Origin of the sequence: Stenotrophomonas maltophilia (assembly GCF_013464485.1) — a bacterium.
Classification (GTDB): domain Bacteria; phylum Pseudomonadota; class Gammaproteobacteria; order Xanthomonadales; family Xanthomonadaceae; genus Stenotrophomonas; species Stenotrophomonas maltophilia_AW.
The window spans coordinates 56,387-114,057 of the sequence record NZ_RAUX01000009.1 but is presented as its reverse complement, the minus strand read 5'-3'; the positions used below and the strand labels follow the sequence as shown (position 1 = coordinate 114,057).

The 57,671-nt window shown below is 65.5% G+C and carries 44 protein-coding genes and 1 pseudogene (1 of these 45 cut by a window edge); 23 read left to right on the top strand and 22 right to left on the bottom strand.

From position 1 onward, the window contains the following. The 4 genes from D7Y61_RS04110 to D7Y61_RS04095 all read right to left on the bottom strand — a co-directional run. A protein-coding gene (locus tag D7Y61_RS04110) for an alpha/beta fold hydrolase (protein WP_180865217.1) crosses the window boundary here: on the bottom strand, positions 1–205 show its start. Its footprint begins 749 nt before the window's first position; the window shows 205 of its 954 coding nt (coding positions 1–205); the start codon lies at positions 203–205; its stop codon lies off the left edge, out of view. A 122-nt stretch (positions 206–327) separates the two neighbouring features. Continuing rightward, positions 328–1,248 carry an MBL fold metallo-hydrolase gene (locus D7Y61_RS04105; protein ID WP_180865216.1) on the bottom strand — a complete coding sequence of 307 codons (921 nt, stop codon included), beginning with the start codon at positions 1,246–1,248 and terminating at the stop codon, positions 328–330. 346 nt (positions 1,249–1,594) lie between these two features. Beyond that, positions 1,595–2,467: a methylenetetrahydrofolate reductase gene (locus D7Y61_RS04100; protein ID WP_180865215.1), complete on the bottom strand. Its 873-nt coding sequence runs from the start codon at positions 2,465–2,467 to the stop codon at positions 1,595–1,597. Beyond that, complete coding sequence (locus D7Y61_RS04095) at positions 2,467–3,381, bottom strand: LysR family transcriptional regulator (RefSeq protein WP_180865214.1); 915 nt, start codon at positions 3,379–3,381, stop codon at positions 2,467–2,469. The genes D7Y61_RS04100 and D7Y61_RS04095 overlap by 1 nt, the downstream gene beginning before the upstream one ends. A gap of 75 nt (positions 3,382–3,456) precedes the next feature. Between D7Y61_RS04095 and msuE the strand changes: the two genes are divergently transcribed. From msuE to D7Y61_RS04075, 4 genes are all read left to right on the top strand, one after another. Then, on the top strand, positions 3,457–4,050 hold the full coding sequence (msuE, locus tag D7Y61_RS04090; RefSeq protein WP_180865213.1) for an FMN reductase: 594 nt from the start codon (positions 3,457–3,459) through the stop codon (positions 4,048–4,050). Positions 4,051–4,107: 57 nt separating this feature from the next. After that, a complete protein-coding gene (locus D7Y61_RS04085; protein WP_180865212.1) occupies positions 4,108–5,085 on the top strand; it encodes a DUF1852 domain-containing protein in 978 nt (325 codons plus the stop codon). A gap of 39 nt (positions 5,086–5,124) precedes the next feature. After that, positions 5,125–6,159: a methionine synthase gene (locus D7Y61_RS04080; RefSeq protein WP_180865211.1), complete on the top strand. Its 1,035-nt coding sequence runs from the start codon at positions 5,125–5,127 to the stop codon at positions 6,157–6,159. A gap of 187 nt (positions 6,160–6,346) precedes the next feature. Next, entirely contained in the window at positions 6,347–7,114 is a 768-nt protein-coding gene (locus D7Y61_RS04075; RefSeq protein ID WP_180865210.1) for a tetratricopeptide repeat protein, read from the top strand. Positions 7,115–7,165: 51 nt separating this feature from the next. Here D7Y61_RS04075 and D7Y61_RS04070 read toward each other — a convergent pair whose 3' ends face one another. From D7Y61_RS04070 to D7Y61_RS04035, 8 genes are all read right to left on the bottom strand, one after another. Further along, complete coding sequence (locus D7Y61_RS04070; protein WP_258010221.1) at positions 7,166–7,705, bottom strand: hypothetical protein; 540 nt, start codon at positions 7,703–7,705, stop codon at positions 7,166–7,168. A 38-nt stretch (positions 7,706–7,743) separates the two neighbouring features. Then, positions 7,744–9,633: a PepSY-associated TM helix domain-containing protein gene (locus D7Y61_RS04065; protein WP_180865209.1), complete on the bottom strand. Its 1,890-nt coding sequence runs from the start codon at positions 9,631–9,633 to the stop codon at positions 7,744–7,746. A gap of 46 nt (positions 9,634–9,679) precedes the next feature. Next, positions 9,680–12,136: a TonB-dependent siderophore receptor gene (locus D7Y61_RS04060; RefSeq protein ID WP_258010220.1), complete on the bottom strand. Its 2,457-nt coding sequence runs from the start codon at positions 12,134–12,136 to the stop codon at positions 9,680–9,682. A gap of 108 nt (positions 12,137–12,244) precedes the next feature. After that, on the bottom strand, positions 12,245–13,282 hold the full coding sequence (locus tag D7Y61_RS04055) for a FecR family protein (RefSeq protein ID WP_180865207.1): 1,038 nt from the start codon (positions 13,280–13,282) through the stop codon (positions 12,245–12,247). Next, positions 13,279–13,977, bottom strand: a complete 699-nt coding sequence (locus D7Y61_RS04050; RefSeq protein ID WP_180865206.1) for a sigma-70 family RNA polymerase sigma factor — start codon at positions 13,975–13,977, stop codon at positions 13,279–13,281. Before D7Y61_RS04050 ends, D7Y61_RS04055 begins: the two co-directional genes overlap by 4 nt. 164 nt (positions 13,978–14,141) lie before the next feature. Then, positions 14,142–14,969: a S1 family peptidase gene (locus tag D7Y61_RS04045; protein WP_180865205.1), complete on the bottom strand. Its 828-nt coding sequence runs from the start codon at positions 14,967–14,969 to the stop codon at positions 14,142–14,144. Positions 14,970–14,978: 9 nt separating this feature from the next. After that, positions 14,979–16,157 carry a serine hydrolase domain-containing protein gene (locus D7Y61_RS04040; RefSeq protein WP_258010219.1) on the bottom strand — a complete coding sequence of 393 codons (1,179 nt, stop codon included), beginning with the start codon at positions 16,155–16,157 and terminating at the stop codon, positions 14,979–14,981. A 50-nt stretch (positions 16,158–16,207) separates the two neighbouring features. Further along, the gene (locus D7Y61_RS04035) at positions 16,208–17,917 is read right to left on the bottom strand and encodes an ABC transporter ATP-binding protein (protein WP_258010218.1); all 1,710 of its coding nucleotides are present in this window, start codon (positions 17,915–17,917) and stop codon (positions 16,208–16,210) included. Between the two features lie 126 nt (positions 17,918–18,043). On the opposite strand from D7Y61_RS04035, the gene D7Y61_RS04030 reads away from it, so the two are divergent. From D7Y61_RS04030 to D7Y61_RS04015, 4 genes are read left to right on the top strand one after another with little or no spacing between them, the layout of a single operon-like run. Further along, a complete protein-coding gene (locus D7Y61_RS04030) occupies positions 18,044–20,434 on the top strand; it encodes a TonB-dependent receptor plug domain-containing protein (RefSeq protein ID WP_258010216.1) in 2,391 nt (796 codons plus the stop codon). A gap of 7 nt (positions 20,435–20,441) precedes the next feature. Then, entirely contained in the window at positions 20,442–21,905 is a 1,464-nt protein-coding gene (locus tag D7Y61_RS04025) for a DUF3526 domain-containing protein (protein ID WP_180865202.1), read from the top strand. Further along, positions 21,902–23,260 carry an ABC transporter permease subunit gene (locus D7Y61_RS04020; RefSeq protein WP_180865201.1) on the top strand — a complete coding sequence of 453 codons (1,359 nt, stop codon included), beginning with the start codon at positions 21,902–21,904 and terminating at the stop codon, positions 23,258–23,260. The genes D7Y61_RS04025 and D7Y61_RS04020 overlap by 4 nt, the downstream gene beginning before the upstream one ends. Before the next feature lie 36 nt (positions 23,261–23,296). Next, on the top strand, positions 23,297–23,983 hold the full coding sequence (locus D7Y61_RS04015; RefSeq protein WP_258010215.1) for an ABC transporter ATP-binding protein: 687 nt from the start codon (positions 23,297–23,299) through the stop codon (positions 23,981–23,983). Here the strand turns inward: D7Y61_RS04015 and D7Y61_RS04010 are convergent. The 3 genes from D7Y61_RS04010 to D7Y61_RS04000 form a co-directional block, all read right to left on the bottom strand. Next, positions 23,980–25,821: an asparagine synthetase B family protein gene (locus D7Y61_RS04010; protein WP_180865199.1), complete on the bottom strand. Its 1,842-nt coding sequence runs from the start codon at positions 25,819–25,821 to the stop codon at positions 23,980–23,982. The genes D7Y61_RS04015 and D7Y61_RS04010 overlap by 4 nt on opposite strands. 13 nt (positions 25,822–25,834) lie before the next feature. Then, a complete protein-coding gene (locus D7Y61_RS04005; RefSeq protein WP_258010214.1) occupies positions 25,835–26,539 on the bottom strand; it encodes a lasso peptide biosynthesis B2 protein in 705 nt (234 codons plus the stop codon). Positions 26,540–26,612: 73 nt separating this feature from the next. Beyond that, complete coding sequence (locus D7Y61_RS04000) at positions 26,613–26,774, bottom strand: hypothetical protein (RefSeq protein WP_180865261.1); 162 nt, start codon at positions 26,772–26,774, stop codon at positions 26,613–26,615. Positions 26,775–26,965: 191 nt separating this feature from the next. Between D7Y61_RS04000 and D7Y61_RS03995 the strand changes: the two genes are divergently transcribed. The 3 genes from D7Y61_RS03995 to D7Y61_RS03990 all read left to right on the top strand — a co-directional run bounded on the left by D7Y61_RS03995 (position 26,966) and on the right by D7Y61_RS03990 (position 29,089). Next, on the top strand, positions 26,966–27,892 hold the full coding sequence (locus tag D7Y61_RS03995) for a hypothetical protein (RefSeq protein ID WP_180865198.1): 927 nt from the start codon (positions 26,966–26,968) through the stop codon (positions 27,890–27,892). A gap of 135 nt (positions 27,893–28,027) precedes the next feature. Then, positions 28,028–28,150 carry a hypothetical protein gene (locus D7Y61_RS22565; RefSeq protein WP_258010213.1) on the top strand — a complete coding sequence of 41 codons (123 nt, stop codon included), beginning with the start codon at positions 28,028–28,030 and terminating at the stop codon, positions 28,148–28,150. 42 nt (positions 28,151–28,192) lie between these two features. Then, positions 28,193–29,089 (top strand): AraC family transcriptional regulator, encoded by an 897-nt coding sequence (locus D7Y61_RS03990; RefSeq protein WP_345776223.1) that lies wholly within the window; start codon positions 28,193–28,195, stop codon positions 29,087–29,089. Here D7Y61_RS03990 and D7Y61_RS03985 read toward each other — a convergent pair. Then, entirely contained in the window at positions 29,070–30,074 is a 1,005-nt protein-coding gene (locus D7Y61_RS03985) for an extracellular catalytic domain type 1 short-chain-length polyhydroxyalkanoate depolymerase (protein WP_180865197.1), read from the bottom strand. The genes D7Y61_RS03990 and D7Y61_RS03985 overlap by 20 nt on opposite strands. A gap of 221 nt (positions 30,075–30,295) precedes the next feature. On the opposite strand from D7Y61_RS03985, the gene D7Y61_RS03980 reads away from it, so the two are divergent. From D7Y61_RS03980 to D7Y61_RS03965, 4 genes are read left to right on the top strand one after another with little or no spacing between them, the layout of a single operon-like run. Then, on the top strand, positions 30,296–32,470 hold the full coding sequence (locus tag D7Y61_RS03980) for a TonB-dependent receptor (protein ID WP_180865253.1): 2,175 nt from the start codon (positions 30,296–30,298) through the stop codon (positions 32,468–32,470). Positions 32,471–32,502: 32 nt separating this feature from the next. Further along, positions 32,503–33,381 carry an alpha/beta fold hydrolase gene (locus D7Y61_RS03975; protein WP_180865196.1) on the top strand — a complete coding sequence of 293 codons (879 nt, stop codon included), beginning with the start codon at positions 32,503–32,505 and terminating at the stop codon, positions 33,379–33,381. Beyond that, entirely contained in the window at positions 33,378–33,860 is a 483-nt protein-coding gene (locus D7Y61_RS03970) for a MaoC/PaaZ C-terminal domain-containing protein (protein WP_180865195.1), read from the top strand. Before D7Y61_RS03975 ends, D7Y61_RS03970 begins: the two co-directional genes overlap by 4 nt. 36 nt (positions 33,861–33,896) lie before the next feature. After that, complete coding sequence (locus tag D7Y61_RS03965) at positions 33,897–37,232, top strand: hybrid sensor histidine kinase/response regulator (protein ID WP_180865194.1); 3,336 nt, start codon at positions 33,897–33,899, stop codon at positions 37,230–37,232. Between the two features lie 4 nt (positions 37,233–37,236). On the opposite strand, the gene D7Y61_RS03960 is transcribed toward D7Y61_RS03965, so the two are convergent. Next, positions 37,237–37,911 (bottom strand): response regulator transcription factor, encoded by a 675-nt coding sequence (locus D7Y61_RS03960; RefSeq protein WP_154263588.1) that lies wholly within the window; start codon positions 37,909–37,911, stop codon positions 37,237–37,239. A gap of 129 nt (positions 37,912–38,040) precedes the next feature. Between D7Y61_RS03960 and D7Y61_RS03955 the strand changes: the two genes are divergently transcribed. Continuing rightward, on the top strand, positions 38,041–39,687 hold the full coding sequence (locus D7Y61_RS03955; protein ID WP_180865193.1) for a fatty acid--CoA ligase: 1,647 nt from the start codon (positions 38,041–38,043) through the stop codon (positions 39,685–39,687). A 76-nt stretch (positions 39,688–39,763) separates the two neighbouring features. Then, a complete protein-coding gene (locus D7Y61_RS03950; RefSeq protein ID WP_180865192.1) occupies positions 39,764–41,230 on the top strand; it encodes a hypothetical protein in 1,467 nt (488 codons plus the stop codon). A 97-nt stretch (positions 41,231–41,327) separates the two neighbouring features. Here D7Y61_RS03950 and D7Y61_RS03945 read toward each other — a convergent pair whose 3' ends face one another. Both D7Y61_RS03945 and D7Y61_RS03940 read right to left on the bottom strand, forming a co-directional pair. Next, positions 41,328–42,071, bottom strand: a complete 744-nt coding sequence (locus D7Y61_RS03945; RefSeq protein WP_180865191.1) for a FadR/GntR family transcriptional regulator — start codon at positions 42,069–42,071, stop codon at positions 41,328–41,330. Between the two features lie 102 nt (positions 42,072–42,173). Continuing rightward, a complete protein-coding gene (locus D7Y61_RS03940; protein WP_180865190.1) occupies positions 42,174–45,065 on the bottom strand; it encodes a TonB-dependent receptor in 2,892 nt (963 codons plus the stop codon). Between the two features lie 241 nt (positions 45,066–45,306). Between D7Y61_RS03940 and D7Y61_RS03935 the strand changes: the two genes are divergently transcribed. Genes D7Y61_RS03935 through D7Y61_RS03910 form a run of 6 tightly spaced genes read left to right on the top strand, consistent with a single transcriptional unit; the run spans position 45,307 to position 53,303 of the window. Continuing rightward, on the top strand, positions 45,307–46,746 hold the full coding sequence (locus tag D7Y61_RS03935; protein WP_180865189.1) for a polysaccharide lyase 6 family protein: 1,440 nt from the start codon (positions 45,307–45,309) through the stop codon (positions 46,744–46,746). After that, a complete protein-coding gene (locus tag D7Y61_RS03930; RefSeq protein ID WP_180865188.1) occupies positions 46,743–48,971 on the top strand; it encodes an oligoalginate lyase in 2,229 nt (742 codons plus the stop codon). The genes D7Y61_RS03935 and D7Y61_RS03930 overlap by 4 nt, the downstream gene beginning before the upstream one ends. After that, complete coding sequence (locus D7Y61_RS03925) at positions 48,968–50,272, top strand: MFS transporter (protein WP_180865187.1); 1,305 nt, start codon at positions 48,968–48,970, stop codon at positions 50,270–50,272. Before D7Y61_RS03930 ends, D7Y61_RS03925 begins: the two co-directional genes overlap by 4 nt. 42 nt (positions 50,273–50,314) lie before the next feature. Then, complete coding sequence (locus tag D7Y61_RS03920) at positions 50,315–51,067, top strand: SDR family NAD(P)-dependent oxidoreductase (RefSeq protein WP_180865186.1); 753 nt, start codon at positions 50,315–50,317, stop codon at positions 51,065–51,067. Positions 51,068–51,085: 18 nt separating this feature from the next. Next, positions 51,086–52,273 carry a GDSL-type esterase/lipase family protein gene (locus D7Y61_RS03915; RefSeq protein WP_180865185.1) on the top strand — a complete coding sequence of 396 codons (1,188 nt, stop codon included), beginning with the start codon at positions 51,086–51,088 and terminating at the stop codon, positions 52,271–52,273. Positions 52,274–52,283: 10 nt separating this feature from the next. Further along, the gene (locus D7Y61_RS03910; RefSeq protein WP_180865184.1) at positions 52,284–53,303 is read left to right on the top strand and encodes a sugar kinase; all 1,020 of its coding nucleotides are present in this window, start codon (positions 52,284–52,286) and stop codon (positions 53,301–53,303) included. A 160-nt stretch (positions 53,304–53,463) separates the two neighbouring features. Here the strand turns inward: D7Y61_RS03910 and D7Y61_RS03905 are convergent, their stop codons facing one another. From D7Y61_RS03905 to D7Y61_RS03895, 3 genes and pseudogenes are all read right to left on the bottom strand, one after another. Further along, positions 53,464–54,273: a hypothetical protein gene (locus D7Y61_RS03905; RefSeq protein ID WP_180865183.1), complete on the bottom strand. Its 810-nt coding sequence runs from the start codon at positions 54,271–54,273 to the stop codon at positions 53,464–53,466. 76 nt (positions 54,274–54,349) lie between these two features. Further along, positions 54,350–55,866: pseudogene (locus tag D7Y61_RS22710) on the bottom strand (hypothetical protein). 87 nt (positions 55,867–55,953) lie between these two features. Then, positions 55,954–57,528 (bottom strand): S15 peptidase family protein, encoded by a 1,575-nt coding sequence (locus D7Y61_RS03895; protein ID WP_180865182.1) that lies wholly within the window; start codon positions 57,526–57,528, stop codon positions 55,954–55,956. Between the last annotated feature and the right edge of the window lie 143 nt (positions 57,529–57,671).

Below are 57,671 nucleotides of genomic sequence, written 5' to 3'. Positions count from 1 at the left end.
GGCTGAAGGTCACGACCGGGCCATCCTTCGGGCCCCAATCCTTGTAGTAGAGCTGCACGCCATCGGCGGTGGTCATATAGCTGGCGGTGCGGGCAATGCGGGTAACAGCGGCCGGCTGGGCCGGCTCGGCCGCCTGGGCGGACACGCCGGCCTGCACGGACAGGGCCAGCACGGCGGCGGCCAGGGTACGGGTAGCAGATTTCATGGGGGAACCTCGTCTTGGGTGGTTGGACAGGCGCTACTGTGCGCCCCGTCCCGGGCGCATCGGTGACGAATGGTCCGCAAAACTTGATCGACCGTATTGGATCGATGTGCTGCGGTGGCCGCTCAGAAATCCCAGAACACCGGTACCCAGCGGTAGGCCTGGCCCTCGCGCGAGACCCGGCCCACCGACGGGAACGGCAGATGGGTGGCCACCAGCATTTCGCCACTGCCGGCCAACTGGTCCAGCAGGGCAATGCGCACGCGCGCCGATTCTTCCGGATCGTGCTCGAAGCCGTTGTGCCAGTTCGGCTGATCGAAGCCCACTGCAAACACGGCATCACCCGCGAAGGTCAGCGCCTGGCCAGCCGATGCCACGCGCACCACGCAGTGCCCCGGGGTGTGTCCGCCGGTGCGGCGCGCCACCACGCCCGGCGCGATCTGCTGCTCGTCCTGGAAGGTGTGTACACAGGCGCTGTATTCGGCCCAGAACTGTTTGGCCGTGGCCCGCAGTGCATCGGGGAACCCCTGCGGCATGTTGGTGCGGGCAAAGTCCGGCGACTTCCAGAATTCCACTTCGGCCGCTGCAATGTGGATCTTCAGATCCGGGCGAAGCTGTTCTTTCACCCCCTCCACCAGCAGGCCGCCGATGTGGTCCATGTGCATGTGGGTGATCACCACGTCGGTGATCTCACCCAGGTCGATACCGGCCGCGCCCAGGCGGCGGATCAACTGGCCGGCGCGGGGCAGCTGCAGGTCCGGGTCCATGCCCAGGCCGGCATCGATGAGGATGGTGCGATCACCGCTGTGCACCACCATCACGTTCAAGGCCCAGTCGAAGGCATCCTGCGGCAGGTACATCTCGTCGAACCATTCGGCGCGGTCGGACGCCGGTACGTTGTGGCCGAGCATCTGGGTAGGCAGTGGCAGGACGCCATCGCTGATCACCAGTACTTCGACGTCGCCCACCTTCAGTGCATAGCGCGAGGGCACCAGTTCGTCGAGGGCGGGGGCAATGGGGGCGGCGGTGTTTTCCAGGCTGAACATGAGGTTTCTCCACGAAGGGTTGGCTGGCAGGCAGCGATGCAGGGCTGGCGCGAACGATTCCGGGTGCCTTCCCACGGCGCAGGGCGTGGCATGGCCAGGGCATGGATGCCCGGCACGTCAGCGTGCTGCGTGGTTCGGTGAGAGGCGGGGCCACGGTGACGTGGTGGTGCCGGAACACGGCGTTGGCCGTGCGGGAGAAGCGTAGGCAGCACGCCGTTGCTGCGGTAGGGCCCTGGAAGGGCACGCGGTGTTGCATTCCGGGAAGCAATGCGGCTGCGGCGCCTTTACCTGAAATCGGCGATGGCCACGTTTTGGCGACCCCGCTTCAACTGCGATGACTGCGGTTTCAGGAACGACCGCCGGTCGATAGCCGCAACCGATACCGCTCCATCCAATCCAGCGATGGGCCAATGCCGCCAAACGGGAAGAAATGCGGGCTGACCAGGCCATGGGCGTCGGTCAACCCGTTTACCAGGCGATCCACGAACACCTCCGGTCCCGCCGTCCCGAGCAGCCGGCCGATCGAGATGCCGTACCTTGCCAGCATCGATGCGCTGGCGCCCACACCGCACATCGCCGCGTAGCGCGCCAGCCGCGCGATGCTGGCCGGTCCCGGCACGCCCACCAGCACGGGGGCGGTGATGCCGCGATCACGCAGTGCATCCAGCCAGTCCAGAACGATGTCGGCATCGAACGCGAACTGGGTGATGATCAAGGGCGCCATGCCGCGCTCTTCGATGGTCCGGCACTTGCGTTCGAGTACCTGCCATTGATCATCGCTGTTCATCACCGGGTGGCCTTCCGGGTGCCCGCCGACAGCCACGACCCTGATGCCGGAATCTTCCAGAAGGCCGGTTTCGATGATTGACGCGCTGTCGGAGAATGGGCCGGCAGGCGTTGCCAGATCACCAGCAACCAACAGGCACTGCGCCACGCCGGCCTCGCTGGCGGCACGCGCCAGGAATCGCTCAAGCGCTGCGCGCGATCGGATGCGACGGGCCGAGACGTGCGGCATTGGTTCGAAGCCAAGCTGACGCACCGTGCATGCGGCAGCCAGTCGGGCATCGTCGTCTTCGCTGGCCAGCCAGGGAATGGAGATGGTCGTGCCGTACGGAATCCGGGCAGCCTCCACGCGCAACGCGGGCATGGCTTTCGCGCTGACTTCCAGTGAGAGGGTATCGACGAAGGCGCCCGCCCTCAGTGCGCTGCGTGCAGGCATCAACGGGCTCCGCGTGCGCCGCCAGCCAGCGGCGTGCTGTTGCGTGCCAGCTCGACGAAGGCCTGCAGGTAGTCGATACCGGTATCGGCCTCGCGCGCGCCCAGGTAGATCTGCTTGGGAATGCCCTTCGCACCCAAGCGTACAGGTACCACGTCCATGCGCGTGGCGTACTCCTCCACCAGCCAGCGCGGCATGGCCGCCACGCCGCGGCCGCTGGCCACCATCTGCATCATGATGTCGGTGGTCTCGATGGCCTTGTGCCGCCGTGGCGTGATGCCGGCCGGCAGCAGGAACTGGTTGTAGATGTCCAGGCGCTCGAACGGCACCGGGTAGCTGATCAGCACTTCCTGGGCGAGCTGGCGCGGCTTTACGTGGTCGACCTTGGCCAGGGCATGATTCCTGGCCACCACCAGCACCTGTTCGTAGTCGAATACGGGAATGAATTTCAGGCCCGGCTTCAGCAGCGGGTCGGGGGTGACCAGCAGGTCGATCTCGTAGCCGAACAGTGCGCCGATGCCGCCGAACTGGAACTTCTGCTTGACGTCCACGTCCACGTCCGGCCATGCGGCCAGGTACGGCGAGACGATCTTCAGCAGCCACTGGTAGCAGGGGTGGCATTCCATGCCGATGCGCAGGGTGCCGCGCTCGCCCTGCGCGAACTGGCCCAGTCGCTCCTCGGCCAGGTCCAACTGTGGTAGCACCCGGTTGGCAACCGCCAGCAGGTACTGCCCGGCCTGGGTCAGCCGCAGGCTGCGGCCTTCGCGCAGCCAGACATCGGTGCCCAGCTGCTGCTCCAGCTTCTTCATGCTGTGGCTCAGTGCAGACTGGGTCAGGTTGAGCACGCCGGCAGCGGCGGTGAGCGACCCCTGCTGCTCGACCTGCTGCACGATGCTGAGGTGGATGCGTTCCAACATGACGATGAATCCCGCTCATGGATTGGTGAAGTAATACCATTTTACGTCATGGAAGGCGCTGGCTAGCATCGGGTCATGCATTCACCCCACCGCCCCCTCCGCATCGTCGCCGTGTCCGGCGGACTGCAACGCCCTTCCCGGGCCGCCACCCTGTGCGAGCACCTGCAGGACCTGATCGGCGAGCAGGTGCCGAGCGAAGCCCAGTTGGTTGAACTGGGCCAACTGGCCCCGCATCTGACCGGTGCCCTGTGGCGCTCCCAGCTTCCCGCGGCCGTGGAGCAGCAGCTGGCCATCGTCGAACAGGCCGACGTGCTGGTGGTCGCCACGCCGGTCTACCGCGGCTCTTACACCGGCCTGTTCAAGCACTTCTTCGATTTCATCGGCCAGGACGCGCTGGTCGATACCCCCATCCTCCTGGCCGCCACCGGCGGCAGCGAGCGCCACGCGCTGATGATCGATCATCAGCTGCGACCGCTCTTCAGCTTCTTCCAGGCGCGCACCCTGCCGCTTGGCGTCTACGCCACCGATCGCGATTTCGCCGACGGCCGCGTGTACAACCCCGCCCTGCTCGAGCGGGCACGGCTGGCGGTAGAGCGGGCGATGCCGCTGCTGGCGCTGTCCCACCGTACCGCCCCCATCGCCGCCGTAGAGGCTACTGAAGCTCTCTGAGTGCCGGATGCCGCCGACCTGCATCCGGATGTCACCCCGCAACACGGAACACCGCCCATGACGACCGATACCTTCACCTTCAGCATCACGCGCATCCCCTTCAACGAGGACTACCAGCCTGCGGAAGGCACGCGCATCACCACCAATTTCGCCAACCTGGCCCGCGGCGAGTCCCGCCAGGAAAACCTGCGCAACACGATCAGCATGATCAACAACCGCTTCAACGATCTGGCGCACTGGGACAACCCGAGCGCGGATCGTTACGCGGTCGAGCTGGACATCATCTCGGTGGAGATGCACATCGACGGCGGCGATGGCGGCGATCCGTTCCCCCTGATCGAGGTGCTGCGACCGACCATTGTCGACACCCGCACCGGTACGCGGAGCGAAGGCATCGTCGGCAATAACTTCTCTTCCTACGTGCGCGATTACGATTTCAGCGTGGTGCTGCCGGCCAGCAACGAGGGCAAGGCCACCTTCGGCATTCCGGAAGGATTCGGCGACCTGCACGGCAAGCTGTTCAAGCACTTCCTGGGATCAGAGGCGTACCGTGCCAACTTCAGCAAGGGGCCGGTCATCTGCATCAGCGTGTCCAGCAGCAAGACCTATCACCGCACTGAAAACCACCACCCGATTCTGGGCGTGGAGTATCGCCAGGGTGAGTTCTCCCCGACCGATCAGTACTTCGACAAGATGGGCCTGCAGGTGCGCTACTTCATGCCGCCGGGCAGTGTTGCGCCGCTGGCGTTCTACTTCCAGGGCGACCTGCTGGTCGACTACTCCAACCTGGAGCTGATCGGCACCATCAGCACGATGGAGGCCTTCCAGAAGATCTACCGCCCGGAGATCTACAACGCCAACTCCGTGGCCGGCAAGGTCTACCAGCCCAGCCTGAAGCATCAGGACTACTCCTCCACCCGCATCGTCTACGACCGCGAAGAGCGCAGCCAGCTGGCGGTCAAGCAGGGTCGCTTCACCGAAGAGCACTTCATCAAGCCGTACCGCAGCGTGCTTGAGCAGTGGGCCGCCCGCTGATCCATCGATTCCCCATTCGCCCCCAGGAAACAAGACGCAATGTCGACGAAGAAACTGCTCCCCACCTCCACCGCAGGCAGCCTGCCCAAGCCGTCCTGGCTGGCCGAGCCCGAAAAGCTCTGGTCACCCTGGAAGCTGCAGGACGACGGCCTGATTGAAGGCAAGCAGGACGCGCTGCGCCTGTCCCTGCAGGAACAGCAGCACGCCGGCATCGACATCGTCAGCGACGGCGAACAGACCCGGCAGCACTTCGTCACCACCTTCATCGAGCACCTCAGCGGCGTCGATTTCGAGAAGCGCGAAACCGTGCGCATCCGCAACCGCTACGATGCCAGCGTGCCGACCGTGGTTGGCGCCGTCAGCCGCCCCAGGCCGGTATTCGTGGAGGATGCGAAGTTCCTGCGCCGCCAGACCGCACAGCCGATCAAGTGGGCCCTGCCCGGCCCGATGACCATGATCGACACGCTGTATGACGCGCACTACAGGAGCCGGGAGAAGCTGGCCTGGGAGTTCGCGAAGATCCTCAACGAGGAAGCGAAGGAACTGGAGGCCGCCGGGGTGGACATCATCCAGTTCGACGAACCTGCCTTCAATGTATTCTTCGATGAGGTGAACGATTGGGGCGTGGCGGCACTGGAGCGCGCCGTTGAAGGCCTGAAGTGCCAGACGGCGGTGCACATCTGCTACGGCTATGGCATCAAGGCCAACACCGACTGGAAGCAGACGCTGGGCTCGGAATGGCGCCAGTATGAGGAATCGTTCCCGAAGCTGCAGACCTCCAGCATCGACATCATTTCGCTGGAATGCCAGAACTCGCACGTACCGATCGACCTGATCGAGCTGGTGCGTGGCAAGACGGTGATGGTGGGTGCCATCGACGTGGCCTCCAATACGGTTGAAACGCCGGAAGACGTAGCCAAGACCCTGCGCAAGGCCCTGCAGTTCGTGGATGCCGACAAGCTCTACCCGAGCACCAACTGCGGCATGGCGCCACTGCCGCGCGAGGTGGCACGCGGCAAGCTGCGTGCGCTCAGCGCCGGGGCGAAGATCGTGCGTGAGGAGCTCTCGGCGTAGCCCTTCAGAGCACCTCCCGTTCGGGTGCGCGCTGTTGGCACTGGGCCGGTGGCAAGGCCATCGGCCCGGTGAATATGCGGTATACGACACAATCACTGCGGTTCGTTCCACCGGTGTCGCGGATGCCCATTCCCGCGTCCACAGACACCCCCTATAGTTCCAGCCCCGAAGGCCCCGCCGGAACAACATGCCCTACATTGGAATCGGACTGCATGTCCTGATTGCGATCTGCTTCGCCGTGCACGCCATCCGCTCCGGCCAGAGCCTCTACTGGCTCATTCTTCTCTTCTCGTTCCCGATGCTTGGCAGCATTGTCTATTTCCTGGCGATCTACCTGCCGGACGTCCGGCATTCGCGGGGGGCCAGCCAGGCCATCCGGTCGGCGAACCAGCTGATCAATCCTGGAAAGGCGTTGCGGAACGCACGTACTGACTTGGAGCGGACGCCGACACTCCAGAACCGTATCCGCCTGGGCATGGCGCTGCTGGACGACGGGCAGGCCGAAGAAGCCAGGACGCTGCTGGAGCAGGCAGCCAGTTCGGCGCTGGGCGATGACCCCTACATTCTGACCGGCCTTGCCCGCGCACGGATTGAATCCGGACAGGCCCCGCTGGCGGTGGAAACGCTGGATGACCTGTTTGCGCGTCACCCCGACCTGCGCCGCAAGCCCGAACAGACCCTGCTTTACGCCGAGGCACTCGCAATGACGAAGGCGCCGGGAACCCGTGCGGCATTCGAACGCGCAGTGCAGTGCGGAAACGATGCCGCTGCACGATGCAGATATGCCGAGTGGTTGCTGGCCCAGACGGACGCAGATGACCACGAGCAGGCCCGAAGCGTATTCACCAGCATCATCCACGATGCCAGGCACTGGTCCCGCTTTGCCCGCGACCACAATGCGGTTTGGCTGCGCAGAACCAAGGCGGCGTTGAAGCAGTCCGGACGGGCACGGTAGGACGCTGCCACCGCGCAGCCCCAACGCCGTTGCACGCGCGTTGCCGTGCACCTAGGCCCACCAGGCTCGGCCGGGCCCACGCACCCCGGGGTTCATCGCCATGGGTGGCCGCCGCAGTGCCAGCACTTCCTTGATCCGCCCCATCTCCCCTGCCCCGGCTTCGGCCAGGCGCCGGGCCTGCTGCCGCTGTTCGCGCGTGAGCGGGGGTGGCATGGGGCGACCCGCATCGGGCGCAGCATCCACCAGCCGTGCCACCGCATCGCGCAGCCGCAACTGGGGACAAAGCCGAACGGCGCACCAGCGCTCGGCATAGCGTTTGGCCTGGCGTACATTCGCCGCCGCGACGACCTTGCTCCGTGACATCCTGCGCGCCTCCAGGCACAGGCGGACGCCGAGTACGGGGTGCGCCACGACGTGTGCCACCGAACGGCCATTCCACCACAGATCCCAGCGCCCGCCGCGCTGCACCCAGCCGGAGCGCCGGCTGGCCAGGTTGAACGCGGGAAGGTCGAACGAGGACGTCATGCGCAGAAAGATACGAACGTCCGTCGCACCGGCTGAGATTGCGCCGCCGAAAGCGTCATTGAACATGATGCGCACCCACCCGCGATCCGCATCAACGTGACGCGTCACGCTGATGCGGATCTCAACCCTGCCACGCACAGCGCCATGGCGCCGCCACCCATGGCCAATGCCAGCCACACCCTGCCCAGGCTGCGGGCACTGAACACACCCACGCCCACGGCCACCAGCAGCACGAAGCCAAGCAGCGAGCTGGTCAGCACCGAGACTGCCGGCCGTACATCGGCCAGCGCAGGCAACCCCAATGCCAGTGCGGTGGCGGTTGCTGCGGTGAACGCGTAGCCCCCGGCCGAGGCGGCCAGCACGCGACCCGCCACCTGCCAGCGGTAGCCGGCGCCCCGTCCTTCCGCGGGCTTGGCATTGCGTGGCGCCTCCTGCACCTGCGGCCAGCGCCGCTGCAGCATCATCGCCATTCGTGCCAGCAGCAGCCCGAATGCCAGCGCGGTCAGCTCCACGCCGGCCTGCTGCCACGCCCCCCGCTGCAGGTACATCACCAGATGCTGGCCGGTGCTGGCCAGATTCACCAGCGGCAATGCCAGGCACAGTGCCGCAGCGAGCCACAGCTGCTCGATCCATGCCCGGCGTGGCGGGCGCCACAGGGCGTGCAGCACGGTGAACCCCCAGGCCAGCAGGAAGATACGTATCTCCCAGCCGCTGCGGTCACTCATCGCCAGTGGCAGCAGGCGATTGACGTGGAAGTAGGCAATGCTGGCCAGCGCGATGCCGGCCAGTGACGCCACATTGAATGCTTCCACCCATCGATAGATGCCTGCCGTTGCCGCGCCGAACTCATGCTCGCTGCGCTTGCGCCGCTTGACGGAGAACAGCAACGTACCGATGGCGATCATCGCCGTGCCCAGCAGGCCACTGATGAAGTACAACCATTTGACCGGCCAGCCGCCGAAATCCGCCTTGTGCAACGCTTCGATCGTCTCGTGAACCTGCACGGCGCCCACGCCATGCGGGTGCGCCCCGTGCTGCTGCAACAGCGCGCCACTGGCAGCGTCGAACGTCACCCGGCTGGCCTCGGTCAGCAGATGCCTGTCCGCACCATCCTCGGGTTTGCGGCCGATCACCTCCACCACGCTGTGCACGGTGCCGGGGGACTGGACCACCATCAGTGCCGGCGGTTGCCCGCCGGTGGCCTGCGCGCGCGCCAGCAGCTGCGGCAGGTCCGGCAGTCGCGCGGTGGATACCAGGATGGAGGGCGGCGGCGGCTGCGTTGGTGCCAGCTCGGCTTCATAGCGCGCATAGGCGTCATCCGCGTCGCCATAGGCAGCGTGCACCGGCCACGGCAGATAGCTGCTGTAGAAGAATGCGAGCCCGGTGTAGCCGATCATGAACAGGAACGGCAGGGTCAGCACGGCGCTCAGGTTGTGCGCATCCAACCAGCTACGCTGGCCCTTGCCCGGGCGGAAGGTGAAGAAGTCCTTGAAGATGCGCTTGTGCACCACGACGCCGGACACCAACGCCAGCAGCATGCAGGCCGTGATCCAGCCGACCAGCCAGTAGCCAGCCATGCCGCCGTGCAGGGTGTAATGGAAGGACATGAAATGGCGCCCGCCTTCGGTTTCCCGAAGACGGGGTGGAGGGTGCGCCCTGCCCGTTACGGCATCCACCCAGCGCTCATGCCAGGTACCGTCGCGGCCCTCCCATGAAAGCTCCAGCGGCCAGCCGCGTTGCGCGGCCCAACGGATCTGCCATGCCCGTGCGTCGGCTGCGTGTGCGGCCAGCCACTGCTGCGCACGTGCCGCCTGCACACCTGCTTCCACCGCTGGCGCGGAAGCCGGCACGGGGCCGGCCTCCATCCAGCGCGTGATCGGCTCACGGAACACGCTGAGCGTGCCGGTAAGAAAGATCGCGCACAGCAGCCAGCCACAGGTAAGGCCGCACCAGGTGTGCAGCCACGACATGCTCTGGCGGAAGCCTGCCTTCATGCCGTCCCCATGGCGGGCCTGCCGGTGCACCGCCGCTTGCTGAGGATCACAGCGAGCCGCGCAGCGTCAGCATCACGTTGCGGGGTTCACCGAAGAAGTTGCCCCGGCGGATCTGGCTGAGCATGGCGTAATAGCGCGTGTCGAACAGGTTGGCCACGTTGAGGCCAACGCTCCAGCGCGGATTGATCCGGTAGCCTGCACGCAGGTCCCACACAGCACGTCCCGCTGCGCCCATGCGCCAGTCCGGATCGTCGTAGGCCGGGTAGGAATAGCTGCTCTGCGCCGACACGCCGCCGCCCACCGAAAATGCGTTCCACCTGCCCGGCAGCTGGTACGACGTGGACAGGCGCAGCAGGTGGCGGGGCGTCTCGGCGCTGATGGTTGCGCCTTCATCGTCGCGGCTGGTGACGTAGGTATAGCCCGCCATCATCTGCCAGCCCGGCGCCAGCTCGCCGCTGGCTTCCAGCTCAAAGCCCTTGCTGCGCAGTTTGCCGCCGTTGCGGTAGCAATCGGACGATGCCAGGGAGCCGCGGCAGCTGCCCGGATCGGATTCGTCCACTACCGCGTTGCCGGTCTTGCGGATGGAGAACACCGCAGCGGAGAGGTTCAGGCGTCCATCGTTCAATTCACCCTTCACGCCCATTTCGTAGTTGGCCCCGATGGCCGGATCCAGCACCGAGCCGGACGAGGTGACGTACGAGCTCTGCGGCTGGAAGGTGTCGGCGTAGCTGGCGTAGACCGACCACTGCGGCCCCAGGTCGTAGACAAGACCGGCGTACGGGGTGAATTCGTGCTTCTGTTCGTAGTCGCGGCTCTTGACGCCGGTGAAGCCATTGCTGGACTGGTACTTCACCCAGCTCAACCGGCCACCCAGCGTGAGGTGCAACGGCTCCGCCAGCTGCAGGCGCAGATTGCTGTACACGCCGCTCTGCTGGGCGCGGGCGTTCTCCGCCCAGCCCCACGCCGGCTGGATGGGCTGCGCAATGGCGCTGTGATCCGGTGCGTAGACATCGATCGGCACGTCGATGCCCAGGTCTGCCGAGCTCTGGCGGGTACGCTGGCGCGACCACATGGCGCCCAGCAGCACCTGGTGGCTGCGGCCGAAGGCATCGAAACTGCCGGTGGTGTGCAGGTCGATGCCATCGCTGCGTACGCGTGAGCGGTTGAAATAGATGTCGTAGAAGCGCGAGCCGATGCCGGTGGCCCGGTCCACCCCTCCCAGCGGGACTGCGACGCGCTGGTCAAGGTCCGACTCGGTGCGGTTCACCGACAGGCGCGCTTTCCAGCGCTCGTTGAAGCGGTGCTCTGCTTCTGCGAACGCTTCGTCGACGGAGCCTTCCTGTCGGTTCCAGTCCTGGATGAGCGAGGTGGAACGCTTGATGTCCAGCGCGCCACCGTCGGTGTAGCGCGGCAGGCCGAACAGCCAGTAGCCGTCGGTGTCACTGGCCTGGTGACGCAGGCCGAAGGTCAGCGTCGTGTCCGCGCCCAGATCGGCATCGATCACCCCATAGGCGAGCGGCGCCTTCGACGACGTGCCGCGCTGGAAGTAATCGCGGTCCTGGTAGGCGGCGACCAGTCGGCCGCGTACGCTGCCCGCAGCATTGAGTGGGCCGCCACCATCGACCTCGACGCGGTAGTTGTCCCATGAGCCCAGGGTGGCTGCCAGATCCAGATGGGCCTGGTCGCGCGGGCGCTTGCGCACCATGTTGATCGCGCCGCTGGGGTCGGCCGCGCCCAGCATCATGCCGCCGGCACCGCGCAGCACTTCTACCCGTTCCAGCACGGCGGTGTCGATGGGCAACCAGCCTACGGGGGCATAGACGATGCCGGCCACGCCGTCGACCAGGTAGTTGCTGTCATCGACGGTGAAACTGCGGATCGAGAACTTGTGGTTGCCGAAGTTGCGGGCGGACTTGGTCACGCCGGTGGTCTGCGCCAGGGCCTCGTCCAGTGTGGTGAGGTTGCGGTCATCCAGCTGCTGACGGGTGATCACGCTGACCGATTGCGGGGTCTGGCGGATGCTCTGGCCAAGTTTGCCCAGGCTGAGCTCACGCACGGTATAGGCGCCATCGCTGGGGGCGTTGGCGGTGACGTTGATCGTCTGCAGCGTGGTCTGGGTGTCCTTGCTGCGGCCAGGAGATGCCGCTTCCTGCGCCAGCGTGAACACGCCGGGGCGGGTGGCATTGACGCGCACTCCGCTGCCCTCCAGCAGGCGCGCCAGTGCTTCCTGGGGCGTGTAACTGCCGATCAATGCCGGAGCGCGGCGGCCGGCCACCGCCGGCTCGCTGAACAGTACCTGCTGCCGGGACTGCTCGGAAAAGCTGCGCAGTGCCGCATCCAGCGGTTGCGCCGGGATGTTGAACGGCATGCGCGCGGCCGGCTGCGCCTGTGCGATGGCCGGCGCTGCCAACGCGCTGGAAATGCACAGGGCGAGCAGCGGCAGCCGCTTGGCGTGTACACCCGTGGAAAACGCGCGGGCGACAAGTGCGCGCTTGATCTTCATGTACCCCATTACCGCTCCATCATGCTTGGCCACCACTGGCCTCACTGGGGTAAACGGAAAACAGTGCTGGGGTGGGAACCCGTGCCGGAAGAAATTTTCGTTCCGGCGTCAGCGGATCACAGGCCGTTCGTCGATGCGGTACCCCCCCTGGGCGGTGCGGGTCACCTGCACCGGCAACAGATCCGGCAGCGCCTCCAGGAAGGTGGCAGGCGCGTTGGTGGCTGCGTACCCGGAGACGGGCAGGAATTTCAGCCCTGGCTGGGCCAGCGTGACGGGCTGCCCCAGATACTGCCCGACCTCCTGCGCTACCTCGTCCAGCGGCGTGCGCCGGAACACCAGGCGCCCGTTGCGCCAGCCGCCGATGCTGTCTGCGCTTGCGGTGATGGGGCGATAGGCCGCCGTGAGCGTGGTCACCGCCAGGCCCTGTTCGGCATGCAGGCTGACCGGCGCGGTGCCTTGGACACGATCCGCCTGCACCCGAACGTGCCCATGCAGCACCTTGACCAGTACTTCGTCCGACCCGTTGCGCACGTTGAAGGCGGTGCCCACCACCGTCACCCGGCTGCGCTGGGCATCCACGGTGAAGGGTCGGTCGGCAGCCGGGGCAACCTCGAAGAACGCCTCGCCCCGGCTGAGCACCACTTCACGGCGGGATCGATAGAAATGCACGGCCAGCGTGCTGCGCGCATTGAGCGAGATCCGCGTACCGTCAGGCAGTTGCAGGTCACGGATCTCGCCAGCGCCCGTGGCCACGTCCTGTACATAGCTGGGTGCGGTGTACCACCCGTAGCCGACGCAGCCCAAGGCAAACACCGCCACGGCCGCGGCCGTCGCAGCGCGTGGCAGACGCCAGGACCGGGCACGCCGCGCCACGCCACCCCGCCGTTGAGGCGAAGCTGCTGCCGGAGCGGGCCCTGCGGGGCGATCCGAGGCCAGCACGGGGCGCGGCAGCTGACCGAGCTCGTGCCAGGTTCTTGCCACATCGGCGTAAGCCTGCCGGTGTGCTTCGCTCTGGTCCAGCCATTGCTGCAGGGCGGCCTCATCATCGGTCTGCCAGTCCGCCTCCTGCCGCCGCACCAGCCATGCGGCAGCAGCCTCATGCAGGGCAAACGGGTCGAAACCGGCGGCAGAAGGAATGTCGGTCATCGGCAGGGAAGATCAGCATCAATGGCAGGCGCCAACGCCTCGCCCGGCTCGCTGGGCCGATGCAGTGCCTGCATCTGCGCCAGGGATGCATAGCGTACCCGCACTTCGCAGTAGGCCACCGCGCGCGACAGGTGCTTGACTACCATGCGCCTGGAAATCTGCATGCGGGCAGCTACATCCCCCTGGGTCAGTCCATCGAACCGGCAGAGTACGAAGGCTTCGCGTTGACGCTCCGGCAGTTCAGCCAGTGCTTCTGCCAGGCGCTGCAGGCGCTGCCGATGGGCGGCGAGCTGCAATGGGCACTGTGATTCATCGCTGGCCATGCAATGGCCGACCTCCTCTGCGTCTGCCAGCGGCAGGGTCTGCAGGCGGCGTCCGGCATGATGCTCGCGGTACTGGTCGGCTACTGTGTTCAGCACCGTGCGGCGCAGATAGGCGCCCTGCTGGTCGCAGGAGTCGAGTGCCGGATGCGCCGCGATCCACTTCACCGCGCCGTCGTGCAGTGCGTCTTCGCCATCGCCGGCGGCGCCCCTGAAACGGGTCAGGCTGCGCAGTATCGGCCGACGCCAGCGGGCATAGGCCTTGGCCAGGATGCCGCCGGCTGCGGGGCTGTCTGCGTCCGGGCGCGCAACCGCTGCGGGCGATGTGGCCGCGTGATCTTCATCCTCCGCCGTGTCGCGCCCTAGCGCAGACACGGTGCCTCCATTGCAGGGCGCTGCGATCGGAACAGGAGGGGCGTGAACGTCACTGAGGTAGCCGGATGAACTGCCGACATCGCCGGCAGGCGTCAAGAATGGGGGAGTGGCCGAAGTGTAATGCGAGTCATTTGCAATTGAAACACCCCCTGCCATCCCGTGCATCACGGCTGACGGCAGGCGCCGCTGTTGCGGCACATCACGTCCTCGATCCAGTCGGTGTAGCGGGACACACGGACGTTGTAGACCACCTGGCCATAGAAGCCTGCTTCAAGTGCATGTTCGGGAACGGCAGTGATCCAGGAACCAAGGCCCACCAGCGTCCAGGCACCGTGATCCTCGATCATCAGCGGGCCGCCGCTGTCGCCGCTGCCGAGCACGCCTTCCAGTGGCAGGCCCTGCGGTGGCGGATCGAACCGGTACCAGAGATAGCGCTCATTGCCGCCGGTGATGGCGTTGTACGCCTGGCGAAGGAGCGTGCGGTGCGACCCGCCCGGTACCAGCCCGATGGCGCCGTTGCCGGTGGCGCCCTTCCCTGCCAGCGCGGCGATCTGCCCGGGCTCGTCCGTGCCGCGATAGAGCGCCATCGGGGGTACGCCGTCAGCCGGCGCCGCCAGCCTGATCAGCGCGATGTCGTCCGACGTAGCCAGGAACGCGTGAATCTTCGAGGGATTCCCCGTTGCAATGGCCTCCTTGCCCAAGGCATCCGGCATCCGCTTGAAGCCTGGATGCAGGAAAACCCGATCAACGCCGTAGTTCTTCCCGTTGATGGCAATAGTTGCGCCCATCCCTTCCATCGGCGCCGCATGCGCCGCGGTCAGCACCCATCCTGGGGCGATGAGGACGCCGTGCCCCTCGCCTGGCATGTCGGCCAGCGCCGGCAGCGCCGATGCCTCAATGCGATACCGCGCGTCGTCGGCATCATCGCGGATGACAATTGCGCTTGCCGTGATTGGAAGCGCGGTGAGCGCCAGGAGAAGCCAGCGTCCCATCGGAGACCCTCAGTGTGGTTGTGGCGTACCGTCATCCGCCAGCTGCGCCCGCGCAGCAATGCGTTCGACAAGCGCTTCGATGGCCGTTTCCAGGGCATGCGCGGTCTGGTCACCACTCTGGTTGGTGATGACGAAGATGCCCAGGTCGTGCTTCGGCAGGATATGGATGTAGCACTGGGATCGCGGCACACCACCGTGATGGGCGTAATACACGCCCTTCCGGTCATCGCCGGAAATGATGTTCCAGAAGTAGCCGATGCTGAACGTACCGTCGAACGTGGCCAGAGTGCGATGCGATTCCTCTACCACTGGACCCTTGGCCAGCTGGAACTGGAGGTACTTCACCATGTCCGGAACGGTAGCCTTCACATTTCCGGAGGCACCCCATGGCAACCCGGGCATGGGCGTGGTCGGCACAGGATTGTCGCTGTGGTAACCGACTGCCAGTCGTGGCGCCTCGGCATCGCCCAGGCTGATCCTGATGTCGGCCATTCCGGCCGAGTCACTGAAGAAGCTCCGCAGCAACGTTTCGTAGTCGCGCTGGTAGACCTGTTCCAGAACGTGCGCGACCAACTGCGTTCCGGCGCTGGAGTAGGCGTAATCGCCACCCGGCGCCCGCAGGATCCGCACGGCATGCAGGTCCCGCAGGAAGTCAGGCTTGCCATAGTTGGCATAGAGGGCGTTGAGTTCACCCGGCGTACGGTGTTCGCTGAAGTCGTCCAGCACCGTGTTCGCAGGTTCCGGCAACATGTTCGGCAGGCCACTGGAATGGGTCAGCAGATGGCGGATGCGGATGGGATCATCCTTGTACTGCAGGTTTGGATAGTCGCCCTGCAGGTACCTGCGGACATCGTCATCCAACCCCAGCCGGCCTTCCAGGACAGCGTTGGCCATCAGCGTGCCGGCCAGGGTCTTGCTCAACGAGCCGATTTCGTAAAGCGTGGCATCGTTCGGCACGCCAGGCTTGCCGGCCACCATCGCGCCGTGATGGCGGATGAATGTCCGGCCCCGGTGCACCACGCCGATCGAGGCCGAGTGCAGCAGCGGCCGCTCGATCAGGGTCTGTGCAATCTCGTCGATATCCGCCCCCAGATCCTCCGGCGGCGCCTTCCGGGCGGTGCAGCCCGCGCCAAGCAGTGCGCCGGACAAGACGAAGGCGCAGAGCCAACGTAGGTGTCGAGCTTTCATCGAAAGGGCATCCATGCGCTGGTATGTGAAGTGCGACCCGGAGTGAGCGCTCACGATAGCGCATTGCCGGACCGAACACCGGGGAGCGAGGTGTGCCCTTTCCCACCTTGATGATGCGGCCAGAGATCGATCACCCGGTCGGCCAGGGTCACGATGCTGCGCCGGTGGGTGATGGCCACCACGGTGACGTCGCCGGCAATGGCACGGATGTGATCCATGATCTCGCGCTCGGTGGCCTCATCCAGCGCGGAGCTCGCTTCGTCCATGAAAAGAATGGCCGGGTTGCCATACAGGGCGCGTGCGATCGCGATGCGCTGCCGCTCCCCGCCGGAAAGCTTCAGCCCGCGCTCGCCCACCGTGGTTTCGAGCCCCTCGGGCAGCGCCTCGATCAGTGGCAGGATCGCGGCCTTGCGTGCGGAATGCAGTAGCCGGCCGTCATCACGCGCACGTCCCAGCAGGATGTTGTCGGCCAGGCTTTCATTGAGCAGGATGACGTCCTGGGGAACCACCGCGACCGCGGCATGCCATGCGGCACGGTCGATGCGGAGCAGGTCGGCACCGTCGACCAGGATGCGGCCCTGCTGCGGATCGATCGACTTCAGCGCAAGCTTGAACAACGTCGACTTCCCTGCCCCGGTCGGTCCCATCAGGAAATTGATGCCTCCCCTTTCAGTGCGGAACGATACATCGCGTACCCCGCGCCCATTGCCATAGCGATGGCCAACCCGCTGGAACTCCAACCGACCGCCCGCCCCGACGAAGGACTGGGCATCACCTGCCTGCGCCTCTTCGGGCGCAGCCCATAAGGTTGAGAGTGGCCCGAGCATGCTCCAGGAGCGCGCGACATCATCGATGGAACGGGCAATCATCTCGAACGGCATGTTCAGCTGGAGCAGCAGCAGGTTGAACAGAACGATGTCACCGATGCTGACCACGCCGCTCTGGTAGCCCGGAAGCAACAGGTAGAAGGTGACGATGAACTCGACCGCCAGGCCGATGCCCAACAGGGCGATGAAACCTATCCGTTGCAATACGTAGGCGCGCCAGCTGTCGCGCACCTCCAGGGCCTTCTGCTCGAAGCGCTGCACCATCCAGGCACTGCCACCGAACTGGCGCAGCGTTTCCATGGCGTTCATGGCGTTGCCCACGAAACGGGCATTCTGCTGCCCGGCCTCGACGGCGGCTTCGCGATGTATGCGGGCACGGCGAGTGGCGATGGCCGAAAGCGTAACCGCCACCGCGCCATACCCCAGCACGATCGCCACCACCTGCAGGTTGATCAGCGCACCAAGCGTCACCAGGGTCAGCAGGATCTGCAGCGCGCTGGGAACGAAGGCCACCAACCCCAGCTGCACCACGATCTTCAGCGCGCCACGGCCTTTCTCGCCGGCCGATTGCAGTTCGGCCGGGTTGTGGTCCAGGAAGAAGCTGTTGGTCTTCTTCAGCAGGCGGGCGAAGTAGCGGGTGCTGGTGATGAAGCCGAGGTTCTCGCCGCTGAGGAACGACAGGTACTGCACCGTGTTCTGCAGGGCACTGCCCACGCCCAGCACGACGGCGTAGAGCAGGAATCCCCACGCCAGCGCGTTGACTCCATCGATAGGCAGACGGTCGATCAGGCGCGAGAACAGGTACGGCGCTGCAACACCTGCAAGGCTGGATAGCAGGACGCTGCCGGCGATCAGCAGCAACAGCCTGCGGTCAGCCTTCCAGTACGCCGCCAGGATCTCGGCCACAGGCAGCGGAACTGCAATCTTCGTCATCGATGTCGTCCCAGCAGCCCGCAGCGTCTGTCCATCACTCGCCTGAATGATATGCTATAACATATCCGATCAGGGCGGCACAGCCGTGTTGCAGGCCACTTTCGGATGGGATCGATGGACCGGGGAATGACGAACGTATCCACTGCCACGCCGCGCGCATGCATGGCCCTCGGCATCACCGCTGCGTTGCTGGCCAGCCTGCCGGCGGCTGCACAGAGCAGGCTCGCAGGCCGTGACTCAAGTGCGGCAGGCGCGCCGCCCGAGGCCCCGACCGCCACCCTGGACAAGGTCCTGGTGGTGGGCAGCAACATCCGAAATGCCGTAGGTGGCGGCGCCTCCCCGGTCATCCTGATCGACAGGGAGGCCATCGACCGTACCGGCGCGGCCACCGTGCAGCAACTGTTCGAGAAACTGCCGCAGAACTTCGGCGGTGGTGCCAACGGTGCGAACGTTGCCAACCTGGGGGTCGACCGCGATACCGGCAACAACTTCGGCCAGGGCACCGCCCTCAACCTGCGCGGGCTGGGTACCGGCACCACGCTGACCCTGATCAACGGCCACCGCGTGACCTCATCGAACCGCTACCAGTACGTGGATGTCTCGCTGATCCCGCTCAGTGCCGTCGAACGCGTGGAGATCCTTGCCGATGGTGCCTCGGCCATCTACGGCACCGATGCGGTCGGCGGCGTGGTCAACATCATCCTGCGCCGCGACTTCACCGGTTACGAGACCGCTGTTCGCTACGGCACGGTGACTGCCGGCAGCATGGAGGAATACCAGGCATCGCAGTCGGCAGGCTGGTCATGGGAAGGCGGCCACCTGCTGGCCAGCTACGAGTTCCTGAAGCAGGGCAACCTGCCCGCGATGGACAAGGATTTCTCGAGAAACGTGCGGGTCAAGCCCTACGACCTCTATCCAGGTTCGAAGCGGAACAGCCTGTACGTGGACGGCGTGCAGCAGCTCAGTGATGTGCTGACCCTGAACGTCACCGGCTCCTTCGCCAAGCGCGAGATGGATACCACCATTTCCGGCACGGCCGACGAAACGCGGCTGTTCCCGCACACGCGGCAGTTCGACCTGTTCGCCGGCCTCACCCTGGATCTTCCCAATGCGTGGCAGGCACGCCTGGATTCCGGGTTCGGCAGGAGCGATGTGTCCTACCAGCGCACCACCATCACCGGCAGCTCCGCCAGTACCGCACCGCCCACCAACACCAACTCCGAATCGCGTTACCTGGACGTGGTTGCCGACGGCGAACTGTTCAACCTGCCCGCGGGCGGCGTTCGTGCAGCATTCGGTGCGGGGTACCGTCGTGATGGCTACGAACTGGTGGATCACCGTGGCCTGGAAAAGCCGCTCGACCTGAAGCGCACCGTCAGGTCCGCCTTTGCCGAGCTCAACGTGCCGCTGCTGAGGGACCTGCCGGGTGTGCGCAGCCTGTCCCTGACCGCGGCGGCGCGCTATGACGACTACAGCGACTTCGGTTCCACGCTGAACCCGAAATTCGGCGTGCTGTGGGAGGCCGCCGAGGGGTTGTCGTTCCGCGCCAGCCATGGCCGCTCCTACCGGGCGCCGGTGTACCAGGACATGCAGTTGAACAACACCGTAGTGGTTGCGAACGTGCCCAACCCGGCCGCGCCCGGCGGCAACACGATTCTCATGATGCTGTCCAACGGCAATCCGGATCTGGGCCCCGAACGTGCCAAGACCTGGACCGGCGGTTTCTCGTTCGCGCCGCCGTCAGTGCCTGGCCTCAAGATCGACGCGAACTACTACCACATCGACTACGACGACCGCATCGGCAGTGGTTTCGGCGGCAGTTTCCCCTCCCTGTTCCTTCAGTCCACGGCCCCCTACGCCGAAATCCTGACCACCAACCCCACGCAGCAGCAGATCCAGCAGGCCCGCCAGCTGGGTGTATCGGGGCTGGGCCTGTTCGTCTCGCGCGTGGGCCCGTATGCGCTGCCCGCCGGAACGGACGAAACCAACAGCCAGGTGATCCTCGACAACCGCTTCCGGAACAATGCCTCCACCCGGCAGCGCGGCATCGATTTCAGCGCCTCCTATGGCTTCGATGCCGGCCAGACCCACATCGCGATCGACCTGGCCGGGCAATACATCATCGAATCGAAGCGGCGGGTGACCAGCACCTCGCCCGAGGTGGATGCGGTGAACGCGGTGTACTACCCGGTGGACCTGAAGCTGCGCGGAGGCATCGCACTGAGCCGGCAGCAGGCCGCGGGCGGGCTGTTCGTGAACTACGTGGATAGCTATCGCGATCCGGCCAACCTCGCCCGCCCCCGCGTCAGCTCGTGGACGACCGTCGACCTCAATCTCGCCTATCACTTCGGTCCGTCGGCGGAGCCGCAGCGTGGCACCTCGCTCGCGTTCAACGTACAGAACCTGTTCGATCGGGATCCGCCGTTCATCATCAACAGCATCAATACCGGCTACGACCCCACCAACGCGACAGCGCTGGGGCGTTTCCTGTCCATGACGCTGACGCATCGCTGGTAGGCCCCGCATGCGTGCCCACTGTCCTGCCCCGTCGAGGCCCACGCTGGCCATCCAGCAGGCCTTCGCTGTTGCGTCCACCCAGCTCACGCTGATGTGGCGCGAGCGGCGCGTGCTGTGGCTCGCCGTTGCCCTGTTGCTGATTGCGGGTGCGTCGGTGCTTGGTGGTGCCGCACGCATGACCCTGCAGGCACAGGAGCGCCAGGCAGTGAGCGAGGAAGAGGCGCGTCTATGGGACAGCCAGGGCGCGATCGATCCCCACAGTGCTGCCCATGTGGGGCGTGCCATTCCTGCTCCCGTGCGGCCGCTGGCGGCGCTGGACCCCGGGCTGACGGATTTCCTGGGGACGTCTGTGTTCATCGAGGGCCATGCACAGAACCCGGCACGGCACCGCGCCGTGGACGCCGGCACCGCACTCAGCCGCTTCCAGGGCTTCTCCGCGGCGTGGGCGCTGCAGGTAGTGGCCCCGCTGCTGATCATCCTGGCCGGCTTCGCCAGCCTGTCCGGCGATGTTGCCCGCGAAACGCTGCGCCAGGAACTCGGTACTGGGGCCTCCGCCGGGGTGCTGATCAGTGGGCGACTGATTGCCCTGGCAACAGCTTCATTGCTGCTGGTGCTGTGCATGCTGCTGATCAGCCTGCCGGGTCTGTCCATCCAGTACGGCGGCATTGCCGATGTTGCAGCCCTGCTCGCACTGGGCGCTGCCTACGCACTCTATCTGCTGGTGTTCTGCGCGCTTACGGTCGGCGTATCGGCACTTGCCGGTTCTGCACGGACATCGCTGGTCGTGCTGCTGGGCTTCTGGGTGGTATCCACGCTGCTGGTGCCCAAAGTGGCGCCCGCCGTGGCCGAGTCCTTGCATCCAACCCCTTCCGCACCGGCATTCAGGGCCAACGTGACCGAGGAAGCAGAGAACGGCGTGAATGGCCACGACCCGGCGGACAAGCGCCTGGATGCGCTGCGCGCGGAGCTGATGGCGCGCTACCAGGTCGACAGTGTGGATGCACTGCCGGTGAATTTCCGTGGTGTCGCCCTTGAGTTTGCCGAGGCGAATTCGACACGCGTCTACAACCGTCACTTTGATCGATTGCATGCCAGCTACCAGCAACAGGACGCTACGCAGCGCCTGTTCGCCTTCGCCTCTCCTGTACTGGCGCTGCAGTCCTGGTCGCGTGCATTCGCACGTACCGATTTTCCTGCGCACCTGGCCTTCCTGCGCAGCGTGGAAGACTACCGCTACCGGTTGATCCAGGCGCTCAACCAGAACGTGAAGCTGCACAAGGCGCCACCCGGCGGGAAGCATGTAGCCGATATCGCGGGCATCACCCGCCCGGTACTGTATCGACCACCGCAGCAGACCCTGGCCGGCATCGCCGCCACGCAGCGGGTGAACCTGGCCATTCTGCTGGGCTGGCTGCTGTTGGGATGCGGGGTGGTGGTTCTCTCGGCACGGCACCTGGAACGCGCTCCGTGAGCGTGGTGTCGATTGCCCGCTATGAGATCCGCCGCCTGCTGCGCGACCGGGCGCTGCCGGTCCTGCTTGTCCTCCTGCTGGGGCTGGGTGCCTACGCCGCGTGGAACGGCCGTGCCTGGGTGGACCAGCGCGACGCGGCCATTGCACTGATCAAACAGGAAGAGCAGCAGACCAGGGATCGCAGCCGTGCGTTCGTCGGCAAGGCACCGTCGGTCCTGCCCCGCGTGCAGCCGGTGCTTGTGCCCGGTGAGATGGCATCGCTGTCGATCGGCCAGGCGGATGCCTACCCCTACACCGCCGATGTGGTTGCGCTGGGCGATCCGGCCCAGCTGCTCAAGCACGTCTGGGCCGACATCGGCAATCCGGCGGCACGGGCTGCGGGGCGGTTCGATCTGGCCTTCGTCATCGTGTTCCTGCTGCCGTTGGTCATTCTCGTGGCTACCCATGACCTGTGGTCGCGTGAGCGCGAGCGCGGGATCGCGGCGCTGGTGTTGTCGCAGCCGGTTTCGGCAACGCGGCTGCTCGTGGTCAAGGCCTTGGCCCGTGGCCTGGTGGTGCTGTTGCCCACGCTGGCCATCATCGTCGCAATGGCCATCTGGTCAGGCGCCCGCAGCCCTGCGGGGCTCATCATGCTGGCCCTGATCGTACTCGGCTACGGTGTTTTCTGGCTGGCATTGGCGCTGCTGATCGCGTGCCTTTCCCGCCGCACCACCGAGGCGGCCATCGCCGCCGGCGCGCTGTGGCTGCTGATCGTGGTCATGGCCCCATCATTGACCCTGGCGGCAGTAAACCTGATCGCGCCGCCACCGTCGCAGATGCGGTTCGCCACGGAACTGAAGGCCCGGCAGTCAGACATTGCCAAGCGCCAGCAGCGCGAGCACCCCGCACGACCGGCGCTCCAGAATGCTTCATCGCCCGTCATCCCCGATGCAGTGCGCCAGGCCTATGCCGACCGGGTTGCCGCTGATCTTGAACTGGCCCGGCTGATCGCCTCGCATGCGCAGGCCGAAGCAGCGCATCGCCGCGTATTGGACAGGGTGCGGCTGCTGCTGCCCGCCGTGGCCACCCAGGATGCGCTCGATCGCATCGCAGGCTCGGACTCGGGGCGCGCGCTCGACTTCCAGCGCCAGGTCCACACCTTCTGGCAGGCGCGGCGGCTGTTGCACAAGGGCTATCTGGACCGTGACCTGCCGCAGACCCTCGACGAGTACGAGGCGCTCCCCCACTTCCAGTTCCACGACACCGCAGGCGCTGCCCAGCGGGGTGTCCTTGCCGACCTTGCCGCACTGATCATCGCCAGCCTGATTGTCCTGCTTGCTGCCGCCACGCTGCGCGGTCGGCTGTCTACGCCCTGAGGAAACACCCACATGCTGTCTGCAAAAAGCCTGGTCATGGAGCACGGCGCGCATCGGGCGCTGGACGACGTCAGCTTCGAGGTGAAGCCGGGTGAGATCTTCTGCCTGCTGGGTGCCAACGGCGCGGGCAAGTCGACAACCATCAAGCTGTTCCTCGGGTTCCTGAAGCCCACCTCCGGCTGGGCCGATGTGGACGGACTCAGCGCGCACCAGCAGCCACTGGAGGTGCGCCGGCGGCTGCTGTACATCCCCGAGACGGTGGCGCTGTACGATGAATTGACCGGCTATGAGAATCTGGACTATTTCGCCCGCCTGGCCGGTATCGAGGAACGCTCACCGGCGCGGCTGAAGCAGGCGCTCAGGTCCGCCGGGCTGGCAACCGAGGCCTTTGGCCGACGCGTGGGCCTCTATTCCAAGGGCATGCGGCAGAAGGTCGGCATCGCGCTGGCCATCATCAAGGAGGCCAAGGCGCTGCTGCTGGATGAGCCGACTTCGGGCCTGGACCCCACGGCATCCGCCGAGTTCCACGAACTGATCGTAAGGGAGCGTGATCGCGGCACGGCAATTCTGATGGCGACCCACGATCTGTTCCGAGCCCGCGAGGTGGCGACCACGATCGGCCTGATGCGCGCCGGCCGCCTGCGCAGGACGCTGGATGCGAGCACGATCACCGCCAACGATCTCGAGAGCCTTTACCTCGAAGAGATGAGCCGGAACGCCTAGACCACGCCGGCTGCCAGCGGTCCCTCCTGGCCGGACCAGCGCCTCAGCCACGCTTCGATATTGATCTGCGGGCCGAAGATGCCCAGCACCTGCGACGAGTGATCCGGACTGACCCGCCGGATGCCCGCATCGGCCAGCGCGCTGTCGAGGTAGCCACGCCTGGCGAGGAACCCATCGACAAGCAGGCTGCTGATGAACTGCTGGTGCCCCTGGGTGACGGCCACGGAGTGATCATCCAGATACGACTTCACCTTTCGCGACAGCAGTGCCTCCGGAAGCAGGCCTTTCAGCGCACGCCGCGCGATGGTGCGATCCTCCGCGTCCGCCATGAGCAGGTGCAGCGGTATGCGCGCGAACAACTCGACAAGCGGCTGCGCACTGATCGGCGACACGCCATGCCAGCGTCCCACGCCCTCGAACGGATCAAGCACACTGGTCGGGAATATCATCCGGCCGATATGGGCCAGCTTGTAGGGGGATACGTGATGCCCCTGCTCCAGGGCATGCCGCAGCCAGGCCGGCTGCATGCCCTCCTGCTCGGCCCGCTCCACCCGCACCCACGGGCAGGGCTTGCCCCAACGGCCGTTGATGCTGGCCGGACGCCTGAGCAGGCCATGGACGAGCGCGTCCCGCAGTACACCGTAGATCGAGTCGCCGGACTGCGCGGTTTCGAAGGCCACGCGGAAGAATCCCCGGTCGATGCCACGACGCCAGGCGTAATCGATCGCAGCGGCGTTACCCTTGAAACGCAGGAACACCGCGTCACCGCCGACACCCGTGAACTGTACGGTGTCGCCGTCGAAGTCCACGTCGCGCCGATGCAGGAGATAGCCGGAGCAATGCGCAGGCCGCGCTGTCCGCGGGAAGGTCATGATCTCTTCCAGCGCGCAGTGTGGCTGCCGCCGGTACTCGATGAATTCGCAGTGCCTGCCCGAGGATCGCCGGGCCCCTTCGACCGCCATTCGTGCGAACCGCCGCTCGTCCGCACCGATGCCGTCATCGTAATGATGGACGCAGGTCACCTCGGGAGCTGAGGGCGCATGCAGCAGGCCCGCCAGGATGATGGAGGAGTCCAGCCCACCGGACAGTTGCAACTGGATTTTCCGGTGCTGGCTGGCCAGTGCGCCGATGCAGCCGAGTAACGTCGCGCGCGCCAGCTGGACGGCCTCGTCGATGTCCTCGACAGGCTGGTCGCGGGCCAGCCGCACCACGTCCCACTGGTACTGCCGACCAACCGGCTCGCCATGGCGGATCGACACCGCTTCGCCGGGTTCAACGGACGTGACTTCCTCGAAACCGGTCTGCACGCCATCACGAAACGGGTACAGCAGGGAGTAGGACAGGAACGACCAGTCCACGCTGAAATCGCGCAGGCCGAGCATCAGGCAGTCTTCCATGTTGGAGAAGACGAGCGTCAACTGTCCCACCGTTGTCATGTAGCACGGGATCTCCGCAGTGGGATCGCGCAGGACAAACCAGATTGATGTCTCCGGCTGGTAGCCGAACGCTACGTACCGGCCCCAGTACTGCTCGACGATGCTGCGGCCGAGGGTGCTGCAGGCGCTGTCGACCGAGTCCGCATCAAGGTCTACGCGCCCAGGTACGATCCCTGGGCCGAAATGCTTGTGGAACAGCGTTCCGAGTACCGTCAAGGAACCGGATCGATTGCATTCGAAGTAGCCGGGATTGTCAGTCTGCGCGTAGATCGCTGCACCGTTTCCATTCATCACGCAGCTGGCACCGGTCAGCGCGGCCTCGATCCTTGCCACCGCCTGCCCTGCCTGGGCTGTTGCGGATTCGGAGAGCGTGTTCCAGAGCACGGCGATGTATCGATACATGCGACGGGTTTCGTTACAGCACCAGGATGGGGACCATCCGGCGCAGGTTGAAGGGAATGTCGGTCAGCACGTGATCACCGTGCTGCAGCCAGCAGTGCGCAGCGAACGGCTGTGTCCTGACCGCGAACACCCAGGCAGGGACGATCCCGTACTTCGACAGGAACTCCCTCATCGCCAGGCAGTAGAGAAAGCACTCGTCGGTCTTCCTGAAGGCGACGGGCCGGAGCCAATCGAACACCCGGACCAGGAAGGCCAGCTCCTGCAGGCTTGCTGCCGTGCTCTGGGCGCCGTCGGCGCGCCTGCGGGCCGATGACACGGTGGCGCTGAAAGGTAGCACCGCCCTGCAGCAGGCGGCATGGGCCGCCGACGCCATGAACCTTCCCACGTCGCGCGCGGTGATCTTCGGGCATCCCCTCGGCTCACCCTCGCGCACCCAGTGCCTTGGCAGTTCAAGACGGGGGCTGGCCGCGGACTTGCCCTGCCGCGGATCCTGGGTGATCAGCTGGCGATCGATCAGCGACTGGAGGAGCTTCGGTATCCGTTGTCCATCGGGTGGCAAAGGCCAGTCGAGAACCAGGCCTCCCAGGCTTGCGGCGCCACGCCTGTCGATGGAGAGATACTTTCCCGTGCCCTGGTCAAGGATCACCATCGCATCAGTGGTGACGCAGACATGCGCCTGCTTCGACAGGAAATAGGGGGCGGCGCCCTGCTCCATCATCTGCTCTCCTGCCGTGGAACCAAGAAGCGGTGCATGCAGGGCATGCACCGCAGTGACTGCATTGCGCGACAGATCAGGGCGAGGTGGTCGGGAAGACGCCATCCCACAACGTGCCGTGGTTGTGCGCCTTCGTTTCCGAAACCACCGAGCCCAGCTCGATCAGTTCGCCACCCACACCCTGTCCTTCAGGGTCCTGCTGTCCTGCCACTACACCCAGCTCAATCAGCTCGTTCATGAACAACTCCTCTAGTCAGTGGATGTATCCAGACGTTGCATTGGATACGGAGCAGCCAAGCCACCATCGCCACGCACGTTGCAGGGCGATTGCCGCCAAGGCACCATAATGTTACGATATAACATCTTATTTTGGCGTGACGAATGGCGCGGCCTGCTGGCCGTTGATGCAATCCCCGGCATGGAGAATGGATGAGCAGTGAGATCACCGACGACGGCCTGGACACGACCGTTCTACTGAAGGGATTGTTTCCGCTGCCGGCCTTCGTCCGCTTCATCAGGGAGCGATGCCCGCCGGGAAGCTTCGATGAAGCTGCGCTGGTGGCCGACTGGAGGGCCGCACGCAGCAACGTGCATCGCCTGCGCCAGGACGAGGCGAATGAGGCGGACGCCATTGCTGTCCTGCCGCTGCCGGAGGAGATGATGCCGTTGGCCGATCAGGCGTTGCGGCAACCCTCGATGCACCGCATGACCAGCGTGCTGCCTCGCTCCTGGCAGATGGTCGAGATTGATCGACTGGTGATCTTCCAGGAATGCATCAACCTGCGTCACATCGACCAGTTGGCAGCGGCGATGCCCACCTCACCCACCGCACAGGAGGTCATGCAGCTCGTCGCCCGCAGCGGACGCCATGCACACCCCGACGTCCGGTTCACCCAGTCCGATGGCAGCTACACCTTTGCTTCCGCTTCCAATGACCTGCGATTCCTCGATGTGGCGACCCTCGATCCGGCCACCATCACCGGCTATGAGCCGTTCGGCGCGGCCAGCCACGCCGTCGTCATCTATCTTGGTTTCAGTGACAACCTGATCAGTGCCACCCGCTTCGGCAAGCGCGTGATCCTGACCAATGGCTCCCACCGCCTGTACCTGCTGCGCAAGCTCGGCTTCCGCCATGTGCCCTGCCTTGTCACCGATGCATCCGACGGCGACCTCAGCGAAGTTCTGCTGCCGGCGGCGGTCAGGCAGGATCGCGGGTTCTATCTTTCGTCGCCGCGGCCGCCCCTTTTCAAGGACTACGTTGACCCCCTCCTGACCAGTGTCGTGCAGGTCACCCGCAAGCACTACGCCCTGCGGGCAAAGCTCGACCTGCAGAGGATCACGGTTCCGGCGCTGTAGCGCACCGGGCGGAGCACGGGTCAGGGCCACTGCACGGCAGATGGCCGGATTGCGGAATCACCTGGCGGAACTGTCGAATGACGCCCCGCACTTTGCCCAATACGCTTCTGATCCTCGACAGAAGAGGATGCCAGCATGCGTGCAACCACACTGATTGCCGAAGCCGGAAGAAAGGAGCTGCCGATCGTTCATGTCCTGATGGGATTCGTCTGTGTCTGGCACAGGCGTGAACCGCAGCAGGCGGACCATGAAGATTGACAGCGCGCACCGCCCCCTTGCCTTGCTGTGCAGGACGATGCAGTGGTGACGTCAGTTATCGAACTGGAAGGAATCGGGGCGGACTACCCCGATCTCGTCGACAGCCCGGTCATGGTGCTGGCCGTGGACCCCATCACCGACGCCTGGGAAATGCCCTTCCATGAGCATCGGAAGGCCCAGCTTCTGGTAGCCACGAGCGGATTGATCACGCTGGAGACCCGTGCAGGCCTGTGGGTCGTCCCGCCCCAGGGAGCGATCTGGATTCCCGGAGGGCTGTCCCATCGGGCCAGCAGCACGGGAAAGCCGCATGGCTTCGTTGTATTCGTGGAGCCGGGGGCGATCGCTGGATTGCCGACACACTGCCTCGCCATGGCGATCAGTCCCTTCATGCATGCCCTGCTTGAACGAACCTCACAGCTTCCCTCGCGGTACGCAGCTGGCAGTGCGGACGCTCGCCTGATGGCGGTGCTTCTGGACGAACTCATCGCGGCACCGCCGGAATGGCTGCACCTGCCCATGCCCTGCGACCCAAGGCTGCGGAAGCTGGCCAATGCGATGCTGGCCGCCCCGGCCGAGCGGGCCACGCTTGAAGTATGGGCGAGCCGGATTGGAATGAGCGAGCGCAACATGTCCCGGCTGTTTTCCGGCGAAACGGGCCTGAGCGTGAGGCGCTGGCGCAGGCAGCTGCATGTGGTGGTGGCGTTGCCGATGCTGGCCAAGGGCCGCACGGTGCAAGCCATTGCCGATGACCTGGGATATGACAGCTCGGGCGCGTTCGTGACCATGTTCCGAAAGACGGTGGGCGCCCCACCCAGGCGATTCCTTGCCGAACGGGGTGCACGGCTGCGCGGACCAGACGCTGAAGCCCAGGCGGTGCGGGAGCCCTCGGCTCCCGCACCGTCAGCGACCGCCCTGCCCTTCAGCGCTGGTAGTCCTTGAGGAACAACCAGGTGATCAACGTGGCATCCGGGCCCTTCGGATCGGTGAACGGCAAGCCCGACTGGCTGCCACTCCACGCATGCCCCATGCCCTGCACCACATAGTGCTGCGCCAGCGTGCGACCGCCATAGGCATAGGTGTCCACCGTATAGGCACGCCCACCCGGTACCTGGCCGTGGTAGGTACTGGTCGGCACGTACTTCACCGAGTCGTTGTCCTGGCCGTCATCGGCCAGGTCGTTGGTCTGCAGGAACTGGCGCACCGCCTGCTGGCCATTCACCGGGTTGACGGTGAGGTCGGCGCTGCCATGGAACACCAGCACCGGCAGCGGGCGCGGCGTCGGTGAGCCCGAGCACTGCCAGGCCAGCCGGCCGTTGCTGTCCGGCGAATAGATGCTTCCGGCCAACAGCGCGTACGCACTGCCGGAAATCGTGGTCGCACCCTTGAACATGCCGCCGGAGTGGATGGCGCCAGCGGCAAACACGTCCGAGTAGCAGGCCAGCATGATCGAGGTCATCGCGCCGCCCGCGGAGATGCCGGTCACGTAGACCCGATGCGGGTCGACGCTGTAGCCGGCCTTCACCTTGTCCACGATGCCGGCCAGGATCGAGGGCTCGCCGCTGTCGCGTGCCTGGTTGGTGGGCAGCTGCCAGTTCCAGCAGCGCGCCGGATTGGAAGTGACGTTCTGGCGTGGATAGACCACGATGAAACCCTCGGTGTCGGCCACATCGTTGAAGCCGGAGGCCTCGCCCATCAGGTTGGGCCCGTTGACGCAGCCGTGCAGCACCAGCAGCAGGGGGAGCGGCCGCTGGTCGTTGTAGCCGGCCGGCACCCAGACCTGGTATTCGCGGGCGCCGAACAGGTTTCCGTACAGGCCGATGTCCCAATGCCCGGCCGGACCTGAGGCAAGCGCATCGCCCGCCGCTGCCAGCCAGCCGCACAATACCAGCAGTATCGCTTTAATCGAATCGATTCCGGATTTCATGACCAGATCCTCGTGCGTGAGTCGTGGATGAAGTGGTACCGGGGAGCGCTTCCGGCTGGGGGCGCGCCCAGTATCCGCATCCAGCGGCTGCTGCCGACTGGACCTAGGTCCACTCGCCGCTGCCGGATGACACCGCTAGCCTTGGCTGCAGGGGTGGCAATGGGCCATCTGCAAGCACTTGCCTGGGGGAGGACCGGATGAAACGGAATTGTTTGAGTCTGATGATCGGCGCACTGTTGGTCTCCGGGCCGGTACTGGCACAGGAAACGCCACAGGCCGCGCAGACGGCGGGCAGGACCGCTTCGCCCACCAACCTGGACAGCATCAAGGTCACCGCCCGCAAGCGCGAAGAAACCCTGCAGGAAGTCCCGGTGGCGGTCACCGCCTTTACCTCCGAGGCGCTGGACAGGATGAATGTCCAGGACATCAGTGACCTGGATGCGCAGGTGCCCAACCTGACCATCTACGCCGCCCGTGGCGCCAGCAGCACGGTCACCGCCTACATCCGTGGCGTCGGCCAGTCCGATCCTACCTGGGGCGCCGACCCGGGCGTGGGCATCTATCTGGACGACGTCTATATCGCAAGGCCCCAAGGGGCATTGCTGGATGTGTTCGATGTCTCGCGCATCGAAGTGCTGCGCGGCCCGCAGGGCACGCTGTATGGCAAGAACACCATCGGCGGCGCGATCAAGTACATCTCACGCGGGCTTCCCACGAAGACCGAGGGCTTCGCCCAGATCACCGTGGGCAACTACAGCCAGCTGGACGCCAAGGCCGCCATTGGCGGCCCCATCGGCGGCGCCGACAGTGGGTTGCGCGCCCGCGTGGCGGTGGCCAGCATGAACCACGATGGGTTCGGCGAGAACACGTTCAACGGCCAACCGGTCAGCGACAAGCAGATCAATGCGGCGCGACTGAACCTGGGTGCATATGCGGGCGATGACTTCGATGTGCAGTTCGCATTGGACTGGATCGATGACCAGTCCGGCATGCGCGGCTCGAAGATGCTGCAGCCCAACCCGTTCCTGCGCGCCTACCCGCCGATGGACAGCCGCTACGACATCCGTTCGGGCATGCGCAACCTCAACAACGTGGAAACCAAGGGCGCCTCGGCCACGGTGAACTGGCGCCCGAGCGAGGACATCGCAGTGAAGTACGTGGTGGCCAAGCGTGAATCCGACAGTGAGGCCAACATCGACTTCGACACCACGCCGGTCAAGCTGGCTGATGTGGGTGGCACCTACCACGACGACCAGGTCAGCAACGAGGTGCAGCTGAACTACGATGCCGGTGGCCGCGTACGCGGCGTGGTCGGCCTGTACCAGTTCAGTGGCGAGGCCGGCGGCCAGATCCAGAACAACTACTTCAGCGCGCAGTTCGCCGACAACCAGGGCAAGGTGCTGACCGACAGCATTGCGCTGTACGCGGACTGGACCTTCGACCTGACCAGCAGGCTCAAGCTTGATGTCGGCGCCCGCTACACCGACGAGGACAAGCGTGCGATCGTGCTGAACCGCCTCTACGCCGACCCGGGCTTCAGCCGGCCGGTGGCGGTGACGGCGGACTTCGACAAGAAGACCAACTTCAAGAACGTCTCGCCCAAGGTTTCGCTGGACTACCAGATCACCCCGGACATCATGGTCTACGGGCTGGCCACGCGCGGCTTCAAGTCAGGCGGCTACAACATCCGTGCCAACGCGGTGGCGGTACCACGTTCGGCTGAGCCGTTCGATGACGAGACCGTGGACAGTTACGAGGTGGGCAGCAAGATGGCCTTCCTCGACCAGCGCCTGTTCCTGAACCTGTCGGCCTTCTACAACAAGTACAAGGATATCCAGCTGTCGGTGTTCACCGGCCTGGATACCAATGGCGACGGCATCGACGATTCCTTCTTCGGCGACTTCACCAATGCCGGCGCCGGTACCGTCAAGGGCCTGGAAGTCGAATACCAGTACCTGCCCAGCCAGCACTGGCTGATCTCCGGCAACCTGGCCTGGCTGGACACGAAGTACGACGAGTACATCGACCGCGGCGTCAATGTGGCCAGGCAGATGAAGTTCACCAATGCGCCGGAGTTTTCCGGTGCATTGAACGTGGAGTACCGCACCGAGCTGGCCAATGGCAGCAACCTCTCGGCACGGGTGGGCTACAGCTACCAGAGCGAGGTGTGGCCCACCACCGACCTGAGCCCGGTGATCCGCCAGGACGGCTACGGACTGGTCAATGCCGGTGTGATCTGGCGCCTGGATGACGCGTGGACGTTCTCCCTGCAGGGCACCAACCTGACCGACAAGGAGTACCGCACCACCGGCTACAACATTCCGGCGGTCGGCACGCTGACAGGTTTCTACGGGCCACCACGCCAATACAGCCTCAGTGTCCGCTACGATTTCTAGAGCACCCGTTACGATTTCCAGGAAGCCCCTGCATGATGCAGCCTTACGTAGATCTGTACTGGAACAGCGACGATGGCCTGCGCCTGCATGCGCGCGACCATGCCCCCGATGCCGGGCAGGCACGCCGTGGCACGGTGGTCTGCGTTCCCGGCCTGACCCGCAATGGCGCCGACTTCGACGCCCTTGCCGGCTCGTTGACCGCCGCAGGCTGGCGTGTGATCGCCGTCGACCTGCGCGGCCGCGCAGGTTCGGAGCGTGCGCATGATCCATCCAGCTACAACCCGCGCACCTATGCCGACGACATGGTGGCACTGCTGCGCTCGCAGAACATTGACCGGGCGGTGTTCGTGGGCACTTCGCTGGGTGTGCTGGTGACCATTACCCTGGCCTCGCGTGCGCCGGAGCGCCTGGCCGGCGCCGTACTGAACGACGCCGGCCCCAAGGTCCCGCGCGAGGCCCTCGCCCGGATCGGGAAGTATGCGGGCAAGCCGGTGCCACCGATGGATCTGGAACAGGCCACGGCCTACGTCGCGTCGATAGGAAAGGCGTCGTTCCCGCGATTCAGCAACGAAGACTGGCAGGCCATGGCGGTGCGTACCTTCCGCCCGCGCAGCGACGGCCTGCTGGAGCTGGACTACGACCCGGCAGTGATCCGCACCACGCGGCCCTGGGTGCTCTGGCTGCTGCGCCCGCTGCTGTGGCGCGCCGTGCGCGGGCTGACCGCGCGGGTGCCGGTACTGGTGGTGCGTGGCGCCCTGTCCGATATCCTGCCGGCCGACGTGGCGCGGCAGATGGCGGCGACGTCCGAAAGTGCCCGCCTGGTGGAGGTGCCTGATGTGGGCCATGCGCCCATGTTGGACGAACCTGAGGCCCGAGAGGCCATCCTGGCCTTGCTGGGACGGGTACGGTGAGCGGGCCCGCGGCCGTGGAGCTGCCTGATGCCCTGCGGGCCCTGCATCGATGGGCGGCAAGCGAGCGGCTGGGCGCCGCTTCACGCATCACGCAAGCGGGTATCGATGCCTTTGCCGACGCCACCGGTGACCACAACTGGATCCATGTCGATCCAGCACGGGCGAAGACGCAGCTCCCAGGCGGGCAGACCATCGCGCACGGGTTCCTGCTGCTCTCGCTCACCGTGGAGGAGGACGTGGCCGCGTTGGCCGGTTTTCCCGGCATCGCCCACGTTCTCAACTATGGCTTGAACAAGGTGCGCTTCCTGGCGCCGGTGCCCAGCGGGTGCGAGGTGCGCGTGCGCTCGGAACTGCTGTCGCTGGAAGCGCGCCAGCCCGGCCAATGGCTGCTCACCCAGCGCAAGGCCGTCGAGCGCCTTCCCGATGGCGCGCAGGCACTGGTCGCTGAGCAGCTGTCACTGATCGTACTCACGCCCTAGCACCACCCCGCCCGGTTCTCTCCCTACACTGGAGCGATGTTGACGCCCTCCGTCGTTCTGTTCGCCTGTATTGCGTGGACCGTACTGCTGTTTGGCGTGGCCCTGTGGGGCGAGCGCCAGGGGCACCGGCTGTCCCGGGCCTGGCCCGCCATCTATGCGCTGTCCCTGGCGGTGCACTGCACGGCGTGGACCTACTACGGCGCGGCGTCGCAGGGCCTGCAATGGCGCTTCCCGATTCCGCCGACGCTGGTCGGCATGGCCTTGATCTTCGCCTTCGGCCTGCCCTTCCTGGTGCGCCTGGGGCGCCTGGCCAGGCAGCACAACAGCGCCACCATCGCCGACCTGGTGGTGGCACGGCTGCGTGCAGACCAGGGGCTGGGGCTTACCATCACGCTGGTGGCGCTGTTCGGGATCATTCCCTATATCGCGCTGCAGCTCAGGGCTGTGAGCCAGGGCCTGGGCGCGCTGCTGGGCGCACAGTTCGCGCCCACCGGCTGGCGCCTGGACATGTCGTTCTGGTTCGCGCTGATCATGGTGGCGTTCACGCTGCTGTTCGGTGCACGCAAGGCATCGGCCACCGAGCACAACCGCGGCATCGTGGTCGCGCTGGGTCTGGAGTCGGTACTGAAGCTGGTGGCGTTGCTGGCCATTGGCCTGTATGCCGCGCTGTCGGTACAACAGGCCGGCACGCCGTTGCTGCAGAAGATGGCGCAGCTGCCGCCCCCGCCGATCGTTCCCGACTACCTGACCATGGTCGCACTTGGTGCGATCTCGGCTTTCACCTTGCCCCACCAGTTCCATGTCGGTGTGGTTGAACTGCGCCAGCCGTCCGACCTGAAGACGGCACGCTGGTTGTTCCCCGTCTATCTGCTGCTGATCGGGCTGCCGTCGGTACCAATGGCGCTTTCCGGCGCCGCGCAGCTGCCGGCGTCGGTATCGCCGGACCTCTATGTGCTGGCCCTGCCCAAGGCCGGCGGCCATCACCTCCTGGCCCTGCTGGCCTATCTGGGCAGCCTGAGCGCGGCCACCGGCATGATGATCCTGTCCGGGCTGACCCTGTCGATCATGCTCGGCAATCATGGCTTCGGATCGCGGCTGCTGGATGGCATCGGTGGCAGCGCAGGCACTGCCGACCTGCGTCCCCGCGTGCTGGCCTTCCGCCGCGCCGGCATTGTTGCCGTGTTCCTGATGGCCTGGCTGTACAGCCGTGCGATGAGCGGAACCGAGGCCCTCAGCGACTTCGGCCTGATGTCGTTCACTGCGCTCTCGCAACTGGCGCCGGCCGTGCTGCTGGCGGTGTATCGCCCGCGCACGCCGTCGCCGGCCATCATCGCCGGCATCGTACTGGGCTCGCTGGCCTGGCTGTGGCTGGTGCTGCTGCCGATGGTGATTCCCGCCACGCCTGCGTCGACCGACCCCGAGGCGCTGCATTGGTTGGCGATGGTCTCGCTGCGCATGCAACCGGGCCATATCGCGATCAGCATGGGCGTCAGCCTGGCGATCAACCTGGCAACGGTAGCGCTGGTGTCGCGCGCGGTGCGCCCGTCGCTGCCACGGCAGCGTGATGCGGTGGTGGCCGCGTCGCTGCGCAGGACGGCCGGGCGCTTCCTGGGCCAGGAGCGGGCGCGCCAGTTGATGGGAGGCGCCGCCGGGCAGATGCTGGATGACGAGCGGGTCACCACCATCGAACGCGAACTGACGGCCGTGGTGGGTGCAGGCATGGCACGCCTGCTGGTGGAGGCGGCGCGCGAAGGCGGCGCTGCGCCACTGGATGCCGTCACCCGTGCGGTCGGTGAGGCGACCCAGGTGCTGCGCTTCAATCAGCGCCTGCTGGAAGCAGCGCTGGAGAACATGAGCCAGGGCATCAGCGTGGTCGATGCGCAACTGCAGCTGGTGGCGTGGAACAGCCGTTACGCCGCGCTGTTCAAGTTCCCGCCGGAGCTGCTGCAGGTCGGCCAGCCGGTGGTCAACCTCACGGCGTGGGCGCTGGACGAGTTGAAGATCGGCGACAGCCCCGGCGATAGCCCCGACAAGGCCCTGCAGCGCCGTGTCGCGCACATGCGGCGTGGCACGCCACATCTTTCCGAGAGGATTTTCCCCGACGACACCATCGTCGAGATCCGCGGCAACCCGATGCCCGGCGGTGGCTACGTGGCCACGTTCACCGATGTCACCGCGTTCCGCCGCGCCGAAGACGCGCTCAAGCGCAGCAACGAAACCCTGGAACGACGCGTGCAGGACCGCACTGCACGTCTGGAACAGGCGGTGCATGAGGCCGAGCGCGCGAACGTAGCAAAGACCCGCTTCCTGACCGCCGTCGGCCACGACCTGATCCAGCCGCTGCATGCCGCACAGCTGTTGACCGACGCGATGTCACAGCATATCGAGTCGGAGTTCCTGGACAGCTTCCTGCGCCAGATCCGTGGCGCACTGGATTCCACCGATGACCTGCTGTCGGGCCTGCTGGACATCTCACGACTCGAGGCCGGCGGTCTGGTGGCCGACCCGAGGCCGTTCGCGGTGTCGAACGTACTGGATCCACTTGCACAGGAATTCGCCGTACTTGCGGCCGCCCGTGGCCTGCAGTTCGGCTATGTGCGAAGCCACGCGTGGGTTCACAGCGATCCGCTGCTGCTGCGCCGCGTATTGCAGAACTTCCTGGCCAATGCGATGCGCTACACCCGCCGTGGCGGTGTGTTGCTGGGCGTGCGCCGCCAAGGGAAGAGGTTGTCGATCGGCGTGCACGATACCGGCCCCGGCATCGCGCCGGAGCAGCAGGCCGTCGTGTTCGAAGAGTTCCACCGCCTCGATCGCAGCAACGGCCAGGGCCTCGGCCTTGGCCTGACCATCGCGCATCGCATTGCCGAGCTGCTTCATGCTCCCCTGCATCTGCGCAGCGTGCTGCAGCACGGTTCGACCTTCTCCATCAGCGTGGCACGCGCCGAACCACCCGAGGCCCCGCGCATCGTGTCCGCTGCCGGATCCAGCAGTGCGCTCAAAGGCATCCGCGTACTGGTGGTGGACAACGATCCGGTCGCACTTGAAGCCATGCGGCAGCTGCTGCACTCCTGGGGCTGCGATGTCATCACGGCTGGCAACGCCGATGCCATCGGTGCGTCGGCGCAAGCGGCTGCCCTGTGGCTGTTCGACTACCACCTGGATGAGGGCGACACCGGTGTTGCGCTGTGGAAACGGCTGATGTCGATGCATGGTGCACGGCCCACGGTGATTCTCAGTGCGGACACGGGCAGCGGGACCCGTGAGGCGGTGCGCACTGCGGGATTGTCCCTGCTGAGCAAGCCGTTCAAGCCACTGGCACTGCGCTGGGCGATCAATCACCTTCTGGCGAACGGTGCCCCGGCAACGCCCTGACCCATCAATCCGCGGGTGGCTCTTCGATCTGCCGGGACGGATCGGTCAACCCCATTTCATGCAGTACACGGATGGCCTGCGCACGGTTGCGTACGCCCAGCCGCTCCATGATGCGCGTCATGTGAGCCTTGACGGTTCGCAGCTGCACACCAAGACGGTCTGCAATCTGCTTGTTGAGCAGGCCCTCTGCCACCAGGCCCAGCACCTTGTACTGGTGCGCGGAAAGGCTGGCCAGGCGTGCGGCAAGGTCTGCGTCCCTGCTGAATGGCGAAACACGCGCAACCGGTTCGCGCAGCAGCGCCGGCATCCAGCGCTCGCCGTCGAGCACCGACTGCAGCGCCGCCTGCAGCTCGTTCAGGCCCGAACTCTTGGGTAGATAGCCGGCCGCGCCGAGATCGAGGGCGCGACGGATCACCTGCGGCTCTTCATTGGCCGAGACGATGATGATTGCCAGGCCCGGTTGCAATGCGCGGATGGTGGCCAGGCCCGCCAAGCCGTGATTGCCCGGCATGTGCAGGTCCAACAGCATCAGGTCGATCGACTGGCTCTCCAGTGTCTCGATCACGCTGTCCAGCGAGTCGGCCTCGCTGATCTGGAGATCGGCCACCGCCTCCTCGGCCGCGCGGTGCAGTGCCGCGCGGAACAAGGGATGGTCGTCGGCAATGAGCAGGGTCGGCATGTCCTGGCGAGAGTAGCAAATCACCCTTCGACAGGCACAGGTACCTAGGTACGCTGGTACGGGCGGGTGGGATGGCTAGTGTGGCCAGGAGAAGACTGGTCACCGACATGCCGCCCACGAGGAACCCTCATGCCATCCGCCCCCGCTACCGATGCCGCTGCCTATCCGCTGTTGATCAAACAACTGCTGCTGACACCCCTGGCGGTGTCCCCCGGGCAGGAGATCGTCTACGGCGATACGGTCCGCTACGACTACCGCACCCTGCATGTCCGCATCGGCCAGCTGGCGGGGCTGCTGACCTCGCTGGGTGTGAAGCATGGCGATACGGTGGCGGTGATGGACTGGGACAGCAACCGCTACCTGGAAGCCTACTTCGCGGTACCGATGATCGGCGCAGTGCTGATGATGGTGAACATCCGCCTGGCACCGGAGCAGATTGCCTACACACTGAATCACAGCGGTGCACGGGTGCTGCTGGTCAATCGCGAGTTCCTGCCGCTGTTGGATGGAATCGACGAACAGCTACCCGATCTGCGCACGCGCATCCTGATGGAAGATGCCCATGGGCCGCTGCCGGCCGGTTTCGTCGCCGAGTACGAAGCCGGGCTGCGCGACGCTGCGGCGGCCAGTGAATTTCCTGATTTCGACGAGAACACCCGCGCGACGGTGTTCTACACCACCGGCACCACCGGCTTGCCCAAGGGCGTCTCCTTCAGTCATCGGCAACTGGTGCTGCATTCACTGGCGGGGATGGCTGCCCTCGGCAGTGCGGCCAGCCAGGGACGGCTGCACCGCGACGACGTCTACATGCCGATCACCCCGATGTTCCATGTTCACGCCTGGGGATTGCCATACGTGGCAACCCTGATGGGCATCAAGCAGGTCTATCCGGGGCGCTACCTGCCGGGAAATCTGTTGGCGTTGATTGCCCGCGAGAAGGTGACCTTCTCGCACTGCGTGCCGACCATCCTGCACATGCTGCTGGAACATCCTGACGCCGCGCAGGCCGACCTGCGTGGATGGAAGGTGATCATCGGCGGTGCCGCCCTGCCCCGTGCGCTGGCCCAGCGTGCATTGGCGCGGGGTATCGATATCTTCGGCGGCTATGGCATGTCCGAGACCTGCCCACTGCTGACCGTCGCGCAGATTGATGTGGACGCCTCGACTGATCCGGATGAAGCGCTGTCAATGCGCACCAAGGCCGGTATTCCGGTGCCGTTGGTGGACCTGCGCATCGTCGACCCAGACATGGCCGATGTCGCCCACGATGGCCTCGCCACTGGCGAAGTGGTGGCGCGTGCACCGTGGCTCACCGGGGGCTACCTGCACGACCCGGCAGCATCGGCGGCGCTCTGGGCCGGCGGCTACCTGCACACGGGGGACATCGGCAATATCGACGAAGGCGGTTACCTGCGGGTGACCGACCGTATCAAGGACGTGATCAAGACCGGTGGCGAGTGGATCTCCTCGCTGGCTCTGGAAGACATCATCGCGCTGCACCCGGCCGTCAGCGAGGTTGCGGTGATTGGTATCAGCGACACGAAATGGGGCGAGCGCCCGTTGCCACTCGTGGTCAGGAAGCCTGGCAGCGAGGTGAGCGAGGGCGAAATCATCGAGCTGGTCGCAGCGCGCAGTCGTTCGGGGGATATCTCACGCTATGCGATTCCGGAGCGTGTGAGTTTCGTGGAATCGATCGAGCGGACCAGCGTGGGCAAGATCAACAAGAAGAAGCTGCGCGGGCTGCATGATGCGGCGGTGGCGTCGGGTAGAGACTGAGAGATCTGGCCTCCGGCTTGCTTCTGTTTGCGGATGCCGGGAAGATTGCCCGGACTTGATGAAGCAAGGACGCGGCATGGCAAGTGTACTGAAGCTCTATCTGCAACCTCTCAATGCGCCGAAGTGGCCGCCGGGATACACCCATGCAGACATGACGGTGGCCTTCGCCCCACCCACCATTTCGCCACTGCCACATCCGCACGCCGTCGACATTCTGTTCGCAGCACTCGACTGCGGCTACGGGAACGTGCTCGCATTCCTTGGGCCACCGGGAGCCGTGCCTGGCCCGGGATTCGCCAACATGGGCGTGATGACCAAAGCGGATTGGAAAGCGCTTGGTACGTACATCTACGGAAAAGTCACACTGTTGGGCGATATCTTCGGCACTGCCGCAGGGGCTGGCGGTCCCTGCGTCAATACCCTTCCGTTTGTGCGCAAGCTCGAAAAGAACGAGAAAGGCAGCTTCAGCTATTTCCTCGGCATGGTCTATGCCCGCTATGCACTGGAGCAGGCTGTCGTTGCTGCGCCGGCAGCCCCGGGTTTCGTGAGTCGCATCCTTCACTTCCACACTACTCAAGGCAGCCCCATCCAGATCCAGGGATTGCCCATGGCCCCGGTCGCCGGGGCTGCAGATGCTCCAGATTTCCTGGTCCAGTTGAACAATGGCACGTGGGGGCTGCTCGAAGCCAAGGGCTCGTTGGGCGCACGAGCAAACAGCACCTTCCATGAAGCCCAGCAGCAGGTTGAGCAGTACCCGGCGGTCAATTTCTCCGTAGGGATCGGCGCGCCTGCACTTCTTGCCATCAATTTCTGCGCCATCAGCTACGCCTATGTTGAAAACGGAAATCTGCAGGTCGAGTACATCGATCCCGAGCCGGATAATGACCCTCTGGAAAGGGTGAGACGGGGCGAGGCATTGGCGAATCCCATTTTCATGCCCGCTGCAGACTGCCTCCGATTCCTGCAGGCCTGCGGACATTTTTCCAGCCAGGCTGAGGATGGCGGCGAAGCAGAGCGATACATGCGCTGGACGCGCTCCAAGGACGGTCTCTGGTTGGGAGTGCCCAAGGATATGTGGAACAGTTTCGAGAAACTTGCCGACCTCATGACGCTGTTCCAAGCAGTCTTTGGAAAGGGATGCGTGAACAGTTGCGCCCCTTTGATCGGGGCGGATTCGATCGACTTCGAAGTGACATTTACCAGGATGGCAACGACCCGCCTGCAGCGCCTTGCCGATGACGAAGCCTTTATCTTCAATCAGCACGCATCCCGTCAGCTTGCCAGGGTTGATGCCTCACGGCACTCAAATGAGGCAATCAGGCTGGGAGAATTCGCCAGGGACGTCGCCGATCCTGCGTCTGCCAACGGCATGATCCAGAGCCTGAATAGACTGTTGAGTTCGCTCCGCAGATTGTCCGAACTGAAGCTTGCTGACAAGCGCGAACGATACATCAAGCTCCTGTCCAACGGCCTCTGCATCGCCGACGACGCAGGGCGGCGGTACCTGGATGTCGACCCGCCTTTCAATACCGAGAGGTTCTAGGTTGGAGCCAACTGATTCGCTGTGATTGCCGGCCAGCGGCCGGCACTACCGACGCGCAGTCGCAGTACAACACGCTGCGCCCGCGCGAAGACGCCCTTCAGATCCGCGTCGTGGCCATGAACCGTTCGCGGTCCTGCTGCGTGCGCCGGCGGATCGCTTCCAATGCCTGGCTTTCGGTGGCCTGCAGCATGGCTTCGAACAGACGCTGGAAGTGATGGCGCATGGCATTGCGGGCCGCCACCGGATCGCGGGCGCGCAGTGCTTCGAAGATCGCCATGTGCTCGTCGGCCCGACTGGCGCCGTCGTCATGGCAGACCCGTGCATAGACTTCGGTCACCCGCGGCAGTTCGCTGCGCATGCGCCAGATCTGCTGCACGAAGAACTCCACCACCGGGTTCCCGGAAAGGCGCGCGATGGTCAGGTGGAAGCGGCGGTCGTACTCCCCCGCCTCTTCATCGCTCAGGTCCCGACGGCAGAGGGCTTCGGCCAGTACCTGCAGTTCAGCGATACCGGCATCATCCAGATTGCTGGCAGCCAGCGCGGCAGCCTCGGCCTCGAATACCGCGCGCGCAGCGGTAAGGTCGAACGCACTGACATCCGGCAGTCCACCCGGAACCTGCGTCGGGCGCGGCTTCACATGCACGCCCGAGCCAATGCGGATCGCGATCCAGCCCTGGGCCTCCAGGGCAATTTCAGCCTCGCGGATGGTCACCCGGCTGACACCGAACCGTTCGGCCAGCTCACGCTCACCTGGCAAGCGCGAGCCCGGCGGGAATTCGCCGTCCTCGATCAGCTTGCGGAGCTTGGCAGCGATGGTCTGGTAAAGACGGTTGGCGGACATGCGGCTGACCCTTGGCGATTCCTTCCGGGTCCCTGCCCTGCCACCGCGGCCGGCAAGGGTCCGGTTGGAGCGACGGCGCGACCACTGGCCGCGCCGCCCTGTTCAGAACTTGTATCGTACACCGAAATACGCACGCCGCCCGTAGGTCACCACTTCGCGGAAGTTCCCATAAAGCGGCTGGTAGGCCACGCGTGGCTCGTTGGTCAGGTTCATCAGCTCCAGCGACAGCGACAACTGCTTGTTCACCCGGTAGCGCAGGCGCAGGTCCACGCTGGTGTTGTCATCGTAGTAGCGGTTCTGCTGCGCGGTGTTGCCGGTGAAGTCCTGGTAGTAGTGCGAGCGGAACTTGCCGATGGCCTGGATGTTGAAGCGCCCGACGTCCCAGTAGATCGAGCCGGACAGCACGTGCCGCGAGAAGCCGCTGAGGCCCGCCGGCGGCACGATCGCCGGAATGATCGTGCCATCACTGGCCAGCTGCTCGCCCAGTCGTGAGTCCTGGGTCCGGTAGTCGGCATCGGCGTAGTTGTAACTGACCTTGAAGCCCAGTCCATCGAACGGCTTGGGCAGGTAGGACAGTCGATGGGTGGCGGTCAGCTCGAAGCCGGTCAGCGTGCTGTCCTCGTCGGTGGTTACCTGCTGGCGCACCGGCACGGTCACGCTCTGGCCGTCGATGGTGTAGGTCTCAGGCACCAGCGCGGTGGCGGTGCCACCGTTGAACTGCTTCCAGTACACCGCGCCGGCCAGCATCGTGTCCGGGTTCGGGTACCACTCCAGTGACAGGTCGCCGTTCCAGGACATCAGCGGTTGCGCGGCGGGGTTGCCGCTGGCGCTGATGTCATCCAGCGCGTCGGCCAGATTGCCGTAGGTGGCATCACTGCTCACGTTGATGGTGCGCCCGGCACCCAGCGCGGCGATGTCCGGCCGTGACATCGCGCGGTAGGCACCGACTCGCAGCAGTACGTCCGGGCGCAGTTCGAAGGCCGCATTGAGGCTGGGCAGCAGCTTGTCGTTGCCCGCCTTGAACACCTGCGTGCTGTACTCGCCGGTGGGTTGCAGGCGGATTGTCCCGTCACCGTTGTCCTCGATACGCAGCCCGGTACGCACGCCTTCGGAACGAACATCGGTCTTCACCCAGCGCAGGCCCAGGTTGCCCGTCACCGGCAGCCCGAACAACGTGCTGCTGAACTCGCCCATCAGATAGAGCGCGCGTGTCTTCTCGGTGACATCGACATTGTTCGGGTCCTGGAAAGCCGGATCCAGCCCGCTGTCGAGGCTGCCGCGGAACGACTGGTACAGGCAGTCCGGATCGAAGTACGCCCACGAGGAGATCGTGTTGCCGCTGGCGGCATCCATGAAGTCATCCTGCGGGAACGGGGCACGGCAGGCCTGGTTGGCGGCGATGATCTTCGCCTTGTCGGCCGCCACGCGCTGGTCGTAGTCGGTTACCAGGGTGTTGTCGCGCAGGCGGTAGCCGGCCTGGCTGGCACGCACGCCACCCTTGATGCGGGTGAAGAAGCCGGACTCGGGCATGAAGCTGGCATCGAAGCGGCCGGCCTTGATCTTGTGGTCGTTCTCCGTTGCGCTGGAGGTGACGCGCGCGGCACCGGTGTAGGCGTCCCAGTTGTTGGGATCGAAGCTCGGGGCCAGAGCAACACTGGGCACTTCGCCGTGCCAGTCCCAGTCATAGTCCACGTAGCCGGTGGCACCGCTGCTGATGCCTGGCACGACCGCATTGTTGACGTCGCGCTGGTTGGCGCGCAGTCGGGTCATCCGCTCGCTGTCGAGGCGATTGGTGTGCGAATACGAAAGATCGGTGGACAGTTCCCAGGCCGGGGTCGGTCGCAGGATCAGGTTCAGGCCCCCCCCGGTGTATTCCTCGCCGCGCCAGTAGCGGTTGGAGGTGGAGTCGATCGAGGTGCTGCCATGCAGATGGCGCACGATGCCCTCTGCGTCCACGTCGCGCCGGGTGATGCCGCGCCGTGCGTTGGACAGGCTCAGATCGCTGCGGTTCTCATGCCAGTTGCGCTGCGTGTGTTCGAAGTCGAGGTTCACTTCAACCACTTCATTGGGCCGCCATTGCAGTGCGGCGAACTCACTCTGCCGGTCGTTGCGCTCCTGCTTGAGCCGGTAGATGCGGCTGCTTGGCACCAGGTAGTAAGGTGCGCCGTTGGCGATGGCCTGCGCGGACACTTCATTGCAGTTGGCATTGCCCACGTTCTGCGTGCCATCGCAGGCATACCAGGTGGAGCCGCTGGTAATGCTCTCTTCCGGGTCGGTGCCGTCCAGACGCTGGAAACCCAGCGAAATGCCCAGCTTCTGTCCGTTGCCAAACTCGAACTGGTCGATGTAGCTGGCGGTGCCGCGATAACCGATGCCGTCGTCGTCGCGATACTTCTTGTCATACTCGGCCCAGCTGCCACGCAGATCGATCTGCGCCGCCCGCTTGCCGTACTCCAGTGGGCGCACCGTTTCCAGGCCGATGGTGCCAGCCACGCCCCCCTCAATGATGTCGGCGCGCTGGGTCTTGTAGATGGCCACGGTATTGATCAGCTCGGCCGGGAACATGTTGAAGTTCACCGAGCGGTCGCCGCTGCCGTTGGTGATCTCGCGGCCATTGAAGTTGGTGCTGCTGAGGAAGGCGCCCAGGCCACGGATGGAGATTTCCGAGGCCCCGGTCTTGTCGCGGGTCGAAGCGGCGCCGGTCAAGGTCTCGATCGCGTCGGCCAGCGAGGGCGCTGGCAGGTCGCCGATGTCATCGGCCGAGAGCACGTCGGCGATGACGGTGTCGTCGCGCTTCTTGTTGATCGAACTCTGCATCGATTCGCGGATGCCGGTGACCTGCACCTGGTCCAGCGTGGTGGGATCCTGCCCTGCCGCGTCCTTGCTGGATTGCGCCTGGGCCGTGGGCAGGCCCGCCAGCACGGCCAGCAGCGCCGCGATCAGGGGTGTGGGGGACAACGAGATGCTGTGCACTGCTCCGGCGGGTCGCCGCATGGTTTCCTCCTCCCAAAGGATCGCCTGCACGCCAGGCGTGGGACGCAGCTTCGACACGGCGACATGAAAATGTCAACCAATTGGTATGCGATTGTTGAAATGCCTTTTATCCATACCAATTGATCGCAGTTTAATGTGCTGCTGCAGCATGACTTTGCGCGAGAGCTGGCTTACAACAGACCCGGAAGTGGTATGCATACCCACCCTGAAACGACGGCCCGGCCGCCCCTGGAAGGATTTCATGCGCATTCACTCGCTGGCGCGTCACCCGTCCAACATTCCATCACTATTCTGCCTGGCTACTGGTCTGGCCATGTGCCTGACCACTTCAGCAGCAAGTGCAGCCAGCTGGCTCGTCCACGATGTCGCTGAGTTCGCTACCGCCGCAGCAGCGCTGCAGCCCGGCGATGAGATCGTGCTGGCTGACGGCATCTGGAACGATGCCCGGTTGCTGCTGAAGGGCCAGGGCACGGCAGCCGCACCGATCGTGCTGCGCGCGCAGACCGCCGGCAAGGTCGTCCTCAGCGGACGCTCGGACCTGCGCCTGGTGGGGAGCTACCTGCAGGTGTCCAACCTGGTGTTCCGCAACGGCTATGCACCGGGTGATGCGGTGGTGGCGTTCCGCGAATCAAGCAAGGCCGTCGCCAGCAACAGTCGCGTCACCGGCCTGGTGATCGACGACTACACCAACCCCGATGCCAGCGACCAGGACTACTGGGTTTCCTTCTATGGCAGTCACAACCGCCTCGATCACAGCCAGCTGCGCGGCAAGACCAACGCCGGACCCACGGTAGTGGTGGTGCGAGATGCCACCCAGGGCCTGGACAACCAGCACCGCATCGACCACAACTGGTTCGGGCCACGCCCAGCACTGGGTGTCAACGGCGGTGAAACGATTCGAGTCGGCACCAGTGACACCTCGCTGAGCAATTCGAACAGCACGGTGGAGAACAACTGGTTCGAAGGCTGCGACGGCGAGACCGAAATCGTCTCCAACAAATCTGGCGGCAATACCTACCGCGGCAACGTGTTCTACCGCTCGGCAGGAGCGCTCACGCTACGCCATGGCAACGGCAACCGGGTGATCGACAACGTCTTCCTCGGCGATGGCAAGGCAGGCACCGGCGGCGTACGCATCATCAATGCCAACCAGACCGTCAGCAACAACTACTTCGAGCGCCTGGCCGGCTCCAGCAACCGTTCGGCGCTGGCGGTGATGGATGCGCAAGTCAATCCGCCGCTGTCCGGCTATGCACCGGTGGTCAATGCCACCATCAGCCGCAACACCTTCGTGGACGTGGCGAAGATCAGTTTCGGCGTCGGCCACGATGAGGCGAAAGGCATCGTCGTGGCCGCCAGCAACAGTCGCTTCACCGGCAACCTGATCGTCAACCGCAGCAGCAGGAACCCGCCCAATGCCGCCAGTTCGCTGGCCGGTATCGACTTCAGCGGCAACGTGCAGTCGCCGGCAGCCAGCACCGTGTTCCCGGGAGGCGTAGAGAGCCGTAGCGTCAGCCTGCAGCAGGCTGACAGCGGACTATGGGTGCCCACACCTGCCCTGCCCGTCGTGGGCGCCGATCCTGCCCTGGCGATGACCGCGCGCGAGGCGACCGGCGTCGCCTGGTATCCCAAGGTGGGCGAAGTTGCCCTGTCACGCACCCGCAATGGAGTTGATCGATGAGGTTGCAGCCGCTGTTCGTTTCCCTGGCTTTGGCCGCCCCCTTCGCCCTGCTGCCGAGCGCATCGCTGTTCGCAGCCCCCAATGCTGCCGCGCGACAGGCCGAAGCCGCGCCGGTGCTGGTCACTGCCGCACAGTGGCAGCAGATGGCCAGCGAAGGCAGCCGCTACCCGTGGTTCGCCAAGGAACAGTCACGCGCGGAAAAATCGCTGAAGAAGATGATGCAGGCCGGCATCGATGTGCCGGTGCCCAAGGACAAGGGCGGCGGCCTCACCCACGAACAGCACAAACGCAATTACCAGGCGCTGCTGGCGGCCGGCACGCTGTACCGGCTGACCGGTGACAAGGCCTATGTCGACTACGCGCGCGACATACTGATGCAGTACGCCAAACTCTACCCTACCCTGGGCCCGCACCCCGAAGGCCGCGGACAGATTCCCGGCCGCGTGTTCTGGCAGGTGCTGAACGATTCGGTATGGCTGGTGAACGCCATCCAGGGCTATGACGCGATCCGCGATGCGTTGCCCGCCGCCGACCGGCAGACCATCGAATCACAGGTGTTCCGGCCGATGGCCGAATTCCTGGTGAGCGAGCCGAAGAACTACGACCAGATCCACAACCATGCGACCTGGGCAGTCGCGGCCACCGGCATGACCGGCTATGTGCTGCGTGACCAGGAACTGGTGGAGAAATCGCTGCGCGGCAGCCAGAAGAATGACCAGTTCGGTTTCCTGCGGCAGATCGACCTGTTGTTCTCGCCCGACGGCTATTACGAGGAGGGCCCGTACTACCAGCGCTATGCGCTGGCGCCGTTCCTGCTGTTCGCCAATGCCATCGAGCGCAACGAGCCGCAGCGGAAGATCTTCCAGCGCCGCGATGGCGTGCTGCTGAAGGCGGTGGATGTGCTGGTGCAGACCAGCTATGACGACCTGTTCTTCCCGATCAACGATGCGATCCTGGACAAGGGCATTGACACCGAGGAACTGGTGGCCGGCATCGGCATTGCCTACGCGCGCAGCGGTGATGATCGTCTGTTGTCGGTGGCACAGAAACAGAAACGGCTGCTGCTGTCGCCTGAGGGCCTGCAGGTGGCGCAGGCATTGGCGGCCAACAAGGCCAAACCGTTCGACTTCCAGCCCATGCTGCTGCGCGATGGCCCGGCCGGCGACCGCGGTGGCCTGGCGATCCTGCGCATGAACGGTGAACGCGGCCAGGCGCTGGTGCAGAAGGACACCATGCAGGGTATGGGCCATGGGCATTTCGACAAGCTCAACTGGCTGTTCTATGACAATGGCAACCCGGTGGTGACCGACTACGGCGCGGCCCGCTTCCTGAACGTGGAAGCCAAGCGGGGCGGCATCTACCTGGCCGAGAACCGCAGCTGGGCCAAGCAGACCGTGGCGCACAACACCCTGGTGGTGAACGAGACCAGCCACTTCAGGGGCGACTGGAAGCGCGGCGAAGAACACGCACCGCAGGTGCGCTTCTTCCAGGCCGACGCCGATACCCAGGTGGCCTCGGCCAGCATGCGCGATGCCTACCCCGGCGTGGTGTTCACCCGCACCCAGGCGCTGCTGCGCCACCCCGAACTGGGCCTGCCTGTGGTGCTGGACCTGCTGCAGGTGCACGGCGACAAGGCCGCGCGCTACGACCTGCCCCTGCACTTCAACGGCCACATCGTCACCACCGGCTTCGAGGCCGAACATTTCCCAGCGCAGCGTCCGGTGCTGGGCAGCGATAACGGCTACCAGCACCTGTGGCTGGATGCGCGCAGCAAGCCCGGCAGCGAACCGCGCACGCTGGCCTGGCTGCTGGATGGGCGCTTTTACACCTACCGCTTCGGCAGCAGTGCGCCAGCGCAGGCGCTGCTGGTGGAAAGCGGCGCCAACGATCCGGAGTTCAACCTGCGCCGCGAGCCGGCCCTGCTGCAACGCGTGGAGGGCCAGAAGGACGTGACCTTCTACAGCGTGCTGGAGCCGCATGGCGAGTACAACGGCACCGCCGAATACGTGCACGGCGCCGACAGCCGCATCAAGGAGATCGTGCGCAGCCGTGGCAGCGATGCCGAGGTAATTGAACTGCGCCTGGCCAGCGGCGCCCGCATCGCCCTGGGCGTGGCCGACGACAGCACCGCCAAGGGCGAGCACAGCGTGACCGTCGATGGCCACGCCTACCGCTGGAGCGGCAGCCACGCGCGCATGGACCGCAGCAAGGGTGACGCGCGATGAACGGCCCGGCGGTAGTATCCAGCCTGCGCAAGGTGCCGGTGCGGTCGGCGGTGCGCTGGCTGATCGTCGGCCTGATTGCGGTGGCCACGGTGATCAACTACATCGACCGCAACGCACTGGCGGTGATGTGGCCGGAGATCGCCAAGGAAGTGGGCGCAACCAAGGATGACTACGCGCTGCTGGTAACGGTGTTCATGCTGTTCTACGCGGCCGGCCAGTTCCTGTTCGGCCGCCTGTTCGACATGATCGGCACGCGGCTGGGCTTTGCCCTGTCGATCAGCGTGTGGTCGATCTCCATCGCCCTGCATGCGGTCACCCATTCGATCCTGTCCTTCAGCCTGGTGCGCGCGATGCTGGGCATCAGCGAGGCCGGTGCATGGCCGGGCGCGGTGAAGGCCAATGCGGAATGGTTCCCGGCGCGCGAACGGGCGCTGGCGCAGGGCGTGTTCAATGCCGGTGCGTCGGTAGGCGCGATTGTCTCGGCACCGGCCATCGCCGGCCTGTACCTGTGGCTGGGCTGGCGCGGCACCTTCGTGCTGGTCGGTGCCATCGGCTTCCTGTGGCTGCTGCCCTGGCTGTTCGTCTACCGCGCCGGGCCGGACAAGCACCCGTGGGTGAGCGACGCCGAGCGCCGATTGATCCAGGAAGACCAGGCCGGACAGCAGGCGGTGGCCGCGCCGAAGGCGAGCGTGCGTGCGCTGCTGGCCCATCGGCAGAGCTGGGGCATGCTGGCCTGCCGCTTCCTGCTGGACCCGATCTGGTGGCTGTTCGTTTCGTGGCTGCCGATCTACCTGGCCGAAACGTTCGGCTTTGACATCAAGCAGATCGGCCTGTTCGCCTGGGTGCCCTTCGTCGGCGCCATGCTGGGCAGCCTCAGCGGCGGCTGGCTATCGGGCCGGCTGATCCGCGCCGGGCGCAGCGTGGACCGCGCGCGCAAGCTGTCCATCTCGCTGGGCTGCGTGATCATGGCCCCGGCCCTGCTGGGCGCGGTGCTGGCCAACCAGCCGCTGCTGGCGGTGCTGGCGATCGCTGCCGTGCTGTTCGGCTTCCAGGTGGCGATCGGCAACATCCAGACCCTGCCGGGCGATCTGTTCGACGGTCGTTCGGTGGGCACCCTTGCCGGTCTGGGTGGGCTGGCCGCCGTGGCCGGCACCCTGATCACCACCTGGCTGGTGCCGGTGCTGACCCGCCATTCCTACGCGCCCATTTTCATTCTTGTCGCTGCCCTGGTGCCGCTGTCGCTGGCCGCGCTGTGGTGGTGGACCGGCCCGATCCACAAGCTCGACCGCCCCGGCCGTTGATCCCACGTTTTTCATTCCCCCGCAAACCAAGGAGTTCCCCGCATGTCGTTCAAGGACAAGGTGGCCATCGTCACCGGTGGTGGCCGTGATATCGGTCGCGCCGTCTCGATCAAGCTGGCCGCCGCCGGTGCACGCGTGTGCATCAACTACGCCAACGACGAAGCCAGCGCGCAGGACACGCTGGCCGCCGTCCTGGCCGCCGGTGGCCAGGCCATCGTGCACCGCGCCGACGTGACCGACGCCGCTGCCGTGGCCCGCCTGGTGGCCGCCACCCAGGCCGCCTTCGGTGAGCGCATCGACCTGCTGGTGAACGTGGCCGGCGGCATGGTGCAGCGCCGCCCGCTGGCCGACATCGATCCGGCGTTCTTCCACACCGTGATGGACCTGAACCTCACCTCCACCTACCTGACCACCCACGCAGTGGTGCCGCACATGGGCGAAGGCGCGGCCATCGTGAACTTTGCTTCGCAGGCAGGGCGCGATGGCGGCGGCCCGGGCGCTTCGATCTATGCCACTGCCAAGGCGGCGGTGATGACCTTCACCCGCGCCATGGCCAAGGAACTGGGGCCGAAGGGCATCCGCGTGAATGCACTGTGCTGCGGCATGATCGCCACCCGCTTCCACGATGAATTCACCAAGCCGGAAGTGCGCACGGCGGTAGCCGGTGCGACCCCGCTCCGCCGCCAGGGCGTGCCGGAAGAGGCGGCAGATGCGGCGGTGTTCCTGGCCTCGGACGCAGCGGCCTTCATCACCGGTGCGAACCTGGATGTCAACGGCGGCACCTACTTCTCCTGACCTGAGCGGACATTTCCCATGCAGCGCTGGATCACCCTGCTTTCGCTGGCTCTCGGCGCTGCCGTGACCGCCCCTGCCGCCCAGGCCGCACCGGTCTGGGTCACAGCCTGGACTGCGTCGCCTGCGCCCGACCGCAAGGACGGCACGCCCGATACCCCGGTGCAGTTCGCCGCGCAGACCGTGCGGCAGGATATCCGTATCGGCAGCCGCGGCGATGCGCTGCGCCTGCGCATCAGCAACGAGCTCGGCACTGCGCCACTGCACGTGGAGGACGTCCGCGTGCGGCTGAAGGATGGCAAGGCCGCCGCATTGCCGGTGACCGTAGACGGCCGGGGCGCCATCGATGTGCCGGTCGGCGCTGCGCTGCTGAGCGATCCGGTGCGCCTGCCAGTGTCGGCGCTGCAGGAAATCAGTGTCAGTGCCTACTTCCCCCAGCCGACCCGGCCGGCAGTCCGCCGGACTGAACTGCGCGTGGTGGATGGCAGGCAGGACGACGTGGCAGGCAGTGTCCGGCTGAGCTACCAGCAGAACGTGTTCTCGGCGGTGCAGGTGCAACGTGGCGAGCGCCCGCAGGTGATCGTGGCGCTGGGCGATTCCATCACGGAAGGCGCCACGGCCCGTCGCGGCACCTTCAACCAGTGGCCCGAGCGCCTGGCGCAGCGGCTGCAGCAGGCCTGTCCGGACCGCTTCGTGGTACTCAACCAGGGCATCAGCGGCAACAAGCTGCTCGACCATGGGCGCAGTCACAGCGCCCTGTCGCGCCTGGATCGCGATGTGATTGCAGTGGCCGGTGCGGATCAGGTGATCCTGTTCGAAGGCATCAATGACATCCGCAACGGCGGCGGCACGCAGCCGGTTTCCGGCCGCAATGCACCTGACATGCTGCTGGGCTATCAACAGGTGGCCACGCGCCTGCACGCGCACGGCATCCGTGCCTGGCTGGGCACGCTGACCCCGTTCGGCGGTTCCGAGCGCTATGAGCCAGTCTCGGCTGCCACGCGTGCTTCGATCAACCAGTGGGCCCGCGGCGGCAGGACCGGTTTCGACGGGATCATTGATTTCGATGCCGCGCTGCGTGATCCGAAACTGCCCGAGGCACTGCCAGCCGACATCACCCGCGACCATCTGCACCCCAACGACGAAGGCTACCGGCGCATGGCCGATGCCATCGATCTGGATATGCTGGGCTGTGCCGCCACGCGATGAAGGGAGAGCCATGAGTCGTATTGTCTGCTTCGGTGAGTTGTTGCTGCGACTGGGGGCCCCTGGCAACGAGCTGTTGCTGCAGACGCCGCGTCTGCAGGTTCATGTCGGCGGTGCCGAGGCCAATGTGGCCGTCTCGTTGGCCTGTCTCGGCCATGACGTGCAGATGGTCAGCACCGTGCCCGGCAACGTGCTGGGGCGGCATGCGGTGGCCGAGCTGCGTCGGAACGGCGTGGGCACGCAGGGCGTGCAGCACGTGGACCGCGATCGGATGGGACTGTACTTCCTGGCAACCGGTGCGCTGCACAGGGCCAGCGAAGTGGTCTACGACAGGGTCGGCTCGGCCTTCGCCAACGGCAACGCCGACGAACATGATTGGCCTGCCCTGCTGGAGGGGGCGCAGTGGCTGCATGTCTCGGGAGTGAGCCCGGCATTGGGTGCCAATGTCGCCGCATCGGTGCTGGTCGCCTCGCGCGCAGCCCGCAAGGCAGGCGTGCGCGTATCGTTCGACGGCAACTACCGGCCGTCGCTCTGGCAACGCTGGGGCGGCAACGCTTCGGCCATCCTGCGTGAACTGTTCGCCGAGGCGGACATCGTCTTCGCCGACCATCGCGATATCGAACTGGTGCTGGGGCTGCGCTTCACCGAGGACAGCGCCATCGCGCGGACCGAAGCCGCTGCCTCAGCCGCCTTTGCCGCATTTCCGCAACTGCAGTGGCTGGCCTGCACCCAACGCGAAGTGGTGAGTGCCGACCATCATGTGCTGGGCGCATTGCTGCTGGGACGCGACGGCACCCGTGCGCAGGCTCCCCCTCGGCCATTGATCGGCATCGTTGACCGGATCGGTGGTGGCGACGCGTTCGCGGCAGGCGTGCTGCATGGGCTGCTGTCCGGGTTCGATGCACAGAGCAGCGTGCGCTTCGGCCTGGCCTCGGGGGCATTGAAGCATTCCATCCCCGGGGACTTCAGTCCTGCACGCGAGGCCGACGTCTGGGCGCTGCTTGACAGTGACCAGTTCGACGTTCGTCGCTGAACGGAAGGACGGGCAGATTCTGGCCGGAATGCCCGACCACTACGCGCGTTTGACCGCGAGCGTCAGCCTATGCTGATGCTGCTGTGGATTCTGGTCGTGGACAAGCTGCCGAACCAGAATGGCCTGTGGGAAGCGCTGATAGGTCGTCGCGCATTCCGCGCTACCACGCGGGAATCGCCTCGACGCCGATCTTGAACAGGAGGTCACGCTTGCCGTCGGCATCATGTTCATTGTGTTCCAAGGTACTCAGTGGCCAGCGTACGAAGGTTGCACAGATTCCGGCGGGCTCGGTCTGCGCGGATACGTCCCTGGCCCAGTAGGGTTTCCTGGGATCGACGCCGCGTTCAAGCCACTGCTCCACGTCCTCGGTTGTGCCATGGCGCAGTGAGGCATCGATTGCCAGCAGGCCGATCGCACGACGCCCTTGCGGTGTGTCCGCCTTGTTCCAGGCAGCGAGCGCTACGGCCTGCAGGAACCGGTAGCGCTCCTCGCTTACCGGGGGCAGGCCTTGGCCGTCACGGCCTTCGATGACATCGCTCCGCACCAGGCAGAACAGCTGGGCCGGCGTCAGCGTCGGGTCGTTGGCGCTCAACGCCGCCTGCATGGCGGGTAGATCGTCCTGTTCGATGGCAGGTTGCAGGCGCTCACGATGTGCACTCATCGCCTCACGTTCCGCCTCCATCGCGGTGAGCTCATGGCGCGACATTGCCAAGGGGTCGAACAGCGGCGAAGCGAAACCGGCCAGGAAACTGGCAACGTTGATGAATGCCGCCGCCAGAACCACGAGGATGAGCCCAAACCGCCGAAGGCCTGCCCACCAGGCAATCACCGCGACCACGGCGCCGCCGACGAATGCTGCCATTGCCGCGCACAGCAGCAGAATCGGAAGCATCATCATCACGCCCATCCCGGCGTAATGCCCTCGCGGCCTGGCCAGTGGCAGGATTGCACTGATCAGGTAGGTCAGCATTGCCACGCCAATCAACGCGCCGAGCGCCAGGCACCAGCGTCGAAGCGCTCCGCGCTGTGCCGCCCGCGCAGCGGGATCATGGGATGCGGTACTCATATGGCGTTCCTCTCTGGAATTCGTCCCGTGGCGGACCAGCGCGCACCTGCAGCGCCTTCAGCCACACTTCCAGTGCATGGGTGTCACGCATGTCCCCTGCGTAGCGATGATCCGGCGCGTGCGGTTCATTCGAACCACGCGCCCGCCCGCGGAACACCTTCATCGGTACCGAGATCCTGCTCATGCCGCTGGGGAGCCGCTCGGGCCGCACATCCATGTAGAGACTATCTGCCGAGGTTTCTACACCGACCTGCAGCGCGCCGAGCCGCTTCCACAGGTCAAGTGCATCCAGGCAGGCTGAGCCGCAGGCTGCATCTGCCACGATCACGACCCTGCCCGTCTGCCCTGGCGCAATCGGGCCGCCGGTTGGCGCGGCATCCGCCATTGACTCGGAGGGTTCACGCCACAGTGCCACCCCATCTGCGCGCGCCCGCGTCATTCCTGAGGTCACGGTCTCCAGCATGCGCAGCAGTTCGGGAGACGCGTCCGGCGCCTTCTCCAGCTTCAACAGAAAGCCGCGAAGCTGGGCGATGTTGGCCTCGGAGGTCCGCCATTCCACCCAGCTGCTGCCAGGCAGCGCATCCACGGCGGTGGCCCCCCAGATCAGTCGTGCCAACGCAATGCTCCATTGCGAGGCACCGCCACTGTTGCCGCGTACATCCAGCACAACCAACGGCGAACGCTGCAGCTCTTCAGTCTCTGCAGCCAACTGCTCCAGCAGCCGGGTCAGTTCATTGAAGTTCGGCTCCGTCGGATCGGCATTGAAGCTGCTGGTGGTGATCCAGTAGCCCCCCCTGACATCGTGTGCCAGCCATTGGCCGGCCGGAAACTGCGCCGGGTGTCGGCCAGGTGCTTCTTCAGCTGTTCTGCGTCGAGCGGCGCCCACTGCAGCGCATACGGGGTCTCAACTCCATCCACTTCGAACACGCAGTCCTGCAGTGCCTGCACGAAGGGATTGCCCTGTTCCAGCAGCACTTCACCGCCGCCATGCACGCGGCTGGCCTGCAGGTTCCAGCGACCGCTGAAGTCACCGACCCGGCGTGCGGCGAGCGTCTGCGCGTCGATGCCATCACAGGAGAGCATGCGTGCTCCCAGCGGCGGATGGCCCGGTCGGCCATCCGCGGTCATGACCACCTGTGCGTCACCGTCGAAGCCGGTCAGGAAGCCGGGCCACCGCGCGTACAGCCCGGGGGCGTCGCCAAGCGCGTTGAGGCTGACGTGGCCATCATTGAAGGAGGCCGCGTACCCCTTCATGGCCCACCAGTAGCCCGCGAAGCTGTCGACCTTCCCTGCGCGCGAGCGGGCAAGCGCCGAGGCAGCCTCGAGCTGCGGGACGAACCCGGGATTGCGCCCGTCGACCGTGCCCGGATGGCTGCCGCGCATGGCTGCATCGGCTGCGTCCAGATCCATCAGCAGCGTGTGCGACCAGTCGGTTGGAACGCCTTGCGTGATGGGCGTGGCCAGCACCACGCCCATCAGAAGCCCTGCGATGATCATGCCGACATCCCTCCCCTGGATCGATCTCCAGTCTCGCAGCTTTCCAGCCCGTAGCGCCGCGCCCGCGACAACGGGTGCGGCCTTTCATCAGTGCAACGGCACCTTCAACACCGAAGGCGCATTGGCCGGCGAACTGAACGTCACCGTGCCACCCAACTGGCTGATGCCCGCATACCGCAGATCCACCGTGTCGACCACGAGGGTCAGGCGGCTGCCGGCTGGAATGTTCCAGCTGCTCGCTTCCAGGCGCAGGTCCAGCGTCTTCGGCTGGCCCGGCGTGGCACCGCGCAGCGTGTATGGCTTGTGGCTGATCAGCTGGCCATTGCCAAGTACATCCTCGGCATACAGATAGGCATAGAGCGTGGTGTTGGCGCGACTGGGCGTGACGGTCAGGCGCACCTCCGGCGCGCCGTCCATGCGTCGTGCACTCCACTGGACCGGCCCCTGCCAGACGCCGGCAGCATTGCGGCCCACGAACGGAACATAGGCGCCTGGCGGCAGATTGATCATCTGCAGCGCGCCGGAGGCCATCGCCACACCGGAGTTGGCAGCGGTCAGCAGGCCACTGCCGATACGGTAATTCCAGCCGGTGCTGCCTCCGCTCTCGGCCAGGCCGCCGGTGGGCAGAAGCAGTCCTTTGGGTGCGGTCAACGCATAGCTGATGGCACCGGCATTGGTCGCCTGCCAGTTCGGATAGGTGCTCCAGCTGCCCTTCTGCGACTTCAGCTGCACCGCAGGCTGCTGGTCGATGCCATTGGCTTCACCCTTGAGGTAATGGTCGAACCAGTCGCCAACCGAGTCGTAGACCTCGTTGGGAATGCCCAGTGCGCCAAAGGCTTCGTTGAGCGCGTGATCGCCGTGGCGAAGCTGCAGCTGCTTGGGGCCCTTCAGGCGGTTGAAGAACTCCACCAGCTGGCCCGGCGGGAACAGGCTGTCGTTGAAGGCGTTGGCCAGGAACACCGCCGGCTGGTTGGCGTTGATCTCATCAATGCTGGCCCCAGGGCTGCGCTGCGCCGCCACAGGCAACAGTGACTCAACCGCCCCCTGGTAGTTGCCCACCAGCACATTACGGTTGATGGTGGCCAGTTCCGTTCCCGGACGGCCGGTGGCCAGGCCAGCGGCCACCAGCAGCGCAATGCCCTGTGCGCTGGGGGTGTCGTTGCTGTACAGCGAGGCCTGGAGATCGGCCCAGCCACTCAGTGCCGCCACCGCCTTGATGCGCGGGTCGCGCGCCGCGGCCAGCAGGCTGGTACCGGCCCCGTAGGAGATGCCCGAGACGCCGATGCGCGTTGGATCGGCCCGCGTGTTGTCCAGCGCCCAGTCGATCAGGGCGCTGACATCTTCGACCGTGGCCGGCCCGGCGATGTCGATGCTGCCGCCCGATTCCCAGAAGCCACGCGAGCTGTAGCTGATCACCACGTAGCCACGGCGGGCCAGCGACTGCGCCACCCCCACGTACTCCACGCTCGGTACCGCCCAGCTGCTGGGCATCACCAGCAGTGGATGGCGGCCACTGCCCGCGTCCTGCGGTTCGATGACGAAGGCCCCAAGAGGCGTTCCATCCCAGCTGGGAATGGTGCGATGGGTGGTCTTGACCGTCGCCGCCCAAGCGGCGGGCGCCAGCCCGGTCAACAGGATCAACAGCAGCAATACCTTGCGCATGGTCGTCTCTCCCCGTCGGTGGTGGTGCAACGGGTCGGACCGTACCAGTGCGAATGGTGGCTGGCACCTTGCGACGCAGCATGGCGCTTTCGAACCCAGCGCCCGACTGGATCGATGCGGGATCACGTTCAGGCGCGGTGGAT

Bases quoted from the DNA above. Each gene is read 5' to 3' on its own strand.
- D7Y61_RS04105 (WP_180865216.1), bottom strand. From the start codon at position 1,248: ATGTTCAGCCTGGAAAACACCGCCGCCCCCATTGCCCCCGCCCTCGAC.
- D7Y61_RS04100 (WP_180865215.1), bottom strand. From the start codon at position 2,467: ATGCCTGCACGCAGCGCACTGAGGGCGGGCGCCTTCGTCGATACCCTC.
- D7Y61_RS04095 (WP_180865214.1), bottom strand. From the start codon at position 3,381: ATGTTGGAACGCATCCACCTCAGCATCGTGCAGCAGGTCGAGCAGCAG.
- msuE (WP_180865213.1), top strand. From the start codon at position 3,457: ATGCATTCACCCCACCGCCCCCTCCGCATCGTCGCCGTGTCCGGCGGA.
- D7Y61_RS04085 (WP_180865212.1), top strand. From the start codon at position 4,108: ATGACGACCGATACCTTCACCTTCAGCATCACGCGCATCCCCTTCAAC.
- D7Y61_RS04080 (WP_180865211.1), top strand. From the start codon at position 5,125: ATGTCGACGAAGAAACTGCTCCCCACCTCCACCGCAGGCAGCCTGCCC.
- D7Y61_RS04075 (WP_180865210.1), top strand. From the start codon at position 6,347: ATGCCCTACATTGGAATCGGACTGCATGTCCTGATTGCGATCTGCTTC.
- D7Y61_RS04070 (WP_258010221.1), bottom strand. From the start codon at position 7,705: ATGTTCAATGACGCTTTCGGCGGCGCAATCTCAGCCGGTGCGACGGAC.
- D7Y61_RS04065 (WP_180865209.1), bottom strand. From the start codon at position 9,633: ATGAAGGCAGGCTTCCGCCAGAGCATGTCGTGGCTGCACACCTGGTGC.
- D7Y61_RS04060 (WP_258010220.1), bottom strand. From the start codon at position 12,136: ATGAAGATCAAGCGCGCACTTGTCGCCCGCGCGTTTTCCACGGGTGTA.
- D7Y61_RS04055 (WP_180865207.1), bottom strand. From the start codon at position 13,282: ATGACCGACATTCCTTCTGCCGCCGGTTTCGACCCGTTTGCCCTGCAT.
- D7Y61_RS04045 (WP_180865205.1), bottom strand. From the start codon at position 14,969: ATGGGACGCTGGCTTCTCCTGGCGCTCACCGCGCTTCCAATCACGGCA.
- D7Y61_RS04040 (WP_258010219.1), bottom strand. From the start codon at position 16,157: ATGAAAGCTCGACACCTACGTTGGCTCTGCGCCTTCGTCTTGTCCGGC.
- D7Y61_RS04035 (WP_258010218.1), bottom strand. From the start codon at position 17,917: ATGACGAAGATTGCAGTTCCGCTGCCTGTGGCCGAGATCCTGGCGGCG.
- D7Y61_RS04030 (WP_258010216.1), top strand. From the start codon at position 18,044: ATGACGAACGTATCCACTGCCACGCCGCGCGCATGCATGGCCCTCGGC.
- D7Y61_RS04025 (WP_180865202.1), top strand. From the start codon at position 20,442: ATGCGTGCCCACTGTCCTGCCCCGTCGAGGCCCACGCTGGCCATCCAG.
- D7Y61_RS04015 (WP_258010215.1), top strand. From the start codon at position 23,297: ATGGAGCACGGCGCGCATCGGGCGCTGGACGACGTCAGCTTCGAGGTG.
- D7Y61_RS04010 (WP_180865199.1), bottom strand. From the start codon at position 25,821: ATGTATCGATACATCGCCGTGCTCTGGAACACGCTCTCCGAATCCGCA.
- D7Y61_RS04005 (WP_258010214.1), bottom strand. From the start codon at position 26,539: ATGATGGAGCAGGGCGCCGCCCCCTATTTCCTGTCGAAGCAGGCGCAT.
- D7Y61_RS04000 (WP_180865261.1), bottom strand. From the start codon at position 26,774: ATGAACGAGCTGATTGAGCTGGGTGTAGTGGCAGGACAGCAGGACCCT.
- D7Y61_RS03995 (WP_180865198.1), top strand. From the start codon at position 26,966: ATGAGCAGTGAGATCACCGACGACGGCCTGGACACGACCGTTCTACTG.
- D7Y61_RS22565 (WP_258010213.1), top strand. From the start codon at position 28,028: ATGCGTGCAACCACACTGATTGCCGAAGCCGGAAGAAAGGAGCTGCCG.
- D7Y61_RS03985 (WP_180865197.1), bottom strand. From the start codon at position 30,074: ATGAAATCCGGAATCGATTCGATTAAAGCGATACTGCTGGTATTGTGC.
- D7Y61_RS03980 (WP_180865253.1), top strand. From the start codon at position 30,296: ATGATCGGCGCACTGTTGGTCTCCGGGCCGGTACTGGCACAGGAAACG.
- D7Y61_RS03975 (WP_180865196.1), top strand. From the start codon at position 32,503: ATGATGCAGCCTTACGTAGATCTGTACTGGAACAGCGACGATGGCCTG.
- D7Y61_RS03965 (WP_180865194.1), top strand. From the start codon at position 33,897: ATGTTGACGCCCTCCGTCGTTCTGTTCGCCTGTATTGCGTGGACCGTA.
- D7Y61_RS03960 (WP_154263588.1), bottom strand. From the start codon at position 37,911: ATGCCGACCCTGCTCATTGCCGACGACCATCCCTTGTTCCGCGCGGCA.
- D7Y61_RS03955 (WP_180865193.1), top strand. From the start codon at position 38,041: ATGCCATCCGCCCCCGCTACCGATGCCGCTGCCTATCCGCTGTTGATC.
- D7Y61_RS03950 (WP_180865192.1), top strand. From the start codon at position 39,764: ATGGCAAGTGTACTGAAGCTCTATCTGCAACCTCTCAATGCGCCGAAG.
- D7Y61_RS03945 (WP_180865191.1), bottom strand. From the start codon at position 42,071: ATGTCCGCCAACCGTCTTTACCAGACCATCGCTGCCAAGCTCCGCAAG.
- D7Y61_RS03940 (WP_180865190.1), bottom strand. From the start codon at position 45,065: ATGCGGCGACCCGCCGGAGCAGTGCACAGCATCTCGTTGTCCCCCACA.
- D7Y61_RS03935 (WP_180865189.1), top strand. From the start codon at position 45,307: ATGCGCATTCACTCGCTGGCGCGTCACCCGTCCAACATTCCATCACTA.
- D7Y61_RS03930 (WP_180865188.1), top strand. From the start codon at position 46,743: ATGAGGTTGCAGCCGCTGTTCGTTTCCCTGGCTTTGGCCGCCCCCTTC.
- D7Y61_RS03925 (WP_180865187.1), top strand. From the start codon at position 48,968: ATGAACGGCCCGGCGGTAGTATCCAGCCTGCGCAAGGTGCCGGTGCGG.
- D7Y61_RS03920 (WP_180865186.1), top strand. From the start codon at position 50,315: ATGTCGTTCAAGGACAAGGTGGCCATCGTCACCGGTGGTGGCCGTGAT.
- D7Y61_RS03915 (WP_180865185.1), top strand. From the start codon at position 51,086: ATGCAGCGCTGGATCACCCTGCTTTCGCTGGCTCTCGGCGCTGCCGTG.
- D7Y61_RS03910 (WP_180865184.1), top strand. From the start codon at position 52,284: ATGAGTCGTATTGTCTGCTTCGGTGAGTTGTTGCTGCGACTGGGGGCC.
- D7Y61_RS03905 (WP_180865183.1), bottom strand. From the start codon at position 54,273: ATGCTGACCTACCTGATCAGTGCAATCCTGCCACTGGCCAGGCCGCGA.
- D7Y61_RS03895 (WP_180865182.1), bottom strand. From the start codon at position 57,528: ATGCGCAAGGTATTGCTGCTGTTGATCCTGTTGACCGGGCTGGCGCCC.